Raw genomic sequence first — 55,105 nt, forward strand, 5'->3', positions numbered from 1 at the left:
AGGGCGTCCACCCCACGGGTGGACGCCCTTCGCCGTTCCTGCGTCCCGGTGCGTTCAGTGCGTCCGGGTCCTCGCGCTCACCGCGTCATTGCGGCGCAACGGGTCACGAAACGCTCGACGAGCTGCCCGCGGGTGAGCGGGGCGCCGAAACCCTCGAACGTGCCGTCGGGGAGGGTCCAGCCCTCGAACAGCTCCCCGTCGTGCCCCTCGTCGTGCTCGTCGTGCTCGCCGTCGCGGCGGCCGGGGGCCGGGTGGTCGCGCGTGGTGTCCATGCGCGTGCTCTCGGCACGGGCGCCGCCGGCCTGAACCCCCCGTGTGTGTACAGTCCGCCGGGTTCGATGAGCGCCCCGCGGGCGCGCGCGACGGGCACCGCGGGCAGGACGCCGGGAGGGCCGACGATGCCGCCGACCAGCACGACCACCAGCACCCCGACCGGCGGCGCCCCGGCGGGCCGGCTGGTCGGCTACGCGTACCCGTGGGACGTGCTGGGCGACGACGGTTTCGTGCCGCGCGCGCTGGCCCTGGGGCTGGACGGGGTGGCCCTGGCCGCGAGCTACCACTCCACCCGTGCGGCCACCCCGTGGCACCCGGCGCACCAGCTCGTGGAGGCGCCGCACGCGGCGCTGTACCGGCCGGTGCGGGAGCAGGCGTGGGCCGGCGCACCGCTGCGCCCCGCGGCGGGGGTGGTGCCGGACGGGACGGCCGACGCGTTCGCCGAGGCGGCCGGGCGGCTGCGCGCCGCCGGGCTGGAGGTGGACGCCTGGACGGTCCTGGCGCACTCCTCCCGCCTGGGCACCGAGCACCCCGAGGTGGCCGTCGTGAACTGCTTCGGGGACCGCTACTCCTACGCGCTGTGCCCCAGTTCGGCGCAGGTGCGCGGCTACTGCTCGACGCTGGCGGCCGAGGCGGTGCGCGGGGCCCCCGTCACCGGGGTGTCCCTGGAGGCGCTGGGCACCCTGGGCGTGACGCACAACGCCGCGCACGAGAAGACCGCCGGCGCGTTCGGCCCGGCGCTGGAGCGGCTGCTGTCGGTGTGCTGCTGCACCGGGTGCCGCGAGGCGTGGGCGCGGGAGGGAGCCGATCCGGGCGAGGTGGTGGCGGCGCTGCGGCGCGGCGTGCGCGACCTGCGGGACAGCGCGCCGGACGACGCGCGCGAGGCGGCCGACCTGATCGGCGAGGACGCCTCGCGGGCGGTGCTGGAGGTGCGGCACGCCTTCGCCGACGAGCTGCGCGCGCAGGTGCTGGCCGCGGTGTCGGCGGCCGCGCCCGGGCCGCTGCGCGTCACGATCCACGCGGCGGCGGACCCGTGGGCCACCGGGCCGAACACCGGGCTCGGCGAGCGGGCGCTGGCCGACCCGGCGGTCGACGCGCAGCTGCTGCAGGCGTGGTCGACGGCACCGGCCACGGCCGCCGCGGTGGCGGCGGTGCGCAACGCCGCGCGCGGCGGCGCCGGCGTCGGGGCCTACGTCACGGTGCTGGGCGCCGACCGCGACGAGGACCTGCTCGCGCACGTGGCGGCCCTGCGCGGGGCCGGCGCCTCCGAGCTGCACCTGTACCACCTGGGCCTGGCCGGGCGCAGGGGTCACGAGCGGATGGCGTCCGCCGCGCGGACGTGGCGCACGGCGGGCTGACCCCCGCGCCGCCGCCCCGGGCAACCTGCCCGGGGCGGCGGCGGTGCGTCAGTTCCGCTGACCCAGGGGGTTCTCCAGGAACGGGGCCCCGCCGACGCGGAACAGGTCCGGGGAGCGCACGTCCGGTTCGGCGCCCTCCCCGAGGACCTGCGCGGCGTGGTCCTCGGCGTCGTCGCGCGGGTCGTAGCCGATGGCCTCCCCCTCGGCGAGGCTGAACCAGCGGCGGGTGTTGCGGGAGATCCCCCACACGACCGCGTACCCGGGCGTGGTGTCGGTGACGGCCGCCTCCAGCAGGCGGGTGCCGTCGTCCGGGGACATCCAGGTCGACAGACCCCGCACGCCCAGGGTGGCGGGGTCGGGGAAGCACGTGCCGATCCGCAGGACGCACACCTGCAGCCCGTACCGGTCGCTGTACAGCCGCCCCAGGGCCTCGACGGCGGCCTTGCTCCAGCCGTAGTAGCTGTCGGGCCGCACCGGCACGTCGGCGGGCAGGTACCCTCCGACGGTCTCGTCGCGGGTGCGGTAGCCCACGGCGTGGTTGCTGGAGGCGAGCACCACGCGGCGCACGCCCCGGTGCACGGCCGCCTCCAGGAGGTTGCGGGTGCCGTCGACGTTCACCGCGAGCACCTCCTCCCAGGGCGCCTCCCGGCTGATGCCGCCGAGGTGGACCACGGCGTCCACGCCCTCCAGGGCGGCCTCCAGGGCGTCCGGCTCGGTGACCGACAACCGGGCCCACCGCACCGGGCCGGCGTCCGCGGCGACACCGGCCGGGACCGTCGGCGGCGGGTCGGGCACGTGCACGTCGGTGAGCGTCAAGGTGCGGCCGGGGGCGGCGAGGCGGGGACCGATGAGCGAGCCCATGTTGCCCGCGGCTCCGGTGACCAGGACGTGCCGGCCGGGCTCGGCGGCGCTCACGCGGCTCGCCTGCGGCGCGTGCTGGGCGACGGGGTGGGCATCGACGACCTCCTCGTGGAACCGGTGATCTCCGCAGCGTAGCGGCGCCGCGAGCCCCCTCCGACGGGTCGGTCCGGGTGCGGTTGCGGGGTCCGGGGGCCCCACCTAGCGTTCGCGAGGGGTCGAGCCGCGGCCCTCGGGGCGCGGTCCGCGCCGTTGATCCGGAGGGACCGATGACCCGATCCCGGGTGCCGGCCGCACCCCTGCCCGCAGCGCCCGCTCACGCGCCCGGCGCGTCCACGGGCGGCCTGCGGGTGCGGCGCTTGTGGGAACCGTCGCAGAAGGGCGCTTCGGCGCTGCGGCCGCAACGGCACAGCGCCACCGTCCGGCGGCCCGGGTCCAGTCGCTGCCCGTCCCCGTCCAGCAGCGTCGCGGGCCCGCGCAGCAGCAGCGGCCCGGAGGGGCAGACCGTGACGGTGACCTCCTGGGCGCGGGGGTCGGCCGGGCGGTCGGGGGACGCGGTCTCGGGTTCCACACCGGTCTTCCTACCCACCGGGGCGGCGACGCGCACGCGCGCACCCGGCCCGGCCGCACCGGGGGGAGCCGTGACACCCCCGCGCACCCGCACCGCCCGAGACGAGGACAGGACGCCCCGATGACCACGACCACCCCCGCCGACACCCTGGCCGTGACCCCCGCCACCACCTCCACCGACGCCGCCGCCACCACTCCCGCCGACGACCGCCGCGCGGCCGGGCGCCTGCCGCTGCCCCCGGCGCGCGGCGAGCTCAGCGCCGCGCTCCTGCGGTTCCTGCGCGCCGAGCCGGGCGCCCCCTCGGCGGTGCAGCTGCGCGCGCTGGCTGCGCGGGCCGCGGGTGCCGCCGACGTGCTGCGCGACGAGGACGTGCAGCTGTCGCTGGCCCTGCTGTACGAACTGCACTACCGGGGCGTCGAGGGCGTCGACGACCGCCTGGAGTGGGACCTGGGCCTGCTGGGCGTGCGCGAGGAGCTGGAGGGCCCGTTCGAGGCTGCCGTGCGCGAACTCGCCGAGGTGCCGGACGTGCCGGCGCAGGACGTGGCCGAGACGCTCTTCGCGATGGCCGCCGACGACGACGGCCCGGGTGTGAGCGCGTTCCTGCAGCGGCGCGCGAGCCTGGAGCAGGTGCGGGAGTTCCTGGTGCACCGCTCGATCTACCACCTGAAGGAGGCCGACCCGCACACGTGGGCGGTGCCGCGCCTGGCCGGCGGGCCGAAGGCGGCCCTGGTGGAGGTGCAGTCCGACGAGTACGGCGGCGGCCGGCCCGAGCGGATGCACTCGGCGCTGTTCGCCCGCACGATGCGCGCCGCGGGGCTGGACGACACCTACGGCCGATACCTGCCCTCGGTGCCGGCGAGCACGCTGGTGGGCACGAACGCGATGTCGCTGTTCGGGCTGCACCGCCGCCTGCGCGGGGCGATCGTCGGGCACCTCGCGGTGTTCGAGATGACGTCCTCGCTGCCCAACAAGGCGTACGGCAACGGGTTCCGCCGGCTGGGGTTCGACGCCGACGCGACGTGGTTCTTCGACGAGCACGTCCAGGCCGACGCGGTGCACGAGCAGATCGCCGGGCGCGACCTCGCCGGTGCGCTGGCGCGGCGCGAGCCGGGACTGACCGCCGACGTCCTGCTCGGCGCCGCGGCGTGCCTGGCGCTGGACGCGATCGCCGGCGAGCACCAGCTGGCCTGCTGGGAGCAGGGGCGCAGCTCGCTGCTCGAACCCCTGCCGTGAGCCCGGCCCCGGGCGCGCAGACCCCGGGCGCGGCGTACGTCGTCCCGCTGCGCTGGGACGGCCGTCCGGACGCGGAGGTCCGGGAGCTGGGGGCGTACCTGGCCTCGCTGCGCGACCTGGTGGACGTCACCGTCGTCGACGGTTCCCCGCCGGCGGAGTTCGAGCGGCACGCGGCGGCCTGGCGCGGCAGCGGCGCGCGGCACGTGCCTCCCCGGCCCTGGCCGGGCCGCAACGGCAAGGTCGCCGGCGTCGTCACCGGCGTGCTCGGCGCCCGTCACGAGCTCGTCGTCGTGGCCGACGACGACGTCCGCTACTCCCCCGCGGGACTGCGCGCGGTGCTGGACCTGCTCGCCGGAGCGGACGCCGTGCGCCCGCAGAACGTCTTCTCCCCCGCGCCCTGGCACGCGCGCTGGGACACCGCCCGCTCCCTGGTGAACCGCGCGTTCGGCGCTGACTACCCCGGCACGATCGCCGTCCGCCGCAGCACCTTCGAGACGATGGGCGGCTACGACGGGGACGTGCTGTTCGAGAACCTGCAGATGCTGCGCACCGTCGCCGCGGCCGGCGGGCGCGTCGTCGCGGCCTCCGGGGTGTACGTCCCGCGGCTGCCGCCGACGGCGCGCCACTTCGCCGGCCAGCGGGTGCGGCAGGCGTACGACGACTTCGCCCAGCCGTGGCGACTGGCGGTGGAGGCGTCCTGGCTGCCGCTGCTGGTGCTGGCCGCCCGCCGGGGGCGGGGCGCGGCCGCGCTCGCCGGCGGTGCGCTGACCGCCGTGGCGGTGGCCGAGGTGGGCCGCCGGCGGCACGGCGGCCGGGCGCACTACCCCGCGACGGCGGCGCTGTGGGCGCCGCTGTGGGCGGCCGAGCGGGCGGTGTGCGTGTGGGCCGCGATCGGCGCCCGGGCACGCGGTGGCGTGCGGTACGCCGGGAGCCGGGTGCCGCACGCCGCGAAACCGGTCGCGCCCGCGGGACGGGCCGACCGGGCCCGGGTCAGCGGGGCTGGGCCGGGTTCGTCGGCACGCCCTGGGACGGGGGGTTGATCGGCGGGGCGTCGGTGGCGCCCAGGTCCGGCCCCTGCGGTGCGGGCGCGTGCTCGGGCTGGGCGGCGGCGGGGTTCCCCCCGGAGGGTTCCGCGCCGGCGGCGAGCTGGTCGGCCCGGGCGCGCAGGACCGTGAGCACCGGCTCCCGCGCGCCGTGGGCCTCCTCGTACACGATGAGGTCGCCCAGCCCGGCCGCGTCCAGCGAGCGGATGCGGTCGGTGAGGGTCGCCAGCGGCAGGTGGTCGTAGTCCGGCACGGGCAGCGTCGAACGCTCGTCGTTGCTCACGGTGCTCCTTCCTCCGGTGGTGCGGAGCGGCCGCGCCCGGGGGCGCGGCCGCGATCGGCTCTCAGTGCTCCGACGCGGGCAGTTCCACGCGGCGCGGCAGGACCAGGCCGAGCAGGATCATGCCCACGGCCAGCACCAGGTGCAGCCAGTCGTCGGCGTTGTTCAGGGGCACGAAGTTGGCCTGGCTCTCCTCGGCGACGACGAGGCCGTAGATCCACAGCGCGGCGTACACGAGACCGCCGGCGATCAGGAAGCTGCGGGCGGCGCTGGCCGACTTCGCGGCGACGAGGCCGAGAACGCCGAGGCCGAGGTGCAGCAGGTTGTGCAGGATCGAGACCATGAAGATCCCGAGCAGCATGGCGTGCGAGTCGGGGCCGGCCCACTCGAGCTGGCCGTAGTTCGTGGTGATGCCGGGGATGAACCCGGCGATGCCGACGACGACGAACATCGCGCCGACGATCAGGGAGCCGACCTGCACCGGGGAACGGTGCGTGGATCGAGCGGTGCTGCTGCGGTTTCCGGTTCTGGTGGCCATCTCGAGTTCCTCCGGTTCACGGGCCGCGGTCGACGCGGTGCTCACGAGGCGCGTTCTCTCGGACCTCCCTCTCCACGGTAGGCAGGCGCGCGCGGGGAGCAACTCGGGCGGGATCACGTTCGGGTCACGGTCCGGGCCCGAGCACGGGTGGGGGTGGTGTCGCAGGGCGCTGGGAGGATGGCCCCCGTGAGCACCCCTGCCCGGACCACCGACCCCGCCGTCCTGACCCGCACCCTGACCGGCGCCGTGCGTGCGCTCGCCGCCGACGACGACGAGGGGTTCGGCCGGGCGGGCGCGGCGCTGGCGGCCTTCGACGCCGATGCGGCGCGCACGGTGCTGGGGCGGGTGCTGCGCGGTGCGCTGGAGGAGCTGCACCCGGACGGCCTGGACGCCGACGACCTGCGGGCCGTGGTGCTGCGCTGCGCACGCACGGCGCCGGCGTGGTTCACGCCCCTGGACCCGCAACTGCTGGTGCTGGCGCTGACCGGGGCGCTGGGCGAGCACCCGGAGGTCGCCGAGGTGCCCCGCGCCCCGCACGAGGCGGTGCTGCGGCACGCGCTCCTGCTGGTCGCCGACCTCGTCGCGGCCACCGGCAGCCCCCTGGCGCGACACCTGGAGGCGGCGCTGGCGGAGGTGCGGCGGGCGGAGACGGTGGAGATGCCCTGAACCGCTCCACCCGGAGCGGGGGCGCGCCCGGGGTTCCGCGGGACCGTTCACCCCGGGCGTTGACGCCACCCCCCGAACAGTGGTGCACTCGCTGCACGGCGATCCTCATACGTACGAGGATCGCCCGACACCCCTCGACACCGCCGTGGAGGACACCGTGCCCAGCAGCACCCGGCCGAGCCAGCGCGACATCGCCCGCCTGGCTCAGGTGTCGCAGGCCGCGGTGTCGCTGGTCCTCACCGGCAAGGCCACCGAGAAGGGCATCGCGGCGGCCACCCAGGAGAAGATCCGGGCCGCCATGGACTCCCTGGGCTACGTGCCCAACGCCGCCGCCCGGTCCCTGCGCGGGGGGCGCAACGGCCTGCTCGGGGTGCACACCTTCGAGCGGGTCTTCCCCGTGGCCGCGGACGACTACTACCACGAGTTCCTCGTGGGCATCGAGGAGCAGGCCGTCGCCGAGGGGCAGGACCTCGTCCTGTTCGCCTCCACCCAACTGCCGGACGGCACGCGCAGCGTTTACGGCCGCGGCTCCAACCGGCTGCGGCTGACCGACGGCGCGGTCGTCCTCGGTCGCGAGCGCAACGAGGAGGAGATGGAGCGCCTGGCGGTGGAGGGGTTCCCCTTCGTCCTGGTCGGCAACCGGTCCGGCGCGGTGACCCCCATGCCGTACGTCGCCGCCGACTACCCCACGGCCGTCACGGAGGTCCTGCGCGCGCTCGCCGGCGCGGGGCACCGGCGCCTGGCCTACCTGGGCATGGCCGCGCGGCGGCGGCCGCAGGAGGAGCGCCTGCGCGCCTTCCGCGCGCTCGTGCCCGACGCGGGCCTGGCGTGCTCGGCGCCGCACCTGGTCGAGGCCGGCACCGTCGCGGACGCCTGGGTGGGCCGCGAGCTGGGCGACGGGGTGACGGCCTTCGTCGTCGAGACCCCCGAGCACGCCGCCGAGCTGGCCGTCCTGCTGCGCGCACGAGGGCTGGCCGTGCCCGCGGACGTCTCGGTGGCGTGCCTCGACGTGCCCGAGCCCGGGTCCGCGGCGGACGGCTGGAGCCACGTCGGCGTGGCGCGCCGCGCGATGGGCGCCCGGGCCGTGCGCGTCCTGCTGGGGTTCCTGGACGGCGAGCTGCCCCGTACCCACGTCGACGTCGTGCCGTGCCTGCCGCTGCGCGGCAGCAGCATCGGCGCACCGCCCACCACCCGCTGACCCCTCCCGGAGGAGCGCCCCGCTCCCCCCGCCGCTCGCGACGACGCAAGCCTCATACGAAACAGGAGGATCCCATGACCACCTCGGCACCCCGCCGGCGCACCGTCCTCGGCGGCGCGCTCGGCACCTCGCTGCTCACCCTGCCCGGCTGCGCCTTCGCCGGCGACGACTCCGCCGAGGCCGGGGGGTCGGCGCCCTCAGGACCCGCCGACCACCTCGTCGTCTGGTTCCCCGGCACCAACCAGACGGAGATCGACCTGGTCACGCAGGAGATCGTGCCCGCGTTCGAGGACCGGACGGGCGCGACCGTGGACGTCACCTACCTCGACTGGGGCGACATGTCGACGAAGCTGAACGCGGCGTTCGCCGCCGGCACCGCACCGGACGTGTTCGGGCACGGACCGGCGGCCGTGGCCGACTTCGTCGTCAACGAGCGCCTGGAGGACCTGGGCCCCTACCTGGAGCGTCTGGACGCCGCCGACCTCGAGGACCTGGACGCGGCACTCCCCGGCGGCCGGGTCGACGGGACCCAGTACCTCGTGCCGCTGTCGATCCAGGGCAGCCTCGTCACCTACCGGGCCGGCGACTTCCGCGAGGCGGGCCTGGACCCCGACGCCCCGCCGTCGACGTGGGAGGAGCTGCTGGAGGTGGCCCGGCGCCTCACCGTGCGGGACGGCTCGGGCGCCACCACCCGCAGCGGTCTGCTGCTGATGAGCGACGCCATCGGACGGCAGCAGTCCTTCGCCGCACTGCTCGCCTCCGCCGGCGGTGAGCAGGTCAGCGGGTCCTCCCCGGCCACGGCCGAGTTCGACTCCCCGGCCGGCGTCACCGCCCTGGACTACTTCACGAGCCTCTTCCAGGGCGACCCCGCCGTGTCGGCCGACCTGGGGCAGAACTACTCCGACTCCCCCGTCGAGCAGCAGCCGCTCGTCACGGGCCGGGCGTCGATGACCATGAGCACCGCGGTCAGGGCGCAGTCGATGTACGACGCCCACCCCGAGCTGGACCTGCGGGTGATGCCGCCGCTGTCGTTCCGCGGCAGCGACCCCGGCGTCCTCGGCGGCGCCGGTCCCGGCTTGATGATCAACAGGGACTCCACCGCCAAGGACCTCGGCTGGGAGTTCATCAGCTACCTGCTGCAGCCGGAGACCAGCAGCCGCTACACGCAGGGCATCGGCGCGATCCCGCTGCGCGCGTCCTCCGTCGACGACCCCTACGTGCAGGACTCACCCGTCATGACCGCGTTCGTGCGGGCGGCCGACGCGTGGGTGCCCAACCCCAACGTCCCCGGCTGGGTGCAGGGCCGCGACACGCTGTCGCAGTTCCTGGAGCGGGCGCTGAACGAGCAGCTGAGCCCGCAGGACGCCCTGGCCCAGGCGGCCCCGGCCGTCGACGAGGTGCTCGCCAAGGCGGCCCGGGCGGGTGGAGCCTGATGGCGGCCGTTGCCGCCCCGGCCGCGGGGACCGCGGCCGCCGCCGCGCCGTCGCACCGGCGCGGCCGGCGCCCCCGCGGTCGCTGGATCGGCCTGGCCTTCGTCGCACCGGCCGCCCTCTACCTCGTCGTCTTCCAGTTCGTGCCCGTGCTGTACGGGCTGGCGCTGAGCTTCACGGAGTACTCCCCGCTCAGCCGCGGGGAACCACGGCCGGTGGGGTGGGCGAACTACGCGGCCCTGCTCGACGACCCGGAGTTCGCACAGGCGCTGCTGGTCACCGGCGAGTACGTCCTGATGGTCCTGCCGGTCACCGTCGCGCTCGCACTGGTGCTGGCGCTGCTGGCGAACCGGCCGTTCCGCGGCGTCGGCGCCTTCCGCTCCGCGTTGTACGTGCCGCACATCGTCTCCCTGACCGTGGTGAGCATGGTGTGGCTGTGGATGTACAGCCCCGACGGGCTGTTCAACGAGTGGCTGACCGGGCTCGGCCTGCCGGAGCAGCGCTGGCTGCTGCAGGAGGACACCGCCCTCGCGGCCGCTTCGGCGATGCGGGTCTGGAAAGCCCTGGGCAGCAACATGGTGCTGCTCCTGGCCGGTCTGCAGGGGATCCCGCGGGAGCTGTACGAGGCGGCGTCGATGGACGGCGCCGGCGCCTGGCACAGGTTCCGCTACGTGACGCTGCCGGGCCTGCGGCCGATGCTCACCTACGTGGTGGCCATGGACATCATCTACCTGTCGCAGGGCTTCGCCGAGATCTACGTCCTGACCCAGGGAGGCCCGCTCGGCTCCACCACCACGGTCAACTACCTCATCTACACCGAGGCGTTCCAGTACAACAGCTTCGGATCCGCCTCGGCCATGGCGTTCGTCCTGTTCGCCCTCATCGTGTCCTTCTCCGGGCTGGCCGTCCGGGGCGTCTCCGGGAGGAAGTCGTGAGCACCGCCACCGCTCCGGGCCGCACCGGAACCCCGGGCGCCCCCACCGCCGGCCGCGGCCGCGGGCCGACCCGGCGCCACACCGCGGCGACGAACGTCGTGCTGCTGGCGACGGCCACGGTCCTGGTCCTGATCCCCTTCCTGTGGGTGATCAGCCTGGCGTTCACGCCGAGCGAGGACGCCTTCGGCGCCCCGCAGCTCCTGCCCGAGAACCCGACCCTGCAGAACTTCGGCGCCGCCTGGGACGCGAACCTCGGGCGGGCCCTGTGGAACACCGCCGTCGTGACGGTCGTCGCCGTCCTCGCCAACGTGGTGTTCGCCACCGCCGCCGGGTACGCGTTCGCCATGCTCCCCTTCCGGGGCAGCACGGCACTCTTCTACGGCCTGGTGTCGACCGCAGCGATCCCGGTCTCCGTGACGCTCATCCCGCTGTTCCTCATGGCCAAGCAGTTCCCGCTGGCCGGCGGCAACGACCTTCTCGGCCACGGCGGCAGCGGGTTGCTGGACTCCCTCGGCGGCGTCGTGCTGCCGTACGTCATCGGGCCCATGAACATCTTCCTGGCCCGGCAGTACTTCGCCTCGGCCAACCCCGACCTCGCCGAGGCGGCCCGCATCGACGGCGCCGGGGAGGTCCGCATCTTCACGCGGATCTACCTGCCGCTGGCCAAGCCGCTGCTGGCGGTCGTCTCGATCTTCGCGTTCACCGGGGTGTGGGACGACTTCCTGTGGCCGCTGGTGGTGACCACCTCCGCCGAGACGCAGACCGTCCAGCTGGCCCTGGCCCGTTTCCTGGCCAGCGGCAACGTGCAGTACGGGCCGCTGATGGCCGGTGCCGTGCTCATCACTCTGCCGGTGCTCGCGGTCTTCCTGTTCAACCAGCGGGCGTTCGTCTCCGGCCTGACCGACGGGAGCGTGAAGGGGTGAGGACCCTCACCGCCGACCTGCTCGTCCTGGGCGGGGGCCTGGGCGGCGTGGCCGCCGCGCTGACCGCCACCCGGCTCGGGCGACACGTCGTCCTCGTCGAGCGCTCCGACTGGCTGGGGGGCCAGCTGACCACCCAGGCCGTCCCGCCCGACGAGCACCGCTGGATCGAGGGCGAGCACTCCTCCCCCGCCTACCGGCGGCTGCGCGAGCTGGTCCGCGAGCACTACCGGCGCGCCTACCCGCTGCGCCCGGCGGCGGCCGCCGACCCCCTGCTCAACCCCGGCCTGGGGTACGTGTCACGGCTGTGCTGCGAGCCCCGCGTCGCCGCCCTCGCGGTGGAGGAACTGCTGTCCCCGGCACAGGGTGCCGGACTGCTCACCGTGCTGCGGCGCACGGCCGCCACCGCGGTGCAGCGCGACGGCGAGCGCATCGGCGAGGTCCTGGTGCACGACCTCTCCGACGGCCGGCCCACCCGCCTGATCGCCCCGCTGGTCGCCGACGCCACCGAGCTCGGCGACGTCCTGGAACTGGCCGGGGTGGAGCACGTGGTCGGGGCGGAGTCGCGGGCGCGGACCGGTGAGCCGCACGCCCCCGACGTCGCCGACCCGCTGGACCAGCAGGCGGTCACCTGGTGCTGCGCCCTGGAGCTCCGCGCCGGGGAGGAGCACGTGGTCGAGCGCCCCGCCGGGTACGAGCACTGGCGCGACACGCACGACCCGCGCTGGCCCGGGCCCCAGCTGTCCTTCGACGACGTGGTGCCGGAGACCCTCGCCCGGCGCACCCGCCCGCTGTTCGCCGCCGACCCGGTGCTGGGCGAGCGGCAGCCGCAGCGCGACCTGTGGCAGTACCGCCGCCTGCTGGCCCGCGCGCAGCTGGACCCCTCCTTCCGCGGCGGGGAGGTCACCTGCGTGAACTGGCCGCAGACCGACTACTGGGAACTGCCGTTGCTGGGCGTGGACGGCGCAACCCGCGAGCGCGCGCTGGCCGGCGCCCGGGACCTGACGCTGTCCTTCGTGCACTGGCTGCAGACCGAGGCGCCGCGCCACGACGGCGGGACCGGGTACCCGCAGCTGCGGCTGCGCGGCGACGTCACCGGGACCGCCGACGGCCTGGCCAAGGAGGTGTACGTCCGCGAGGCCCGGCGCATCGTCGCGGAGCGGACCGTCACCGAGCTGGACGTCGGCCGCCTGGCGCGCGGCGACGGCGCCGGGTCCGCGCAGTTCACCGACTCCGTGGGCACCGGCTACTACCGCATCGACCTGCACCCGTCGACTTCCGGGCGCACCTACGTGGACATCGACTGCTTCCCCTTCCAGGTGCCGCTCGGTGCGCTGCTGCCGCGCGACGTGGTCAACCTGCTGGCGGCGGCCAAGAACATCGGCACCACGCACGTCACCAACGGCGCCTACCGCCTGCACCCCGTGGAGTTCACGATCGGCGAGGCCGTCGGAGCGCTCGCCGCCTACTGCGCGGAGCACGGTGCAGCCCCGTCGCAGGTGCGTGCCGACCCCACCCACCTGGAGCGGTACCAGGGGCTGCTGTCCGGCACGCTCGGCGTCCCGCTCGCCTGGCCCGAGGAGATCCGCCGGTTCTCCGCCACCCACGACGTCGCCCACGTCACCGTCCCCGCCTGAGGAGAGCCAGTGCACCGCAGCACCGATCGACAGGTCCGCCGGCCGGACGTCCTCGTCGTCGGCGGTGGGACCGGGGGCGTCGCCGCCGCCCTGGCCGCCGCCGGCGCCGGCGCCCGCGTCCTGCTCACCGAGGAGACCACCTGGGTCGGCGGGCAGTTCACCAGCCAGGCCGTGCCGCCCGACGAGCACCCGTGGATCGAGCAGTTCGGCGCCACCCGCAGCTACCGGCGGCTGCGCGAGGGGATCCGGCAGCACTACCGCACCTGGTACCCGCTGCGGGCCGACGCCGCCCGCCGTCCCGACCTCAACCCGGGCGCCGGCCGCGTCAGCAAGCTGTGCCACGAGCCGAGGGTCGCGCTCGCCGTCCTGCACGCGATGCTGGGCCCGCTCGTGGTCGCGGGGCGCCTGGAGGTCGCCCACCGCACCCGGGCCCGCGCGGTGCACGTCGACGGCGACCGCGTCACCGCCGTCACGCTCACCGACCTCGACACCGGCGCCGAGCGCACCGTCGAGGCCGCCTACGTCCTGGACGCCACCGAGGGCGGCGACCTGCTGGCCCTGGGCGGTGTCGAGCACGTCAGCGGTGCCGAGGCGCGCTCCGAGCACGGCGAGCCGCACGCCCCGGACGTCGCCGACCCGGCGGACCAGCAGGGCATCACGGTGACGTTCGCGGTCTCCCACCACGCCGGGGAGGACCACACCGTCGAACGCCCGCGCGACTACGGGACCTGGCGCAGCTACGCCCCCGCGCACTGGGGCGGGCCGCTGCTGTCGATGACCGCACCGGACCCGCGGACCCTGGAGCGGGTGCAGCGCACCTTCGCGCCCAACCCCGACGAGGACCCGCTGACCGAGCGGGCGGACCAGTCCAAGGACCCCGGCGACAAGGACCTGTGGCGCTTCCGGCGACTGCTCGCCCGCGGCATGCACGAGCCCGGCGCCTTCGACTCCGACGTGGTGCTCGTCAACTGGCCGATGAACGACTACTGGGAGCTGCCGTGGGCCGTCGACGACCCGGCGGCGCGCGCGGCGGCCGAGGACGGCGCCCGCCAGCTGTCGCTGTCGCTGCTGCACTGGCTGCAGACGGAGCTGCCCAACCCCGACGGGTCCACGGGGCTGCCGGGCCTGCGGATCCGCCCCGACGTGACGGGGACCCCCGACGGCCTGGCGATGGCGCCCTACGTGCGCGAGTCGCGCCGGATCCGGGCGGTGCGCACCGTCACCGAGAACGACGTCGCCCTGGACGTCGTCGGCCCCGGCGGCGGCACCCGCCACGAGCAGCCGGTGGGGGTGGGCAGCTACCGCATCGACCTGCACCCCTCCACCGGCGGGCGCGGCTACGTCGACGTCGCCAGCGTGCCGTTCGAAATCCCGCTCGGCGCGCTCCTGCCCGTCCGGGTGGAGAACCTGCTGCCCGCGGCGAAGGACCTGGGGACCACGCACGTGACCAACGGGTGCTTCCGGCTGCACCCGGTGGAGTGGAACGTCGGGGAGGTCGCCGGGCACCTCGCGGCCTTCGCCGTGCGCACCGGCCGCACGCCGCGGCAGGTGCAGGCGTCCGCGGAGGCGTTCGAGGAGTTCGCGGCCGTCCTGGACCGGGCCGGCGTCGAACGGCGCTGGCCCGACCTGAGCGGCTACTGACGGGGTTCGACGAACAGCTCCAGCCCCCCGCGCGGGCGCAGCGAGACGAGCGCCTCGACCTGCGCGCGGCGGCCGGGCACCGGGCGCACCGCGCGGTCGCGCAGCAGCGCCGCCAGGACGAACACCTCCTCCACCAGGGCCAGGTCGCGGCCGATGCACTGGCGCGGCCCGGCGCCGAAGGGCGCGTAGGCGTCGCGGCGGGGGGCGTCCAGGAACCGCTCGGGGCGGAACTGCTCCGGGGCGGGCCAGGCGCCCGGGTGCCGGTGCAGCGCCCAGGTGCTGACGATGACGAGGGTCCCGGCGGGCACCGGCACCCCGGCCAGCACGTCGTCGGCCAGCGCCCGCCGCGTGATCACCCACGCCGGCGGGTACAGCCGCAGCGACTCGTCCACCACGGCGCGCGCGTAGCGCAGCCGGGGCAGGTCCTCCCAGCGGGGTTCGCGGGCGGCGCCGGGCGGGCCCAGCACGGCGGCCAGCTCGGCCTGCAGGCGGCGCTGCGCGGACGGCTCGCGCGCCAGCAGGTCCAGCGTCCACGTCAGGGAGGAGGCCACCGTCTCGTGGCCGGCGACGACGAACGTGACGAGCTCGTCGCGCACCTCCTGCGGGCCCATCCCGGCGTTGAGCATGAGGGCGACGACGTCGGTGGCGTCCGGGGCGACGCCCCGTGCCCGGCGCTCGGCCAGGACCCGCGCGCACACCTCGTCGATCTCGGCCACGGCCGCGGCCAGCGCCCGCCGCGAGCGGGTGGGCCAGGACGCCGGCACCGGCGAGGCCGCGCGCGCCACCACCAGCTCCAGCGCCTCGCCCACCGCGTCCACCAGCCGCGGCGCCACCCCGGACAGGTCCGCGGCGGCCAGGGTGCGCCCCACGACCTCCAGGGAGGCGCGCGAGACGGCGCCGACCACGTCCAGCGCCCGTCCCGGCGGCAGGGCGTCCACCTCGGCGCGCAGGGCGCGCGCGGCGCCCACGGCGTGCTCGGCGACGGCGTCCAGGGAGCCGTGGTGGAAGGCCGGTTGCAGGGTGCGCCGGTGCGAGCGCCAGGTGGGGCCGTCGCCGGCGAGCAGGCCGGGCCCGGTGACGGCGGCCAGCGCCGTGTACTGCACGGTCGCCTTGCCGTAGCCGCGGGCGTTGTCCACCAGGACGCGGCGCACCCCCGCCGGGTCGTTGAGGACCAGCACGGGGGTGCGCGGCAGGGGGACGGCGGCGGTGTCGCCGTAGCGGCGCACCAGGCCGGCGAGGAACTCGTGCGGGGCGCGGCGGATGGCGGGCACCGAGCGCACCATCTCCCACGGCAGCGGGCCGTCGGTGTCCAGCGGGGTGTAGCGGGCGTTGCGGCGCGCCGCCCCGGCGCGCCGCGGGGCCGCGGGGCTCAGAGGTAGAGCCCGGTCTGGCCGTCCTCCACGCGCGGGGCGGCGACGGCGTGCAGGTCGCGCTCGCGCAGCAGCACGTACCCCTTGCCGGCCAGCTCCACCTCGGCCTTGTCCTCGGGGTCGAACAGCACCCGGTCGCCGGTCTGCACCTGCCGCACGTGCGGGCCCACGGCCATCACCGACGCCCAGGAGAGCCGGCGCCCCACGGCGGCCGTGGCGGGGATCACGATGCCCGCCGACGACTTGCGCTCGCCGGTGTCGTCGGCGGCCACGAGCACGCGGTCGTGCAGCATGCGGACGGGCAGGCGGGAGTCGTCGGCGGGCGTGCTCACGCGCCGAACGGTAGCGCCCCCGCAGCCGGGCCGGCTCGGGGGCGCTGCTCGCCGGCGGGGTCAGCGGCGCCTGCTGCGCACCGCCCGCACCACCAGCAGGGTCGTCACGCCCAGCACCGCGGCGCCCACGGCCGCCAGGCGGCCCGTGCGGGGCGACCCGTCGGGCGCGGTCGCGAACGCGACCGCCTTGCCGCGCGCGGCCGCCAGGGCCCGCGCCTTGATCGCGTCGGGCTGCAGCCGGTCGGTCAGCTCGTCGAGCGTGCCCGCCAGCTGCGCGCGCCGCAGCTCGATCTCGCGCTCCAGGGCGCGCGGGTCGCTCGTGGTGATCTCGGCCTTGCCGTCGCTGGCCGTCACGGCCACCTCCTGCCCGTCGCACGGGTCTGTCCAGCCGGGGACGCGTGCCGCCCCGGCGCCGGTTGTGCGCCGGCCCCGAAGGGGTCCGGCCGTCCGCCGAACCGTACCGGAGGTGCCCGCCGCGGACCCCCCGGGCGCACCCCTCGGCTCACCCGGTGCGCGCGGTCGCCGTTAGCGTGCGCGCATGAGCGCCCGACTCGCCGCCGGCGACCCCGCCCCCGACTTCACCCTCCCCGCCCACGACGGCAGCACCGTGACGCTGTCGCAGCTGCGCGGCGAGCACGTGGTCGTGTACTTCTACCCGGCCGCGATGACGCCCGGCTGCACGACGCAGGCGTGCGACTTCCGCGATTCCCTCGACGCGCTGAACGCCTCCGGCTACCGGGTGCTGGGCGTCTCGCCCGACCCGGTGGCGAAGCTGGCGGCGTTCGCCGAGCGCGACGGCCTGACGTTCCCGCTGCTGTCCGACACCGGCCACCAGGTGCTCGAGGCCTACGGGGCGTGGGGGGAGAAGACGAACTACGGCCGCACGTCGGTGGGGGTGATCCGCTCCACGGTCGTGGTGGGCCCCGCAGGTCGCGTCGCGCTGGCGCAGTACAACGTCCGCGCGGCGGGTCACGTGGCGAAGCTGCGCCGCGACCTGGGCCTGGACGCGGCCTGAGCGGCGGCGGGGGCCGGTCGCTGGGCTAGGCTCTCCGGGTCGCGAGCGGGAGTGGTGTAACTGGCAGCCACGCAGGATTTAGGTTCCTGTGCCTCCGGGCGTGCGGGTTCGAGTCCCGCCTCCCGCACCGTCGTCGCCGCGCAGGGGTGTGCGGTGCCGCCACCCCCGCCCCCGCCCCCGCCCCGTGGTCACCCGGCGCTCAGGCGACCGACCCGGCCCGCTCCAGCAGCCGCCCGGTGTAGCGGGCGATCTCCCGCGGTCCCGAGCGGGGTGCGGCGGCGTCCACGGCGGCGTTGTAGTTGGTGTTCGTGTTGACGTCGTAGGTGACGACCCGGCCGTCGACGGTGGTGATCGACTCGATGCCGGCGACCTCGATGCCGTTGCGCCGCAGGAACTGCGCGTAGCGCTCCAGCACGGGGTGGTCGAAGCCCTCGTGCAGGGAGAAGATCGTCTCCCCCGGTTCCTGGGCGACGGTCGCGCCCGGCGGCAGCACGGGCCGGCCGGTGTCGGGGTCGACGGCGCACGCGTCGGCCGGGCACAGCTGGAAGCCGCCGCGCGCGGTGTCGGCGCGCAGCGCGTACAGGAACTCCCCGCCCACGAACTCCGCACGGGTGACGCTGTCGTCGGCGGAGGCGATGAACTCCTGCAGCAGCCACACCCCGTCGAACGGCTCGTCCAGCGCCCCGGAGGCGAGGGTGTCGGCGAACTCCTCGTAGCCGGAGAACCGCGCCACCCCCAGGCCCTTGCCGCCCTGGGAGTGCTTGGTGACGAACGGGCCGCCCAGGTCGGCGGCGAACCGCCGGGCCGCCGCGGCCAGGTCCGCCCCGACCACGGCGACGGTCCGGGGCACGTCGATCCCGGCCGCCGCCAGCGCCGTCAGCTGCGCGACCTTGCTGAGCTCCAGCTCCAGCACGGCCCGCCCGTTGACGGTGCGCGCCCCCGAGGCCTCCAGCCACGACAGCACCGCGCGGGTGTGGGCCACCGAGCTCGCGTGCCCGCGGGTGTGCGCCGACGCGGACATGCGCGACCACCACACGCCCGGCGCGGGCGGCTCGGCGAGGTCGAGCACCCCACCGTCCAGGACGTGCTCGACCAGCGGCACGCCCTCGGCGGCGAACGCCGCCGCGAACGGGGGCATCCACTCGGGGTTCTCGTGCAGGACGTGGACGGCGGGTTCACGGGAGGCGCTCACGCCCCGATCCTGCCCCCGCGGCGCGGAGGCGGGCGACCCGCCCCCTCAGGCCGGCAGCGGGGCCACCACGACGGGCGTCGTGGTGGGCTGCTGCGACCCGCCGGCGGGTTCCACCGACAGCCCCAGGCCGGTCGCCGAGCCGAGGTCCTCGACCAGCGCCACGGCCGGGCCGTCCTGCCCGCCGGCCTGCGGCATCACCGCGCCGGGGGTGACGCCGTGGTCGTGCACCAGCCACAGCTGGTAGGCGTGCCCCTCCCCGGCCGCGGGCAGGCCCGCGGCGATCACCGCGGCCCGGTCCCCGGCCCGCACGACGGTCGCCGTGCCGCCGGAGGAGACCTGCACGGTGACGCTGTCCCCCGAGGCCAGCAGGGCCGCCACCTGCTCCAGCGTGCTCTCGGCGGTGCGCTGCTGCTCGCGCCGGGCCTCGGCGACCTGCCGGGCTCGTTCCGCGTCGCCGCGGGCGTCCAGCGCGACCCCGGCACCGGTGGCCGCGACGAGGACGCCGGCGGCCGCCACCAGCGCGCTCCAGCGCGAAGGAGCGCCACGGCGCCGGCGCCGCACCTCCAGGGAGGACACCGGGGCCGTTCCCGCGGGGGGCTCCTGCGGCGTGCGGGCGATCGCCGCGAGCACGTCCGCGCGCAGCCGGGCCGGCGGTGGGACGGCCGAGGCCGCTCCCAGCCGCGACGCCGTCTCGCGCAGCCCGTCGGCCTCGCGGCGCTCCTCGGGCCGCCGGCGCAGGCGATCCTCGTAGCCGGCGCGCTCCTGACCGGAGAGGGCGTCCAGCGCCCACGCGCCGGCGAGCGACCCGTCGTCACCCGGGACCGGGCCGGCGCCGGGCCGGCGCTCCCGCTCCTCGTGCTCGCTCACGACCGCACCCCCATCGCGTCCCGCAGCTTCAGCAGGGCGTCGCGCAACCTCGTCTTCACCGTGCCCAGCGGCAGGTGGAGGTCCTCGGCGATCTCGCGGTGCGTGCGCCCGCCGTAGTAGGCCAGGTCCACGGCCTGGCGCTGGACGGGGCTGAGGACGTGCAGGGCGCGCTGCACCTCCTCGTGCTCGAGCAGCACCTCGACCTCCTCGCTGACGCTGTCGTAGGCGGACACCTCCCCGGCGCCGTAGCGCTCGTCGCGCAGGGAGCCGGCCCGGCTGGAACGCACCCGGTCCACCGCGCGGCGGTGAGCCATCGTCACCACCCAGCCGCGGGCGCTGCCGCGGCCCGGGTCGAAGCGGGCAGCGGTCCGCCACGCCTGCAGGAACACCTCCTGCACGACCTCCTCCGACTGCGCCGGATCGCGCAGCACCCGCAGGACCGTGCCGTGCACGGCCGCGGCCGTCGCGTCGTAGAACGCGGCGAAGGCGGCCTGGTCGCCGCGGGCGGCCGCGGCCAGCGCGGTGTCCGCGTCGCCGGGCTCCGCGGCGCCGGCGGCGCGGGGGCGGGAGGTGGTCATCGACCCCACTGTCCCACCCACCCTCCCCCCGCGCACGAGCCGGACACCGCGACCTCGCACCGCGACCGTCAGGCCGGGGGCATCAGCACCGAGTCGACCAGGTAGACGGTCGCGTTCGCGGTCTGCACGCCGCCGCACACGACGTTCGCGCCGTCGTCCACCGTCAGCGACTCCGGCTCACCGGACACGGTGACCTCCGCGCCCTGCAGGGTCGTGTGGGTGCCGACGACCTCCTCGGGCGTCAGCTGCCCCTGCACCACGTGGTAGGTGAGGATCGACTGCAGCGTCGCGCTGTCGGTCTTCAGGGTCTCCAGCGTCTCGGCCGGGACCTGCGCGAAGGCGTCGTCGACGGGCGCGAACACGGTGTACTCACCGTTGTTGAGGTCGTTGACGAGGTTCACGTCGGGGTTCAGCTGCCCCGACACCGCCGCGGTGAGGGTGGTCAGCAGCGGGTTGTTCGAGGCAGCGGTGGCCACGGGGTCCGCGGCCATGCCGTCGACCGACGCAGGACCGGACGAGTTCGCGGCGGCGTAGTCGGCGCAGCCCGGGCCGACGGGCCCGGTCATCGCCGCGGTGCCCGTCGACTCCGACGCGCTGGGCATCGCCGAGTTCGACGACGAGCTGCTCGACGAGCCGGCCATCGCCTCCTCGCCGGCGGTGGTGGTCTCGCTGCTGCCGCAGGCCGCCAGGCCCAGCGTCGCGGTCGCCACGACGGCCATCAGGGTTCCGTTGCGCTTCACGGGGTTCCTCCCTCAGTGGTTTCCAGCCGGAGTTCCCGGCCGGTCGTTCACCAGGGGTTCGGAACCACGCGGCCCGCGGATGGGGGGAGTTTCCGTCCTCCCCCGATCGGACCAGTGCGGCTCCCGCGCTCGGGTCGCCCGTTCGGCCGGGTGCCGGTGGTGAGGGGTTCCGGGCGGCCTCGCGACCGCGAGCGCTGGACCGCGCAGGATCACGGCGGGAGGTGGACGTGGGAGATCGACACCGGGAACCGGTGAGGGTGGAGGCCGGCGGGGTGGTGCGGGTGCCGGGCGTCCGGAGCCCGCCCCGCGCGAGGACGGGAGTCCAGCGCCCAGGAGCGGGCGGAGAGCCCGGCGCCCGCACCACCCCGCCGGCCGGCCGAGAACCCGGCCACGGCAGCACGAGAACGGAAGAACCCGAGAACCCGAGAACTACTCGACCGTCACCGTGACCGAGTCGTACCCGCTGGCCCCGTTCGGGATCGGCGCCACCACGTCCGCGGTCTGCGGCGTCCCCGTCGCGTCGGTGGCGCGGACCTCCAGGACGTGCCCGCCGGGTTCGGCGTCCCAGTCGAACACCCACTGGCACCAGGTGTCCTCCGACACCGACGGCAGCACCTTCGCGGGGAGCCACTCGCCGCGGTCCACCCGGACCTCCACGGCGGAGACCCCGCGGTCCTGCGCCCAGGCGACGCCGGCGACGGGGACCCGGCCGGCGCGCACCGTCGCGAAGGAGCGGGGGACGTCGATGCGCGAGGCCGTCTTGATCGGGGCCCTCTCGGCCCAGCCGCGCTCGGTCCAGTACGCGGCCCTGTCCGCGAACCGGGTGACCTCGAGGTCGGTGACCCACTTGCACGCGGAGACGAACCCGTACAGACCGGAGACCACCATGCGGACGGGGAACCCGTGCTCGCGGGGCAGCGGCTCGCCGTTCATGCCGACGACGAGGAGCGCGTCGCGGCCGTCGGTGGCCTCGGCCAGCGGCGCGGACAGCGTGAACCCGTCGGCGCTGGTCGCGAACAGCATGTCGGCACCCTCGCGCACCCCGGCGCGGGCCAGCAGGTCCGCCAGCGGGTACCCCAGCCACCTGGCGTTGCCGACGTAGTCGCCGCCGACCTCGTTGCTCACGCAGGTGAGGGTGATCCACCGCTCGACCAGCGGCAGTGCGAGCAGGTCGTCGAAGGTGAGGGTGACCTCCTGGTCGACCATGCCGTGCAGCCGCAACGTCCAGTCCTGCGCGCGCAGGTCGGGGACGACGAGGGCGGTGTCGATGCGGTAGAAGTCCCGGTTGCCGGTGGCGTACGGGGTCAGCCCCGCGCCGACCAGTGCCACCGGGTCGGCGCCGGTGGGCACGGGCGGGGCGGGCTCGGCCGGGGCGGGCAGCACGACGCCGGCGCGCGACTCCTCGGCGTTGCGGGCACCGGACAGGACGCGTCCCGCTCCCCCGGTGGTCAGGCCCGCGGCGGCGACCCCGCCGAGCAGGACGGCGCGGCGCCGGGGCTCCTCGGCCCGGCCACCGGGGGCCAGGCGCCGCGTCAGCAGGGTGAGGGCGTACGCCCCGGCGGCGGCGCCGAGGGCGGAGGGCAGCGGGGACAGCGCGGTGGCGTCGGGGCGGGTCGCGGCCGCCAGGACGCCGGCGACGCCCAGGAGCCCGACCACGCCGGCGCCGAGGACCAGGCGGCGACGGGCCAGGACGCCCGCGGCGGCGGCCAGCAGGACGACGAGGACCGCGATGGTGCCCAGCAGGACCGCCTTGTCCGCGGTGCCGAACGTCCGGATCGCGAAGTCCTTCACGGGTGCGGGGACCCGGTCCACGACGGCGTCGCCCACGACGACGAGGGGGGCCGCCGACGGGGACAGCCCGCTCAACGGCAGACCGGCCACCAGCTGCCCCACCCCGAGCGTCACGCCGGCGGCGAGGACCCCGGACAGCGCCGCGAGGCCGGCTGCGCGGGGCTGAGGCCCCGTGCTCCCCTCCGGCGCCGGAGTCCTCGATGCGCTGCCCGGTGTTCTCACACCCGGGTTTCGGAGCCGGCCGGCCCTTGGATGGGTCTTCCGTCGAGAACGGCGGCCAGCACGGGCACGAGCGCACCGAAGGCCCGGCCGCGGTGGCTGATCGCGTTCTTCTCCTCCGCGCTGTGCTCGGCGAGGGTCCGTTCGGACCTCTCCGGCACGAAGATCGGATCGTAGCCGAAGCCCCCGCCACCGGCGGCGGCGGCGGTGGTGATCCGGCCGCGCAGCTCGCCGCGCACGACGTGCTCCTCGCCGGCGGGCGTGGCGAGCGCAGCGGCGCACACGAACGCCGCGCCGCGGTGCTGCGCGGGCACGTCGGCGACCTGCGCCAGCAGCAGGTCCAGGTTGGCGGCGTCGTCGCCGTGCCGGCCGGCCCAGCGCGCGGAGAAGATGCCCGGCGCCCCGCCGAGGACGTCCACGGCGATCCCGGAGTCGTCGGCGACGGCGACGACCCCGGTGGCGGCGGCCACGGCGCGGGCCTTCAGCAGCGCGTTCTCCTCGAACGTCACGCCGGTCTCGGCGACCTCGGGAACGTCGCCGAAGGCGTCGACGCCGAGGACCTCCACGCCGGGCAGCAGCGGCTCGAGCACCGCGCGCAGCTCACCGACCTTGTGGGCGTTGCGGGTGGCCAGCACCACCCTGCGCCCGCTCGCCGGGCCGTTCACGCGCCGGCACCGGGCAGCGGGGCGGCCAGCGCCTCGGCCTGCAGGGCGGCCAGGCGCGCGCAGCCGCCGACGGCCAGGTCGAGCAGGGCGTCCAGCTCGGAGCGGTCGAAGGGCACCCCCTCGGCGGTGCCCTGCACCTCCACGAACCGGCCGTCGCCGGTGACGACGACGTTCATGTCGGTCTCGGCCTTGACGTCCTCCACGTACGGCAGGTCGAGGACGGGTCGGCCGCCGACGACGCCGACGCTGACGGCGCTGACGGACCCGGTGAGCGGCTGCTTGGACTGCCGGACCAGGCCCTTCGCCCTGCCCCAGGCGATCGCGTCGGCGAGCGCGACGTAGGCGCCGGTGACGGCGGCGGTGCGGGTGCCGCCGTCGGCCTGCAGGACGTCGCAGTCGAGCACGACGGTGTTCTCGCCCAGCGCCCTCGTGTCGACGACGGCGCGCAGGCTGCGGCCGATGAGGCGGCTGATCTCGTGGGTGCGCCCGCCGATCTTGCCCTTGACGGACTCGCGGTCGCCGCGGGTGTTCGTGGCGCGCGGCAGCATGGCGTACTCGGCGGTGACCCAGCCCTGCCCGGAACCCTTGCGCCAGCGCGGCACGCCCTCGGTGAAGGACGCCGCGCAGAGCACGCGGGTGCGGCCGAACTCGACCAGGACGCTGCCCTCGGCGTGGTCGAGCCAGCCGCGGGTGATGCGCACGTCGCGCAGCTCGTCGGGGGCGCGGCCGTCGGCGCGGGCGGTGGGGGTGGCGGGGTCGGTGCTCACCGGCCCACCTTCTCACCGGCGCCGCGCAGGGCCCCGCGCAGCGCCCCCAGCTGCAGCGGGCCGGTCTCCTCCACGGAGACGATCTGCGGGCCCAGGAAGCGCTGTGCCAGCTGCCGGAACGGGGTGGGGTCGCCGGTGGCGGTGAAGCGGTGCCGCGGGGCGGGGCGGTCGTCGGGGCGCAGCAGGTCGCGCGCGGACAGCTCCCGGTAGACGTCCAGCGCGGTCTCCTCGGCGCTGGAGACCAGCGTCACCCCGTCGCCGACGACGGTGCGCAGCACGCCGGTCAGCATCGGGTAGTGGGTGCAGCCCAGCACCAGGGTGTCCACACCGGCGGCCATGACGGGGGCCAGGTACTCGCGGGCGGCGTCGAGCAGTTCCGGGCCGCCGGTGACGCCGCGCTCGACGAACTCCACGAACCGCGGGCACGCCGCGCTGGTCAGGTGCACGTCCAGCGCGCCGGCGAAGGCGTCGTCGTAGGCGCGCGAGGAGATCGTGGCGCGGGTCCCGATGACGCCGACGCGGTTGTTGCGGGTGGCGCGCACCGCCCGGCGCATCGCCGGGAGGATGACCTCCACGACGGGCACGTCGTAGCGCTCGCGGGCGTCGCGCAGCACGGCGGCGGAGGCGGAGTTGCAGGCGATGACGAGCATCTTCACGCCGGAGTCGACGAGGTCGTCGAGCACGTCCAGGGCGTAGCGGCGCACCTCGGCGATGGGCTTGGGGCCGTACGGGCTGTGGGCGGTGTCGCCGATGTAGTGGATCGCCTCGTGCGGCAGCTGGTCGAGGACCGCGCGGGCGACGGTGAGGCCGCCGACCCCCGAGTCGAAGATGCCGATGGGGTCGTCCCGGTCCAGGCTCGCGCTCACCGCAGCAGGTTACGCGGCGTCCCCGCTCAGCCCAGGGAGCGCACCAGCGTCTCCTGCAGGTGCGTGGTGAAGTCGTACACGGCCCACGCGTAGCGCTCGGGGTCGTCCTCGTCGAACGGGCCGGGGTCGGAGTCGTCGCTGACGCCCAGGCGGGTGCCCAGGGCCAGGCGGACGTCGTTGAGCGCGGCCAGCCAGGTGCGGGCGCCGTCGGCGTCCAGCTGCACGCGCCCGCCCTGCCCCTCCACGGGGGCCAGCGAGGCCAGCACCGCGCGCGCGGCGGCGGCCTTGCGCTCGCGCAGGGAGTGCTCGGTGAAGCGGCGGAACTCCGCGGCGGCACCGGGGTCCTCGGGGTAGGCGTCCGGCAGCAGCCGGCGCAGCACGTCGTCCTCGGGCGGCGCGCTGGGCCCGCCGGTGCCGTCGGCGAAGGCGCCGAAGCCGGGCAGGCCCCCCAGGCCGAGCTCCTCGGCCAGCGGGTCCGGGCGCTGCTCCGGCACGTCCAGCAGCTCCAGCACCTCGCGGGTGACGGAGGCCAGGACGTCGGCCTCGACGGGTTGCAGGGTCAGGGAGAACAGCCCGTTGCGGGAACGGCGGAAGGTGGCCATGGCGCGTCGTCGGATCCTCAGGGGGCTCAGTCGTCCTTCTGCAGGGTCGCCCACAGGCCGTAGCCGTGCATGGCCTCCACGTCGCGCTCCATCTGCTCGCGGCTGCCGGTGCTGACCGCGGCGCGGCCCTTGGTGTGCACGTCGAGCATGAGGGCCTGCGCCTTCGCCTCGGAGTAGCCGAAGTGGGTGCGGAAGACGTAGGAGACGTAGGACATGAGGTTCACCGGGTCGTTCCAGACCAGCGTGACCCAGGGGGTGTCGGGGGCGGCGGTCAGGTCCGCCTCGGGGCGCTCGAGCTCCACGGGAGCGGTGAGGACGGTCGAGGGCACGGACCCAGTCTAGGAGCCCGGCCCGCCGGGGCCGCCCGCGCGCTGCCGCGCCGGGCGTCCGGTGCGCGCGCTAGGTTCGGCGGCGTGAGCGCGAGCACGGCGTCCAGCGCCCCCTCCACGGCACTGCTGACCGACCACTACGAGCTGACGATGCTGCAGGCCGCGCTGGCCGACGGCACCGCCGAGCGGCGCTGCGTCTTCGAGGTGTTCGGGCGCCGCCTGCCCGAGGGGCGCCGCTACGGCGTGGTCGCCGGCGTGCCGCGCGTGCTGGACGCGGTGCGCGACTTCACCTTCGACGAGGCCGCACTGGCCGGGCTGCGCGGCGTGCTGGACGAGCGCACCGTGCAGTGGCTGGCCGACTACCGCTTCGGCGGCTCGATCGAGGGGTACGCCGAGGGGGAGCTGTGGTTCCCCGGCTCGCCGATGCTCACCGTGACCGGCACCTTCGCCGAGGCCGTGGTGCTGGAGACGGTCGTGCTCTCGATCCTCAACCACGACTGCGCGGTGGCCGCCGCAGCCGCCCGCATGAGCACCGCCGCGCACGGCCGGCCGCTGATCGAGATGGGCTCGCGGCGCACCCACGAGGAGGCCGCGGTCGCCTCCGCCCGCGCCGCGTACCTGTGCGGCTTCACCGCCACCTCGAACCTGGCCGCCGGCGAGCGCCACGGCATCCCCACCGCGGGCACCAGCGCGCACGCCTTCACGCTGCTGCACGACACCGAGGAGGAGGCGTTCCGCGCGCAGGTCGCCGCCCTGGGCACCGGCACGACCCTGCTGGTGGACACCTACGACATCACCCGCGGCATCGAGACGGCGGTCGAGGTCGCCGGCCCGCGGCTGGGGGCGGTGCGCATCGACTCCGGGGACCTGGCCGTCCTGGCGGAGCAGGCCCGCGCGCAGCTGGACTCCCTGGGGGCGACGGGCACGCGCATCGTCGTCTCCGGCGACCTGGACGAGTACGCCCTGGCGGCGCTGGCCGCCGCGCCCGTGGACGGCTACGGGGTGGGCACCTCCCTGGTGACCGGGTCCGGGGCCCCCACCGCCGGGCTGGTCTACAAGCTCGTGGAGGTCGAGGGCCGCCCCGTCGCCAAGCGCTCCACCTCCAAGGTCACCCAGGGCGGGCGCAAGGTCGCGGTGCGCCGGCACCGGCCCACCGGTACCGCCACCGAGGAGGTCCTGGGCGTGGGGGCCGCTCCCCCGCGCGAGCCGAACGACCGCCCGCTGCAGGTGCCGTTCGTCGTCGACGGCGAACGGGTGCCGGACCTGCCCTCGCTGGAGGCCTCGCGCGAGCACCTGCGCCGGGTGCTGGTGACGCTGCCGTGGGACGGCCTGGCCCTGTCCAAGGGGGACCCTGCGATCCCCACCACGGTCCTGCCGCCGGCCGCCGCCGGTGCGGAGGGGGCCCGGTGACCCGCTGCCTCGTCGTCGTCGACGTCCAGAACGACTTCTGCCCCGGCGGTGCGCTGGGGGTGGCCGGTGGCGACGAGGTCGCCGCGGCCACCAGCCAGCTGCTGGCCCGCGGCGGCATCGCCTACGACCACGTCGTGGCCACCCAGGACTTCCACGTCGACCCCGGGGACCACTTCTCCGACACCCCGGACTTCGTGGACTCGTGGCCGCCGCACTGCCGCGCCGGCAGCTACGGCGCGCTGCTGCACGACGCGCTGGACACCTCCCGGGTGGAGGCGGTCTTCCGCAAGGGCCAGTACGCGGCGGCCTACTCGGGGTTCGAGGGGACGACGTCCACCGTCACCGCCGAGGGCGGCGAGCTGGTGACCGGCCTGGCGGACTGGCTGCGCGAGCGGGGCGTGGACGAGGTGCACGTGGTGGGCATCGCCACCGACCACTGCGTGCGCGCCACGGCCCTGGACGCCGTGCGGGAGGGGTTCCGCACGACCGTGCTGCTGGGGCTGACCGCCGGCATCTCGGCGGCGACCGTCCGGGCTGCGCTGGAGCAGCTGCGCGTGGCGGGCGTCTCACTGGTCGGCGACCCCGTCGTCGCCTGAACCGCGCCCCGGGCCACGGCCCGGAACAGGGCGGCGCACGGCGGGGTTGCCGAGCCCCTGCAGGGACCACCTCGACGACGGGAGCACGACGTGCGCATCGGCATCATCGGAGCGGGCAACATCGGCGCGAACCTCACCCGGGCGTTCACCGGGCTGGGGCACGAGGTGCGGGTGGCGAACTCCCGCGGGCCCGAGACCCTCGAGTACCTGGCGGCCCAGACCGGTGCGAGGGCGGTGGAGGCCGCCGACGCCCCGCGCGGCGCCGACCTCGTGGTGGTCACCGTCCCGGAGAGGAACGTGCCGGACCTGGCCGGCGTCCTGGACGCCGCCGCCGACGGCACCGTGGTCGTCGACACCGGCAACTACTACCCGCGCGAGCGCGACGGTCGCATCGACGCGATCGAGGGCGGCACGCCGGAGACGGCGTGGGTGGCGCAGCAGCTGGACCCGGCGGGGCGGCTGCGCTGGGTGAAGGCGTTCAACGGCATCGAGGCCGAGCACCTGCTCTCGGCCGCCCGCCCGTCCGGCGACCCGCAGCGGCGAGCCCTGCCGGTGGCCGGCGACGACGCCGCGGCGAAGGCCGTGGTCGCCGACCTGGTCTTCACGATGGGTTTCGACCCCGTGGACGCCGGGCCGCTGGCGGACTCCTGGCGCCAGCAGCCCGGCACCCCGGTGTACGGCGCGGTGCTGGACGCCGACGGGGTGGCACGGGCGCTGGGCGAGGCGCCGCGTGAGCGCCCCGCGCAGTTCACCGCCTGAGCACCACCGCCTGAGCACCACGGGCACCGCACCCCGCGCGGGGCGCGGTGCCCGGACGGGGCGGCGCGCTCAGCGCCGGCGCACCACCACGGTGCCGCCCAGCTTGTCGTGCAGGGCCTGCTTGCGCCGGTCCCACGCCGGCCACAGGTAGTCCAGCAGCAGGTAGAACGGCACGATCTGCCCCACGAGGTCGCTGGTCACCCAGCGCAGGATCGACTGCCCCCACGTGGGGTGCCCGGGCCGCTCCCAGTGCCGCACCCTCAGGCCGAACAGCGCCTTGCCGGGGGTCGCGCCGTAGAAGCGCAGCGGCAGCACCGTGTAGACGGCGCTGACGGCCAGCAGCACGAACGTGAAGCTGGAGGAGGCGGCCGTGAACCCCGGGTCCTCCAGCAGGCGCAGCGTGGCCGTGGTGTCGCCGGCGGCCACCGCGTCGAGCGACTCGTCCATCGTCGCCACCATGCGCTGCACGAGCGACCAGCCCGCGGCGGTGGCGATGGCGGAGACCAGCACCCAGTCCAGGACGCGGGCCAGCAGCCGCAGGCCGAGGTTGCCCAGCGGCTGCCCGTCGGGGGTGGCCAGGGCGCGGGCGGACAGCTGCCCGTGGGGGCCGGCACCGTAGGGGGCGGTGCCGTAGGGGGCGGTGCCGTAGGGGCCGTACGGGCCGTGCTGGGCGGGTCGGTCCTGCGGGGCGGGGTGGCCGTGGGCACCCCCCGGGGCGTCCTTGCGCAGGTCCAGGCCGTGGCCCTGCCCGGGCGGTGCGGCGTGCGTGTGCTCGGTCCAGGCCGACCCGTCCCACCAGCGCAGCTGCGCCGGGTGCGACGGGTCGGGGTACCAGCCGGCGGGGGTGCTCACGGGGCCAGAGCCTGCCAGGTCGGTGCGGCGGCCACCGGGGCACCCCGGCGGCCCGTGGGGGTGACGCGCATCAGACGCCGAACTCCGCGGGGTCGAGGCCCACGGCGTGGCAGACGTCGCGCACCGCGCGGCGCTCGTCGTCGTCGAAGTCGCCGTCGGCACCACCGACGAGCACGCCCACCTGGACGACCGCACGCGCCTGGTCGGGCTTGCTGCGCAGCTTGCCGACGGCCTGCAGCGCCTCGATCTTCCCGAAGTCGTAGTCGCTGGACAGCTTGCCGCAGTACCGCTCGAAGGAGTCTCGCAGCTGCCCGGCGTCGAAGGCGGCGAGGACGTCGTGCGAGCCGATGAAGGCCGCCGTCTTCTGCCGCTCGGACGGGTCGATCCTGCCGTCGGCGGCGGCGATGAGCGCGCACGTCGCCATGCTCGCCTCCGCGAAGTCCTTGCTCTTGAACTGCGCGACCCGCGTCTTCAGCTGGTCGCCGGTGAGCAGGCCCTTGCGCTTGAGGTTGTCGAGAAAACCCACGTCGTCCTCCTCCGCCGGGGCGTTCCCGGTCACACCGGTCGAACGCCCGCGCCGGGCGCCGGGTTCCTCCGGCACCCGTCCGGGTCAGCTGAAGCGGCGCACGATCTCGGAGTTCCGGTCGGCCAGCAGCCGGCGCAGGGTGCGCCGCACGAACAGCGCGTCGGCGAGGCGGCCCAGCGGACCGGCGGGGCTGCGCCACGCCATGCGGTCCGTCATGATCGTCATCTGCGGACCCTCGGGCTCGAAGGCGTGCTCGTGGCGGAACTCCGCGAACGGGCCGGAGTCCATGCGGTCCACGAACCGGTGCGGGCGCTCCAGCTCCACGATGTTCGAGGTGTGGGTGACCGGGAACAACCGGAAGAGCCGCAGCCGCCAGCGCACGCTCTCGCCGAGCTGGATGCGTCCCTTCGTGCGGCCGAACCCCTCGACGGCCCGGACCCGGAACCGCCGGCCCGCGACGCGCTCGACGTCGAGGTCGAGGGAGACGTCGAACACCTCGTCGACGGCTCCCCGGACCATGGTCCGCTGGACGATCTCGGGCACCGTCCGAACCTACCCGAGCAGCGTCGGTGCCGACGCACGAACCCGGCTGCGCGCGCAGCGGACGGCCGGGGTCAGACCATCGACAGGAGGTGGTCGCGCCGGCGGCGCAGCACGTCGACCCCCGCCGAGGCCGACGGCGGCCCCGGCACCGCGGAGCGGACCTTCGCGTAGACGGTGGCGTGCGGCAGCTGCCGGCCCGCCGCGACCCGCCCCACCAGCCCGTGGATCTCCTTGCGCAGCAACGCCGCGGTGTGCCAGACCGCCTCGTCCTCGTCCTGCGGCGCCGGGGCCGGTTCGACGGCGGCCTCCTCGGCGGGGCGCGGGGTGGCCGTGCGCTTGCGGATCTCCGCGTCGCGCTGGGCGAGCAGGGCCGCGGTCTGCTCCGGCGACAGCAGCCCGGGCAGACCGAGGAACTCCTCGTCCTCGGCGGTGACCTCCAGCGGCGCGGTCTCGGTGCCCAGCAGGGCCTTGCCGCCGTGCAGCACGTGCGCGAACTCCGCCTGCGCCTCCAGCGCCTCGTACTCCCGGGCCTGCCCGGGCTCGCGCTCGGGGGCGGGTAGCAGGTCCAGCCCGCCCTCGTCGACCTCCTCGGAGGTCACGCTCGGCGGCGGCGGGATGACGTGGTTGCGGTCGGTCTCCATCTCCGCGGCCAGCGCCAGCAGCGGGCGCACCGCGGGCAGGAACACCGTGGCCGACTCCCCGCGCGCGCGGGCGCGCACGACGCGCCCGACGGCCTGGGCGAAGAACAACGGGGTGCGGTAGCTGGTCATCCACGCCAGGCACGCCGCGCGCGGCACGTCCACGCCCTCGGAGACCATGCGCACGCAGACCGCGAACCGCTGGTCGCCGTCGGCGAACTCCTGGATCTTGCTCGACGCCTTGGGGTCGTCGGACAGGATCAGGACCGGCTTCTCCCCCGTGACCCGATGGACGATCTTCGCGTAGGCGCGCGCGTCGTCCTGGTCGGAAGCCAGCACCAGCCCGCCGGCGTCGTGCATGCCGTGCTCGCGCAGGTGCTCCAGGCGCTCGTCCATCGCGGCGATGACGTGCGGCACCCAGTCCCCGCGCGGGTCCAGCGCCGTCTTCCAGGCCAGCGCCTCCACCGACCTGGTGGTGGCGTCGGTCAGCGAGGCCGCCACCACCTCACCGGCGGAGTTCCGCCAGCGGGACGTGCCCGTGTAGGCGGCGAACACCACGGGCCGCACCACGCCGTCGGCCAGGGCCTGGCGGTAGCCGTAGGTGTAGTCGGCCAGGCTGCGCAGGCCGCCCTCGGACTCCGCGGAGTCGTCCTCGACGTACTTGACGAAGGGGATGCGCTCGTCGGCCCTGGTGCGGAAGGGCGTCCCCGTCAGGGACAGGCGCCGCCGGGCGTCGGCGAACGCCTCCTGCACCGCCTCGCCCCAGCTCAGGCCGTCACCGGCGTGGTGGATCTCGTCGAGCACGACGAGGGAGCGCTTGGCGGTGGCGCGGGCCCGGTGCAGCATCGGGTGCCCGGCGACCTGGGCGTAGGTGGTGACGTAGCCGCGCACGTCCGGGCGGACCGGGCCCACCGCGTTGGACATCGTCGGGTCCAGCTCGATGCCGGCGCGGTGGGCGGCCTCGGCCCACTGGGTGCGCAGGTGGTCGGTGGGGGCGACGACGACCACGCGGTCCACCTTGCGCGCGTCCAGCAGGCGGCGGGCCAGCGCCAGGGCGAAGGTCGTCTTGCCGGCGCCCGGGGTCGCCGTGACCAGGAAGTCCTCGGGCGCCTCGCGCCCGGGGTCGAAGTACTGGTCGATGGCCTGCTGCTGCCACGCGCGCAGGGGCCTGCCCGGCGAGGCGGCGGCGCCGGTGGGCGTCCCGGTGGGCCCGGCGGGTGCGGTGGGTGCGGTGGGTGCGGTGGAGAACAGGTCCGGCGGGGGGTTCTGGGCTGTCGTGCTCACGGTCCTCCCACCGTAGACGACCCGGCGGCGGGCCCCGGGCAGGACACCGCCGGACGCGGTGCCCTCGCGCGGGTGCCGACGATCCCGGCGGCCAGGGCGACCAGCGCCAGCCCGGCGTACAGGCCGCCGAAGAGGGCCTGGTCGCGGCCCGCGCCGACGTGCAGGGCGGCGAAGACGCCCCCGGCCACGGCGATGCCCAGGACGCAGCCGAGGTTGTCGGACAGCTGAAGCGCCGAGGAGGCCAGCCCCCGCTCCGCGGGGGCCGCCAGCCGCAGCGTGAGCACGCTCGTGGTGGCGATCCCCAGCCCCATCCCGAACCCCGCGAGCAGCCAGGCGGCCAGCACCCACCACCCGCTGGCACCGGTGAGGGTCAGGGCGGCCAGCAGGGCGCCGGCAGCGGCCAGGGCCGTGCCGCCGACGAGCAGGAGCAGCGCGCGCGGCAGCCGGTCCAGGGCCCGCGCCTGGGAGGTGGTGCCGGCGAACCAGCCCAGGGTGCCGCCGGTGAGGACCAGCCCGGCCTGCGACAGGGAGAACCCCCGCTCGGAGACCAGCATGAGCGGCACGAACGTCTCGGTGCCGAAGAAGGCGGCGGTGAACAGCCCCCGCACCACCACGACGCTGGGCAGCCCGCGCGCCAGGCGCAGCGCCCCGGGCGGCAGCAGCCCGGGCAGGGCCGCGACGACCACCGCCGCGCCCCCGGCGGTCAGCAGCACCGCCGCCGCACCGCCGTCGGCCAGGTCCTCGGCCCCGGCCTGCAGGGCCCCGGCGCCGCCGGCGACCGCGAGCCCGCGCCACACCCGCCGGCGCGCCGCGCCCGCACCGCCCGTTCCCCCCGGGGTGCCGTGGGCGGCTGCGGCGGCGGCCACCCGGGGCAGGATCACCGCGGCCACCAGGACGGCGACCGGCACGACGACGCCGAAGACGAGCCGCCAGCTCACCGCGTCGGCCATCCAGCCCGCCAGCGCGGGCCCGGCCACGCCGGGCAGCACCCAGCACGCCGACATCCACCCGAACACCCGCGGGCGCACCTCGTCGGGGTAGGCGGAACCGACGACGACGTAGATGGAGACCACCAGCAGCCCACCACCCAGGCCCGCGAGCAGGCGACCGGCGAGCAGCGCGGAGTAGGTGGGCGCGGCGGCGCACACGCTCTGGCCGACGACGAAGAGCGCCGCGCCGGCGGCCATCGGCGGGCGCGGGCCCCGGGCGTCGGCCCAACTGCCGGCCACGACGGTGCCCAGCAGGCTGGCGGTGAGGAACGAGGAGAACGCCAGGCCGTAGGAGCGCACCGCCCCCAGGTCGGCGGCAGCGCGCGGCATGGCCGTGGCCACGGCGATCGACTCGAAGGCGACCAGGCAGATGAAGGCGAGGACGGGCAGCGTGGTGGCGCGGTGGGCGCGCGAGAGCGGCCCCGCCGGGGCGGCCGCCGCAGTCCCCCCGCGGCCGGCGGGGCGGACCATCAGCGGCCGGAGTCGTCCCCGCCGTCCTTGCCGGTGCCGGACAGGCTCTCGTAGATCTCCTTGCAGGTGGGGCACACCGGGAACCGCTTGGGGTCGCGGCCGGGCACCCACACCTTCCCGCACAGGGCGATCACGGGGTCGCCCGAGAGGGCGGACTCCATGATCTTCTCCTTCTTGACGTAGTGCGCGAAGCGCTCGTGGTCGCCGGGCTCGACCTTCTCCTCGACCTGCTCCTCGCGGTCCAGGACCGCGGTGCGCGAGGGCGTCGACGACGGCGCCTCCTGGGGAGCGGGGCTGAACGGGTCGTCGGTCGGCGAGCTCATGCCGGGATCGTACGTGCCCGCACGGGGTCAGTTCAGCGACACGTCGGCGGGGAAGCTCGCCACCAGCGCGAGGTCGCCGCCCTGCCGGCGCAGCACGTCCGACCACAGCCGCTCGGGGCTGTCGCTGAAGGCGTCGCGGGCCTCGGCCGGCAGCACGAACCACGCCTCCTCGGCGATCTCGCCCTCCAGCTGACCGGCGCCCCAGCCCGCGTAACCGGCGAAGATCCGCAGGCCCGCGAGCTCGTCGACCACCGCCTCCGGCGGGGTGTCCAGGTCGACCAGGCCCACCGAGCCCAGCCCCACCGAGCCGAAGACCCGCCGCACGCCGGCGGGGTCGGGCCGGTCGCCGGGCACGGCCACCAGGCCCAGCGCGGAGTCCAGCGCCACGGGACCCCCCTGGAACAGCTTGCCGGGGGCGGTGGTGAACGCCTGCCAGCCGGGCAGCACCGCGTCCACGTCCACCTCGAGGGGGCGGTTGACGACCACGCCGAGCGCGCCGTCCTCGTCGTGGTTCAGGACGAGGACGACGGCGCGCTGGAAGTTCGGGTCGGTCAGCGAGGGCGTCGCCAGCAGCAGCCGCCCCGTGAGTGCGGCGGGTGGCAGGGGGCTCACGACCGGCCCTCCGTTCCTGTCCTGGCGCGTGCTTTCCCGGCGCGTGCCGTCCCGGTGCGCGCTGTCCCGGGGAGCACCCGCCCATCATGACCCGTCCGGCCGCGCGCGGCCCGTCGCGGGGGTCAGCGCGGGGCGGCCAGCGGCACGTCCTCGCGGGTGGCCCGCACGTACTGCGCCGGCCACGCCACGGCACCGGTGTCGTGCAGGGCCACCGCGGCGCGCTGCGGCCAGCGGGGGTCCGCCAGCAGCGGCCGGGCCAGCAGCACCGCGTCGGCGTCGCCGCTGACGAGCACCTGCTCGGCCTGCAGCGGGTCCAGGATCAGGCCCACGGCCCCCACGGGCACGCCCGCCTCCCGCTTCAGGCGGCCCGCGTTGGGCACCTGGTACCCGGGACCGACGGGGATGCGCTGCTGCGGCACGTTGCCGCCGGAGGAGGCGTCGACGAGGTCGGCGCCGTGCTCGGCCAGCCGCCGGGCCAGCTCCACGGACTCGTCCACGTCCCAGCCGCCCCCGGCCCAGTCGGAGGTGGAGATGCGCACGAAGACGGGCTTGCCGTCCGGCCAGACCGCCCGCACGGCGTCGAGGACCTCCAGCAGCAGCCGCGAGCGCCCGGCGAAGCCGCCCCCGTAGCCGTCGGTGCGCGCGTTGGACAGCGGCGAGAGGAACTGGTGCAGCAGGTAGCCGTGCGCGGCGTGCAGCTCCACGACGTCGAAGCCGGCGCGGTCGGCGCGGCGGGCGGCGTCCGCGAAGGCGGCCACGACCCGGGCGATCCCGTCGGCGTCCAGGGCGGTGGGCACGGCCAGGTCGCCGTGGGCGATCGCGCTGGGCGCGACGGTGGGCCAGCCGCCCTCCTCGGGCGGCACGCTGCCCTGGACGGGGTGCCAGGGCCGGTGGGTGGCGGCCTTGCGGCCGGCGTGGGCGAGCTGGACACCGGCGGCGGCGCCCCGGGAGTGCACGAAGGTGACGACGCGCGCCCAGGCGCGCTCCTGGTCCTCGTCCCACAGCCCGGCGTCGTGGGGGCTGATGCGCCCCTCCGGCAGCACTGCGGCTGCCTCGGTCAGCACGAGGGCGGCACCGCCGACGGCCAGGGAGCCGTAGTGCACCAGGTGCCAGTCGCCGGGCACGCCCGGAGCCGCCACGGGGTCGCAGGAGTACTGGCACATCGGCGAGACCCAGATCCGGTGGGCGAAGGTGGTGCCGCGCAGGGTCAGGGGCTCGAGCAGTCGACTCACACCCGGCACCGTACGTCCGGGCCCGGCACACCCGGCACCGTACGTCCGGGCCCGGCACGTCCGGCCCGGCACGTCCGGCCCGGCACGTCCGGCCCGGCACGTCCAGTCGCACCGCTGCGGCCGGCGGCGGGCGCGGGACGCCGTCAGGTGCGGCGCGCCCGCTTGGCGCGGTACATCCGCGCGTCGGCGCGCGCCAGCACGTCGGCGGCCGGCGCGTCGGGGTCGTCGACGACCAGGCCGACGCTGCAGGTGGTCGTGACGCTGCCCGCGCCCTCCGGCAGCGGCACCCGCACGTCCGAGACGGCGGCGCTGAAGCGGGCCCGCAGGGCGGCGGGCTCGACCTGCGCGGGTCCCTCGACCAGGACGACGAACTCGTCGCCGCCGTAGCGGGCGACGGTGTCCTCCGCGCGCGCCACCGCGGCCAGCCGCTGCGCGACGGCCACCAGCACCGCGTCGCCGAGCAGGTGCCCGTGCTCGTCGTTGACCCGCTTGAGCTCGTCCACGTCGCAGAAGACCACCACCGGCGCCCGCCCGGTGCGCCGGGCGCGCGAGCGCGCCTGGGACCAGCGGTCCTCGAAGAGGGAGCGGTTGGGCAGGCCCGTCAGCCGGTCGTGGGTGGCGCGGTGGGCGAGCTCGCGCTGCCGCTCCACGTGCTGGGAGACGTCCCAGCACGCCAGGGCGAGGGCCGCCTCCCCCTCGAAGCGCACCGGGGAGAGCACCACCTCGACGGTGACGGCGCTGCCGTCGGGGCCCACGAAGCGCCACTCGGCGGGCGGGGCGTCCGGCTCACCGCCGGCCGCCAGGACGGCCGCGAGGCCACTGCGGTCGTCGGGGTGCACGAGGTCGGCCAGCGCGGCACCCACCGGTCCCGGCCCGCCGGGGCCGGCGCCCACGGCGCGGCGCGCGGCCCGGTTCACCCACAGGACGGTGCCGTCGCGCACGACGAGGGTGGCCAGCGGGGAGTCCTCCACGAGCCTCCGGTAGTCCACGTCCTGCACCGCGCCCCCTCCCGTCGGCGGCCGCTGCCCGACCGCCTGGAGCGGCGACCGTAAGCGGGCCGCGCGGGGGGTTCAGCACCGATCGGGGTAACACCGCCGGGACGGCGGAACGATTGCGACACAGCGTGTTCGGGGAGGCACGGCAGGAGCGGCCGCGTGTGCGCAGGGTCGCGTGCCGGTGACGCGACCCCCCGTCACCGCACGGGCCGGGAGAGGTCGGCGGCCTGCGCCACCAGCGGCCGGCTGGCGCGCGAGGCCAGCACCACCAGCCCGCCCCCGCCGACCGCGCAGGCGACGAACAGCAGCACCCCCACCGGGGCGCTGCGCAGCACCGCCAGCAGCGGGGAGACCACCAGCAGCGCGGTCAGGGCCGCCCCGCCCGTGGTGACCAGCAGCGGCACCCACGTCTCGCGCGAGCGCGCCGCGTGCAGCACCGCCACGTCCGTGCCGGCCAGGTGCAGGGCCCGGTGCTGCGGCGCGCCGTCCAGCGCCCGGCAGGCCTGGGTGACGCCGGTGGACACCGCCGCCAGCACCGCCGCGATGACGAGGGTGACGAGGGCGCCGGTGCCGATGTCGGTGAGCAGCGTCTGCGTCCGCTGCCCCTCGGCGTCGCCGCTTTCGGTGGCCGTCATGCCGGGCACGACGCTCAGGCACCCCGCCACGAACGTCACCAGGGCGATGCCGCCGACGCTGCGCCAGGCGCTGCGCGGGTCGTCCGCGATGCGCCGGGCCGCCAGCAGGGTCGGCACGCTGCGCGCCCGGGAGGCCAGCAGCCGGCCCAGCAGCGACAGCAGGAACGGGCCGACGAGGTTGTACAGCGCGAACGTCCCCGCCAGCAGGACCGCCAGCACCAGCACCGCGGCCGCCAGCCCGACGCTCGCCGTCAGCTCGCCCAGCACGCGGAAGGCGAGGGTGAAGGCCACGCCCACCACGAGCACCGGCAGCACCCGCACCCAGCTCAGGGGCTTCGCCGGCAGGCGCTGCGCCACCCCCAGCGGCGTCACGACCACGCGCCGCAGGCTCACCGCGCACGAGACGAGGGAGACGGTCAGCACCGCCGCGACCGTCGCCACCACCGGCAGCGGCCCCAGGCGCAGCTCGGCGGGCTCGAACGCCCGGCCCTGGAAGCGCAGCAGCGCCACCGCGGGGGTGGTCAGCACGTCGAGCACCGCACCGGCGAGCGCACCCGCCACCGCCTGCAGCCCGGCGTCCAGCAGCGCGACCGCGCCCGTCTGCGCGCTCGTGGCGCCCGCCAGGCGCAACCGGGACAGCCGCTCGTCGCGGCGGGCCACCGCCAGGCGGGCCGCGGCGCCGCCCAGCGCGGCGGTCGGCACCACCAGCAGCGCCACCGACACCGCCGCCAGCAGCGGGTAGACCCTCGCGTCGGAGGTCACCTCCGCCAGCCGCGCCCGCTCGGTGAACGCCTGCACCCCGCCGGTGACTGTGAGCACCGCCCACGTCGCCGCGGCGAAGGCCAGGACCGCCAGCACCGTCGGCAGGTGCCCGCCGGAGTCGCGGTGGCGCAGCAACCGCACCCACACGCACAGCGCGCCCCTCACGCCCCCACCCCCGACGGGGCCTGCGGCGAGGCCGGTGCACGGAACTCGCGCACGACCCGCCCGTCACGCATCGCCAGGGTCCGCCCGCACCAGCGGGCCACCGCCGGGTCGTGGGTGACCACGACCAGCGCCGCGCCCGCCGCCCGCACCGCGCCGGTGAGGGTGTGCAGCACCTCCTCCCCGGTGCCCTGGTCCAGTGCACCGGTCGGCTCGTCGGCGAAGACGACCTTCGGCGAGCCCACCAGCGCCCGCGCGATCGCCACCCGCTGCGCCTGGCCGCCGGACAGCTGCCCGGGCCGGCGCTCCTGCAACCCGCTCAGCCCCAGCGACGCCAGCACGTCGCGGGCACGGGCGGTGGCGGTGCGCCGGTCGACGCCGCCCAGCATGAGCGGCAGCGCGGCGTTCTCCTGCGCCGGCAGTTCCGGCAGCAGCTGCCCGGACTGGAAGACGAACCCGAAGTCGCTGCGCCGCAGCGCGGTGCGGCGCGCGTCGCTCATCGCCGCCAGGTCCGCACCGGCCAACTGCACCGAGCCGGCGGTGGGGCGCAGGATCCCCGCCAGGCAGTGCAGCAGCGTGGTCTTGCCGGAGCCCGAGGGCCCGGTGACGGCGACGGACTCGCCGGCACCCAGCGTCACGTCGACGCCGTCGAGCGCGCGGGTGGCGCCCGGGCCTTCGCCGTGGGCCATGACGAGACCGCGTGCCGTGAGGATGTCCATGGCCCCGAGGCTGCCGGGTGCAGGGGGGCCGCCGCGTCGGAGCGTGGGCGGAACCGCGCGCGGCCGGGTACGACCGCGGGGTGAGGGACCGGGGGCGGAGAGGGGCCCCCGGGCACCACGAAGGGCCGCTCCCCCCACGGGGAACGGCCCTTCGTCGAAGGTGGAGATGGCGGGAATCGAACCCGCGTCCGTCAGCGTGGTACCAGGGCTTCTCCGGGTGCAGCCTGTTCAGCGGTCTGCTCGGCCCCGATGCTCACACAGGCATGTCATCGCCGGGCCCAGCCGCGTTGGTTGTCCCTCTCACCTACGCGACCTCGGTGAGAGGTGAGCCCCCTAGTCGATGCCAGGACCCGGGGCGGGAGCTCACCCGGGCTGACAGAGTCGCGCTCGCTCAGGCGGCGAGGGCGAACTCGGTGCGCTTGGAATCGGCACCTATTGGTTTGCACGGAGCGTTGACGAGATGACCGTGCATCCTCGACCCGCTTCCCCTGGCTCGACGACCGACGTCGAAACCTGTCATCCCCTTGTTGAGTTGTGGTGCTTCCAGCCCCGTCGTGGCGACCGGTGACCAGCATACGTCCCAACGACCCGTCCGGCGCGCGCATTCCCGCGCGCCGGTGCGGCGGTGGCGCTCACCAGGACCCCCCGCCCCCGCCCCCCGCGCCGCCGCCGACGAAGCCGCCGGACGGTGACGAGGACGACGAGGACGACGAGGACGCACCGGCGGCCGGCGGCGCGGTCAGCGACCCGGAGGCGTCGGCGGAGAAGGTCCCCACCAGAGCACCGAACACGACGGGGTCGAAGCCGGCCGTGCCGCCGGCGTACCAGCCCGGGCGCGACACCGGTTCGGGTGAGGCCTGCAGCGCCGCGGCGGCAGCCGCCCACCGGTCGGTGGCGCCCAGGGCGACCGCGTGCGGCAGGTGCCGGGCCAGCGCCCCGCCGGCCGGCGCCCACCCGGGGTCGCCCGCGGAGCGGTCCAGGCCGGCGGCGTACGCCTCGAAGCGCGCGCGGACCCGGTGCCCCTCGGCCGTCAGCGGCGAGCGCGGGCGCGCGGCGAACGGCACCACGAGCGCCACGGCGACCAGGGCCAGGCCGGCCAACCCGAACCGGGTCCACAGCACCAGCGCCACCGCCGCCGCGGCGGCGAGCGCGAGCCCCGCCAGCGCCCGTCCCAGGCGGCGGTGCGCCAGGCGCGAGGGCCGGTCGCGGAACCACCCGCGGTGCACCGCCTCGTCGTCGAGCAGTTGCCGGGTGAGCTGCACGCCGGCGCGCGAGCGGGTGCGCAGCGCCGACAGCGTCGTGACCGGGGAGCCCCTGAACAGGGTGTGCAGCAGCCGGTCCTCGGCGGGGCTGGTGGGGTCCGCGCTCCCCCGCCGCTCCAGGCGCCAGTCCGCGACCCGGCCGCCCTCCTCGCGCCCGCCCTCGGCAGCCAGGACGAGGTGCCCGCGCTGGGCGAGGTCCAGCAGCGTCGCCACCACGTCGTCGCCGGTGGCGCCACCGTGCACGAGGGCGCCCAGCACGCCGGGCGGGCCCTGCGGCGGGGCCCCGGCGGACGGCGCCGCCGACGGGGTGGCGCCCGCGGCGCGGGCTCGCCGCCGGGCGAGGAGCACCGCGCCGGCGCCGGCGGCCAGCACGGCCCCCGCCGCGGGCAGGGTGGCGGCGTCGGCCGTGAAGGCTCGGCGCGGGCTGAAGGTGTCCACCAGCAGCGGGCCGGTGGCGGCGACGGTGCCCGCGGGCAGCACCGCACCGACCGTGACGCCCTGCCCGGCCCGCAGGTCGCTCGCGGAGAAGGATGCGGTGCCGGGCACGGCGCCGGGCTGCACCGCGCAGGGGGTGCGCGAGCCCTCCTCGCCGGTGACGCACTCCAGGGACGCCAGGGGGCCGGGGGCGGTGAGCGTGGCCTCCACGCGTTCCACCGGCACCTGCCAGCCGGTGCCGAGCACGTCGACGCGCAGGCGCTGGCCTTCCACCCCGCCGGCGCCGGTCCCGTCGACGACGGCGCCGAGGCGGTACTCCAGCACGTACGTCTCCTCGCCGCGCACGTCCTCGGAGTCCGGGTCGCCCACGCGCACGTCGAGCCGGCCGCCGTCCTCCTCGGCCTCCACCTGCGCCGGGGCACCCGAGGGGCTGGACACCCGCAGGTCGCTCACCGGATGGCGGCGGTCGTGGGTGGAGTCGTGCGGTGCGCGCACCGGGATCGAGCGCAGCAGCCCGTGGCGACCCTCGTCTCCGAAGTCGTAGACGATCGTCTCGCGCACCGCGAGGCCGCCGTCGGCCTGCACGTCGAGGTCGACGGCGTAGGAGCGGACGCGCTCGTCCTCCCCCGGCTCGCCCGCGGCGGCGGCCACCGCCGCGGGCCCCGCCAGCACGACGGCGGCCAGGGACGCGGCGGCACCGGCCCGGTGGACGAGCCCGGGACTCACTCCCGGTTCCGCCGCAGCGACATCGCGCGCTCGGCCTCGCGCCGGTCCTGGCGCTCGCGCAGCGCGTGGCGCTTGTCGTAGTTCTTCTTGCCCTTGGCCAGGCCGATCTCGACCTTCACCCGGCCGTCGACGAAGTACAGCGACAGCGGCACGATCGTCAGGCCGGACTCGCGGACCTTGCCGGCCCACTTGTCGATTTCCGCGCGGTGCAGCAGCAGCTTGCGCCGCCGCCGGGGAGCGTGGTTGGTCCAGGTGCCCTGGACGTACTCGGGGATGTGGACGTGCTCGAGCCACATCTCGCCGCGGTCGATCTGTGCGAACCCGTCCACGAGGGAGGCGCGGCCCATGCGCAGGGCCTTGACCTCGGTGCCCGTCAGCGACAGGCCCGCCTCGTAGACGTCCTCGATGTGGTAGTCGTGGCGCGCCTTGCGGTTGCTGGCGATCACCTTGCGCCCGGTCTCGCGCGGCACGTGGACCCTCCCCGTCTGGTCTGGACGGGCCAGTCTAGGCGGCGGCGAGCGCACCCCGCACGGCCGTCCCGAGGGCACGGCGGCCGTGTTGGAGGCGCTGGACGCGCCCGGTCAGACGCGCAGCCAGCGGCGCAGGCTCAGCAGGGACGCCACGACGGCGAAGACCACCCCGACGGCCAGCAGCAGCGGGCCGGTGGGCCACAGCACGTCCGAGGTCTCCACCAGGCGTGTCGTGAAGTCCGGCCGCTCGCCCAGGCGCCGCACGCCGAACTCCACCAGCGCGTACAGCGCCCCGCAGGCCAGGACCGCACCGACCAGGCTGGCCACGACGCCCTCCAGGACGAACGGCAGCTGGATCAGCGCCCTGGAGGCACCCACCAGCCGCATGATGCTCGTCTCGCGGCGGCGGCTGAACGCGGTCAGGCGGATCGTCGTGGACACCAGCAGCACGGAGCACAGCAGCATCAGCGCGGCCAGGCCGATCGCCACGCGCGTCGCGCCGTCCAGCGCGGCGAACAGCGGCTCCAGGATCGCCCGCTGGTCGGGGACCTCCTCCACCCCGGGGACGCCGGAGAACTCCTGGCGCACCTCCTCGTAGCGGTCCGGCTCGGTCAGGCGGACCCGGAAGGACTCGGGGAGCTGGTCGGGGGTGACGTTCTCGGCGAACGACTCGTCGTACATCTCCAGGAAGCTGTCGTACGCCTCCTGCTGGGACTCGTAGAACACCTGGTCCACCAGCGGGGACGCGTTCAGCTGGTCGCGGAGCGCGTCGCGCTGCTCGCTGGTGATCGCCCCCGCGGGGCACACCTCCGCCGGGCTCTGCTCCCCGCACAGGAAGATCGAGACCTGCACGCGGTCGTACCAGTCGCCCTTGAGGATGGAGACCTGCTGCTGGACCAGCAGGCCCAGCCCGAGGAAGAACAGCGACACCATCGTCACCAGCACGACCGACAGCGTCATGGACAGGTTGCGGCGCAGGCCGGCACCCATCTCCCGCAGGACGAAGCCGAGGCGCATCAGCGGGCCGACCCGTACACGCCGCGGTCCTCGTCGCGCACGACGCGGCCGTCGCGCAGCTCCACGACGCGCTTGCGCATCTGGTCGACGATGTCGTCGTCGTGCGTCGCCATGACGATGGTGGTCCCCGTGCGGTTGATGCGGTCCAGCAGCTTCATGATGCCCACGCTGGTCTCCGGGTCGAGGTTGCCGGTCGGCTCGTCGGCCAGCAGGATCGACGGCCGGTTGACGAACGCGCGGGCGATCGCCACCCGCTGCTGCTCACCGCCGGACAGCTCGTGCGGCCGGCGCTTCTCCTTGCCCTGCAGACCCACCAGCGCCAGCGTCTCCGGCACCGACTGGGCGATGACGTGCCGCGGCTTGCCCAGCACCTGCAGCGCGAAGGCGACGTTCTCGAAGACGGACTTGTCGGTCAGCAGTCGGAAGTCCTGGAACACCACCCCGATCTGGCGGCGCAGCGCCGGCACCTTCCAGCTGCGCAGCCGGCCCACGTCGCGCCCGGCGACCTGAACGGTGCCCGTGGACGCCTTCTCCTCCTTCAGCACCAGCCGCAGGAAGGTGGACTTGCCCGACCCGGAGGGGCCGACGAGGAAGACGAAGTCGCCCTTGTCGATCTGCAGGGTCACCTCGGCGAGCGCGGGGCGGTGCCCCTCGCCGTAGAGCTTGCTGACGTGCTCGAAGGTGATCACTCGTGGGGCGGCCGGTCTCGGGGACGGGAGGTGCTCGGGTGCTCCGGCCGCCGACCACTCTACGTGCGGGCACCGCGGGTCAGCGCCGTCCCCCGCCCGGGTGGGCCGCACCCGCGCCCGGGCCGGGCGGGAGCAGCACCGGGAGCACCCCGAGGGGCTCAGTCCGCGGCGCGCTCGCCCTGCCGGCGCCAGCGGATGCCGGACTCCAGGAAGGCGTCGATCTCCCCGTCGAAGACGGCCGAGGTGTTGCCCACCTCGTAGTTGGTGCGCAGGTCCTTGACCATCTGGTACGGGTGCAGCACGTAGGAGCGCATCTGGTTGCCCCAGGAGCCGGAGTCGTCACCCTTGAGGGCGTCCAGCTCGGCCTGGCGGTCCTGGCGGGCCTTCTCCAGCAGCTTGGCCTGCAGCACGCGCATCGCGGCCGCCTTGTTCTGCAGCTGCGACTTCTCGTTCTGGCAGGTCACGACGATGCCGGTGGGGATGTGCGTCAGGCGCACCGCGGAGTCGGTCGTGTTGACCGACTGCCCGCCGGGGCCCGAGGAGCGGTACACGTCCACGCGCACGTCGTTCTCGGGGACGTCGATGTGGTCGGTCTCCGCCACCACCGGCAGGACCTCCACGCCCGCGAAGGACGTCTGGCGCCGGCCCTGGTTGTCGAACGGGGAGATGCGCACCAGGCGGTGGGTGCCCTGCTCCACGCTCAGCGTGCCGTAGGCGTAGGGGGCCGCCACCTTGAACGTGGCGGACTTGATGCCCGCCTCCTCCGCGTAGGAGGTGTCGTAGACCTCGCTCTTGTAGCCCTTGCGCTCCGCCCAGCGCAGGTACATGCGCATGAGCATCTCCGCGAAGTCGGCGGCGTCCACGCCACCGGCCTCGGAGCGGATCGTCACCAGCGCCTCGCGGCCGTCGTACTCGCCGGACAGCAGCGTGCGGACCTCCAGCTCGTCCAGCTGCTTGCGCACGGCCGCCAGCTCCTGCTCGGCCTCGACCCGGGAGTCCTCGTCGTCCTCGGACTCGGCGAGCTCCACCAGGGCCTCGAGGTCGTCGATGCGCGAGCCCATCCGCTCCACGCGCTCCAGCTCCGCCTGCACCGTGGACAGCCGGCTGGTGACGCCCTGGGCGTGCTCGACGTCGTCCCACAGGTCGGGGGCGGCGGCCTGCTCGTTGAGCTCGGCCAGCTCCCGGCGCAGCGCGTCGAGGTCCGACACCTCCCGGATCGACGCGTACGTCTGGCGGAGGGCGGAGATCTCAGCGGGGTAGTCGATGGCCACGGCGCACGAGCTTACGCGCGCGGGAGGGCACCGGGTGCGCCCGCCGGGGCCGCCCAGCCGGCGGCGGGACCGCGCGCCGCACCCGGCGAGGAGCCGGACGGCGGCGCGGGCGCTGGTCCCGACGGGTGACGCCCACCCCGGGTCGTGGAGGATCGGACCACTGGCGCCGATGCGTACGGGGAGGGACCGCGCGGCGGGCGCGGGACGCGGCAGGAGGTGGTCGGGGGTGGCACGCGCCGTCCGCACGCGCCGCCGCGCACCCGCGGCGGAGGGCCGCACCCTGGCCCGCGCGGTCCTGGGCATCGGGGTGCTGTCGCTGGCCACCGCCGTCGTGCCCTTCAGCCCCACCGCCCCCACGCGGATGGCCGCGGCCATGGGCGGCACGGCCCTGGTCCTGGGCGCGGTGCTGCACGCCCGCGCCGACCGGCTGCCGCGAGCCCTGCCGCACGCGGTGCTGCTCCTGGCCACCTGCCTCGTCTCGGTCAGCGTCCTGGCCTCCACCACCCCGGCCGGGCGGGTGGTCACCGCGTTCAGCTACGTCTGGATCGCCCTGTTCACCGCCACCTTCCACTCCCGGCGGGCGATGTGCACCCACGTGGCCGTGGCCCTGACCGGTTTCGCCGCCGCCCTGTGGGCCGGCGGGGCACCCGCCCCCGCCCAGACGTGGGGCTTCATGGGCACCACCACCGCGGCGGTGGCCTGGACCGTCAACAGCCTGGTGCTGCGCCTGCGCACCCGGGCCGACGAGGACCTGCTCACCGGGGCGCTGACCCGGGGCGCCTGGCTCGCCGAGGCCGACGCCGCCGTCTCGCGCGCCACCCGCGCGGGCGCACCCCTGTCCCTGGCCGTCCTGGACCTGGACGACTTCAAGGCGGTCAACGACCGCGACGGGCACGCGGCCGGCGACCGCCTCCTGACCGAGCTCACCGGCGCCTGGGCCGGGGCGCTGCGCCCCGGGGACCTCCTCGGCCGCCTGGGCGGCGACGAGTTCGCCGTGCTGCTGCCGCACACCGGCGCCGGGGAGGTCCCCGGGCTCCTCGCCGCCCTGCGCGCCGCCCACCCGCGGGGGCGCTGGAGCGCCGGGGTGGCGGAGCACGTCCCCGGCGAGGGGGTCGCCGACTGGATCGCCCGCGCCGACGCCGACCTCTACGCCCACAAGCGCGCCCGGTCCGGAGCGCCCCGGCCCGAGGTGCGCTGACGGCCGCACGGGGCCACGGGGCCACCGGTCAGCGGAAGCGGCGCCCCTCGTCGCGGCGGATCGCCCACACCGCCACGGCGCCGAGCACCACCGTCCAGCCGAGGAGCACCGGCAGCGCCGTCGCGGGCACGTCCAGCCCGGTGGCCGCGCCGATGACGACGTCGCGCCCGGCACGCGTCGGCGTCCAGGTGGAGATCGACGCGAGCCAGCCCGGCATCGCCTGCGGGGGCAGGAACAGCCCGCCCGCGAAGGCCAGCGGCAGCAGCAGCACCTGCGCCAGGGCCAGCGCCGCCTTCGCCGGCACGGAGTACCCGACGGCCAGCCCCAGCGCCAGCAGCGGCAGGCCCGCCACGAGCAGGCCGCCCAGCCCGGCGGCGAAGCGCACCGGCGTCGTCGTGGCGTCGGTCAGCAGCACCGCCAGCACCAGCAGCGGCACCAGGCCGACGACGGTGAAGAAGGCGCCCATCAGCACGCGGGCGGCGAAGCGCGGCCCGGCCCCCACCGGCAGCGTGCGCAGGTGCGTGTCCCACGGCAGGGCCCGGTCCTCGGAGATGCCCGCGCCGTGGGTGAACAGCGCCACGCTCATCGCGGAGAACACCGCCAGCTGGGCGACGGCCGCGGTGTCGGCCAACGGGCCCGCGGCCCCCGACTGCGGTACGACGAACACGGCCAGGATGAGCGCGGGGAAGACGGCGGTGCTGACGACCACGACGGGAACCCGCAGCGTCTCCACCACCTGGTAGCGGGCGTGCAGCCACGTCAGCCGCAACGCCCCCGCGGGCCGGCGGCGCCGCACGCCGGGGTCACCGCCGGCGCGGGCGGGAGCGGGGGTGGGGGCGCTCACGCGGCCGCCTCCCCGCGCGCGGCCCCCTCGCCGGTGAGGGCGAGGAACGCCTCCTCCAGCGAGGCCGCCGCGACCTCCAGGCCCGAGAAGCCGACGCCCGCGGTGACCAGGGCGCGCACGAAGGCGTCGGCGTCGGGCACCAGAAGCTCCCAGCGCCCCTCCCGCTCGCCGCCGGCGACGACCTCGGCGCCGGCGGTGAGCTGCTGCGGCACGGCGTCGGCCGGGGCGCTGAAGCGCACCCGGCGCAGCGCGGTGCGCCCGCGCACCTCGGCCACGGTGCCCTCGGCCAGGACGCGGCCGCGGTCGACGACCAGGACGCGCTGGGCCAGGGCCTCGACCTCCTCCAGGTAGTGGCTGGTCAGCAGCAGCGTGCCGCCCTCGGCGACGAAACCGCGCACCGCACCCCACAGGGCGTGCCGGGCCGGCACGTCCAGCCCGGTCGTCGGCTCGTCCAGCAGCACGACGTCGGGACGGCCGGCGAACGCGAGCGCGACGGCCAGGCGGCGCTGCTGGCCGCCGGACAGCCCGCCGCACTGGCGGCCGCGCAGGCCGCCCAGGTCGAAGCGCTCCAGCAGCTCCTCGCGCGGCACGGGGTCGCGGTGGTGACCGGCGACGAAGTCGACGACCTCGGCGACCTTCAGCGTCTGCGGCAGGCCGGTGGCCTGCGGCGTGACGCCGAGGCGGGCACGCACGTGGGGCTCGCGCGGGTCTCCGCCGGCCAGGCGAACGGTGCCGCTGCTGGGGCGGCGCAGCCCCGCCAGCAGCGACAGCAGCGTGGACTTGCCCGCCCCGTTGGGGCCGAGCACACCGACGGCCTCGCCGGGGTGGACGGTCAGGCTGACCTCGTCGAGGGCGACGACGTCGCCGAAGGTGCGGCGGGCGCGGTCGACCTCGACCGCGGGCGGTGCGCTCACGGGGTTCCTCCTGGTCGGTGCGGGTCGAGCAGGGCGCGCAGCGCCGCCCGGTAGGCGTCGAAGGCGACGCGGCCGCCGGAGGCCGGGCGCAGGTGGGTGGCGGCGTGGAGGACGGGGTCCAGCTCCACGGCCGCGCCGGGGGCCGCCGCGCGCGGGCTCACACCGCCCGCCGGCGCAGCGCGCACCGGGCGGCGACGGCGAGGGAACCCCCTCCCCCGCCGAGCGCACCACCCGCAGCAGGTCGGCCGGAGCCGGCAGGGCCGGGGCCACCCGCAGGACGGGCTCGTCCACCACGGCCCCTCCGGTCGGCAGAGCGCCTTGCGCTGCGGAGCAGCCTGCCGCGCCCCACCCCGGAACGCAAGGGTGTCAGCCGCCGGCCGCGGCGACCCCCTCCAGCCGCGCCACCGCCCGGCTCGACGCCCGCAGCTCCACCCCACCCGCGAACCGCTCCGGCACCAGCGCGGCGAACGGCGGCACCACCACCGCGCTGAGCACCACCACCGCCGTGCGCCCGTCCGGGCTCCCCGTCCCCGCCGCCACCCGCAGACCCGCCGGCCGCGCCGCCCCGGCGGCGCGCACGTGCTCCTGCGCGCTCGCCCGCACCGACGCGTCCGACAACGGCACCGCACCGGCCGCCGGACCGGTGGTGAAGTACGCCTCCTCGTCCAGCGCGTCCGCCGCGTCCGCCGCCGCCGAGTCCGCCAGCGCGTACAACCGCTTGCGCTGCAGGTGCACCGCCGACGCCGACACCACCACGAGCACCAGGACGAGCGCCACCAGCGCGAAGCCCAGCGACAGCAGCGCGATGCGCCCCTCGTCGCGCCCCTCCTCGCAGCCCCCGCCCCGCACCCCGCCCGCGCAGCGCCTCACGACGGCGCGAACCGGTCGGCCACCGCCACCCGGCGCACCTGCACCGGCACCACCGCCGGGACCGCGCCGCGCACGAACCCCGGCACCAGCGGCAGCGCCACCTCCACCCGCACCGTCGCCACCACCCGCGCCTGCGGGCTGCGGCACGGCCGCGCCGCGCACTCCAGCACCAGCGAACCCGGCACCACCGCGAAACCCTGGTCGCCCAGCGCCAGAGCCACCGCCGCCTCGGCGCGCACCTCGGCCCGCCCGTCCCCGCTCGTCGTCGCCAGCACCCGCGAGGCCTCCCGGGCACCGGCCTCCGCCGCGAACGTCGCCGCCTGCACCCGGCCCAGCGTCAGCACCAGGTACGCCAGCGGCACCAGCAGCAGCACCCCCACCGCCAGGAACTCCACCGATGCACTGCCCCCGTCACCGCAGCCGCGCACCCGGCGGGGCGTCACGCGGGACCCTCCAGCGCCGCGTGACCGCGCACCTGCAGAACCCGCCCGGGTCCCAGCAGGCCCAGCACCGGCAGCGGAGCGCGCACCCGCACCTCCATCACCGGCGCACCACCGGCGTCCACGACCGCGGCGGTGACGTCCTGCGCGTAGCGCGCCGACAGCGACGCCGCCAGCAGCTCCCGGGTGCGCTGGACGCCCAGCTGCGCCGAACTGCCGGCCAGCGCGCCGTACCGGGCGCCCTCCCCCGCGCAGTCCACCGCGGTGGCCCGCACGTGCTGCACCACCGCCAGCTGCAGGACCGCCGCGAACAGCAGCGCCAGGACCCCCGCGGTCGCGGCGAACTCCGCCACCGCGGACCCCTCGTCCCCGCGCACCGCCGGGCGGCTCACAACTGCCCGAGGACCGCGTCCAGCGACTGCGTGAACAGCTGCTGCAACCGCGGCCCCGCCACGGCCCACAACCCCACGACCAGGCCGGCGGTCATGACGGTGACCAGCACCCAGCCGGGCACGTCGCCGCGGTCGTCACCGGACCGGGAGAGGTTGCGCAGCGAGCGCTCCAGCAGGGACGCGGTGCTCCCGGCACGGCGGGAAGGGATGTTCGGCACGGTTCTCCTCGAATCGTCGGCAAGGGTCTGGAACGCTCGGGACAAGGGATCGGGCAGGGGCCCGGGGGGCCTCTCACGGCCCCAGGCGCAGTTGCGCCAGCCCGGGGAACACCGCGAACGCTGTATGCCTTCATGGGGCATACTGCCGCCCATGCACAGCAGTGGGGGGAAGAAGCGAGCCGTGATCTACACCCGCATCTCGCGGGACGACACCGGGGAGGGGCGCTCGAACGAGCGGCAGCGCGAGGACTGCGAGAAGCTGGCCGACCTGCGCGGCTGGGAGGTCGCCTACGTCGAAGAGGACATCTCCGTCTCCGCCTACAGCGGGCGCAAGCGCCCCGGCTGGGAGCGGGTGCTCGACCACATCGAGGCCGGCCGGGTCGACGTCGTGCTGGCCTGGCACATCGACCGCATGACCCGCTCGATGCTCGACCTGGAGGAGCTGATCCTCCTCGGCGAGGACAAGGGCGTCGGCGTGGCAACGGTGAGCGGGGACATCGACCTGACGACCGACGTGGGCCGCATGGTGGCCCGCATCCTCGCCGCCGTGGCTCGCGCGGAGGTGGAGCGCAAGGGCGCCCGGCAGCGCCTGGCGAACCGGCAGCGCGCCGCCGAGGGCTACCGCTGGCGCAGCGCCTGGCGGGGCTTCGGCTACGAGAAGGACGGCACCCTGATCCCCCGCGAGGCGGACATGATCCGCGACGCGGCCGAGCGGGTGCTCAACGGCGAGCCCCTGCGGGCCATCGTGCGCGACTGGCGGGCCAGTGGGGTGTCCACCCCGCGCAGCTCCCGAGGGGCTGACGGCTGGACGCACAACGGCGTGCGGAGCATCCTGCTCAACCCCCGCAACGCAGCCATCGCCACCTACCGGGGCGAGGTGATCGGCCGGGGCCAGTGGGAGCCGGTCTTCTCCGAGGAGACGCACACCCTGCTGGTCGCCAAGCTGACCAACCCCTCTCGACTGACTCGCACGAAGACCCCCTCGCGCGGTCGGGCTCCGCTGAACCTGCTGACGAGCATCGCCCGGTGCTCGGTGTGCAGCGAGCCCGTCAACGGGGGCACTGGGTACAAGGGGCGACTGATCTACCAGTGCCCGAGCTACCACGTCTCCACCCCCCGCGATGAAGCCGACGCCATCGTGCGCTGGGCCTTCGCCGCAACGATCGCCACAGTGGGCGCCGACGCCATCCATCCGGCCGGCGCGGGGGAAGCGCCCGAGGCGCTGTGGAGGCAGCAGTCGACACTGAGGGATCGCCTGGACTCGCTGTCCACGTCATTCGCACACGGCAACATCACGATCGAGCAACTGGAATCCGCCTCCCGGACACTGCGCGCCCAACTCGTCGAGGTGGAGGAGCAAATCGCTGACGCCGTGGCTCCGACCAGCGACCCCTTCGAGGTGCGCAGCGAGCATGTGCAGAACTTCGCCAACGCCGGGCTTGACGAGCAGCGATCGGCGCTGAAGGCCCTGGCGACCGTCCGGCTCTACCCGCGTGGCCGGGGGCGCAAGAACGTGCCCATCAAGCAGCAGGTGACGATGACCCTGACGCTGCCCGGCCGAGGTGGGCGTGAGGTGGTGGCGCTGGACGAACGCACCGACACCCCGGCATGGGTGGGGCAAGAGCCCGCGCCGCAAGACCTGCCGCGCCGCAGGAGTGGGCCGAATCTGGAAGCCATGCCCACCCCTGCGGAGCCCCGTCGACACCTGCGCGCGGTGTCCGCCAGCGAGTAGTGCAAGTGACACTCCGTGGCTAACGCCCTCCCCAGAAAAGCGCCCCCCGGGTACCCTGTGGTCAATGGGCGCTGGTTGACTACGCAGCGTGCAGGTCGCGCGCGTGTTGTCACTACGACTCGTTGACTACTGGGGGCCTCGCTTCATGTTCTCGATGTCCTCCATAGACACGACGTCCGCGCCCCTTGTCGTCTTGCGACCCACAGTCCGCTTCGCCGTTGCGGCGCGAGGTGCGACTTGTGGGCGCTTGACGTGACCGAGCAGCGCCTCCAAGGGGGCGGCGTGCTCTGCGCACAGGTCGAGTGGCAGCTTGCTTCCACCCGCCTGTTGCACGACCCAACGAGTCGCATCCCTATCGAACGACTCACACACGTCGCACACAGTTACCTGCCTAGTCGCCATCGCAATCACTCCTTACTCTCACTGTCACACTTGACGGTACTCATACTCGTGCGTCACACTCACACTGTCAAGCAACTGACTATGTGCGCCGCCGGAGACGCATGGAGGAGGGCGATACAACACCACAGAGGGGAGCATCATGGGTGCGCGGAAGATACAAGACGAGCAGGAGATTGTTCGTTGGTTCGAGGAAGGTCGAACCTACGATTGGATGGTTCAAGAGTATTGGCGAAAATACAACATCGAGGTAGTGCCCTCCCTGTTTGGGAACTTCCGACGCCGGCGCGGTTTACCCCGGCGCATCAACAGAAATGACGATCTAATCCCCTGGCACGTCCGTGAGGAGCATAGGTGGGCTTACCCACTAGCGATGCTGCGGGCCGAGGGGCGCTTGCGCGCCGGCGTGGAACTGAAGCCCGCAGAGGCTGACCGCCTGGAGGCGTTCAAGCGGGGGTTACGCGAACAGGGCGCGGTTATCCATTACGACGGCGACACGGAGCAAGGCTTCTTCCGCGTACCGGCACGCGAGGGGATCGACACCGACCTCATCCGCGTGCCGCCGCAGAAGACCACGCGAGCCAAGGCCGCCGACGACTACGAACCAAAGAAGCCGAACAACTCAGGGGGGACGTGAGCATGGGGCTGTTTAGAAAGACGATGAGCGTGAGCACGCTTGGGATGGTGCGCTGGGAGACCGACCGGCAGAAGCGAGCTGACGCAGCCAAGCGCACCTCCAAGGCCGAGGCGAAGCTGCTAGAGGAGCAGGCCAAGCTGGTCGAGGCGCAACGCAAGGCCCTGGAGAACAACAAGTAGCCCGAGCACGCAGAAAGCCCCCCACCAAGCACCCGTCGTGGGCGCCCAGTGGGGGGCTTTCGCTTGCATCAGGCGGCGGCGAGCAGTGGCGCGTCCTCGGGGGCCGGCTCGAACTCAGTCAGCCAGTCCGGGCCGTTGAGGAACACCGCGATGCGGGTGAGCGCGCGATCGGCACGCTCGCGGACACTCTTGGAGTCGGCCCGCTGGTTGTAGGCGATCTCGCTCCACTTCCAGTCGAGGCCATAGCGGAGCAGCAGCACCCGGCGCTGGGCGTCGGTCAGGTCCGCTCGCTCCCAGGCCCGCCGGATGTCGGCGAGGTGGGCGAACAGAGTGCCCCCCTTCTTGGGGTCACTCGGCGTGCGCGGCATGTCCGGGTCCGGCCGGTTCGGCATCTCCATGCCGTAGGCGTACTCCTGGTCCCACACGGCCGGCAGCAGCAGCTCGATCATCTCTCGGGTGTACGCCATCAGGCCGCCGCCTCCTCGGCCTCGGCGAGGCGCTGAATCGAGATGACCTGCGCCTTGTGTGCGGCCGGTCGCTTCACCTTGTCGATGAGGTCGCGGTACACCTCGTGAGCCAGGGTGCCCAGCGTGAGCCGCCCCTCCCCTCCCACGCACTGGCGCACCCGGTCGGGCATGGCGGCCAGGATCAGGTACGCCTCTTGCTGAGCGTCCTCGAACTCGTACATCAGCTCGTACTCCACCGATGCGCGGCGAGCCGCGCTCTCGGCCACCTCCATGACTCCCGGGATCTCCAGGACGCTCCAGTCGACGCTGCTGGTCAAGTTCTGCTCTCCGATCTCTCGCGCTGTGGGGTGGTTGCCCCTGTGCATCTGCTGTTGATCCGCTACGGTGCGATCACCGGGCGGGTACTGAGGCCCGCCCAAGGATTCGTGGGGGGACCATGAAGACGAGGAAGTTGATGGCTGCTGCCTGCGCGGCGGCGGCGATGCTGGTGGCGGGGGCGGGGCCGGCCGCAGCACAGCACCCCGGCAAGAACGGAGCCCTCGCCTACACGCAGGGCTTCTGGCACATCGAGGCCCCGTGCGCCTCGGCCGACAATCACTGGCTGCTGAACCTCGGTGACTGGGGGAACATGGCGTTCTCCCCGAGCGGCCGGTACCTGGCCCTGAACGCCGCCACGATGGAGCCGAACGGCGCCTTCAACGCGGTCGAGCTGTTCGTCGTGGACGTGGACCGCTGCCTCACTCCCCGCCCCATCGGCCAGGCGTCCGGGGGGACGTCCTGGTCGCCGGATGGCAGGGAGCTGGCGGTGGTGCGCGACGACCAGGTGCAGGTCATCTCGCCGCAGACCGGAGAGGTGATCCGCACGCTCACTCCGGGAGATGAGCAGTCGTGGGACGCCTCGTGGAGCCGGGACGGCAAGACGATCGCCTACGCGACGATCGAGGGCATCCGCACCGTGCCGGCCAGGGGCGGGGAGTCGAAGCTGGTGGTGCCCGGAGGCCGGGCGCCCGACTACTCCCCTGACGGCAAGCGCCTCGGTTACGTGAAGGACGGCTACGTGTGGTCGGTCGACGCCCGCAGCGGGCGAGACGCACGCCGGACGTGGTTCCGGGCGTCGGACTTCACGTACTCCCCGGACGGCAAGCAGTACCTGCTGTCGGGGATGACCGGCGACTGCGTGACCGCTGACGCGCGCACCGGCCGCATCCTGTGGCGGGCGAACCTGCCGCAGACCGACTACGACCCGTGCTCTGCCGTCGCCTGGCAGCCGCGCTGACTCCTGCCGGAGGGGGCGCCCGCCTCGCACATGCTGCGAGGCGGGCGTTCCGCCGCCAGGGTCAGCCACTCACCATCTCCTTGACGGGCACCGCCCCGTCCTTGGTGATGCCGACGATGAGGCCGGGCGCCCCGGTGGTTCCCTTCGCGTGACGGAACCAGGTGGACTCGGATTCCATCGACGGGGGCTGGATGAACGTGCGCGGCCCCCAGGTGTCCACGAACTCGTGGTGCAGGTGGCCGGCCAC

The 55,105-nt window shown here is 75.5% G+C and carries 63 protein-coding genes, 1 tRNA gene and 1 other RNA gene (1 of these 65 cut by a window edge); 20 read left to right on the top strand and 45 right to left on the bottom strand.

The window, feature by feature from the left end:
- Nucleotides 1–77 precede the first annotated feature (77 nt).
- Nucleotides 78–272 (bottom strand): hypothetical protein, encoded by a 195-nt coding sequence (locus ACRYR8_RS02430; RefSeq protein ID WP_432482487.1) that lies wholly within the window; start codon nucleotides 270–272, stop codon nucleotides 78–80.
- Between the two features lie 126 nt (nucleotides 273–398).
- Between ACRYR8_RS02430 and ACRYR8_RS02435 the strand changes: the two genes are divergently transcribed.
- A complete protein-coding gene (locus tag ACRYR8_RS02435; RefSeq protein ID WP_432482488.1) occupies nucleotides 399–1,631 on the top strand; it encodes a hypothetical protein in 1,233 nt (410 codons plus the stop codon).
- A gap of 48 nt (nucleotides 1,632–1,679) precedes the next feature.
- On the opposite strand, the gene ACRYR8_RS02440 is transcribed toward ACRYR8_RS02435, so the two are convergent.
- Complete coding sequence (locus tag ACRYR8_RS02440) at nucleotides 1,680–2,546, bottom strand: NAD-dependent epimerase/dehydratase family protein (protein WP_432482489.1); 867 nt, start codon at nucleotides 2,544–2,546, stop codon at nucleotides 1,680–1,682.
- 259 nt (nucleotides 2,547–2,805) lie between these two features.
- The gene (locus tag ACRYR8_RS02445) at nucleotides 2,806–3,060 is read right to left on the bottom strand and encodes a CDGSH iron-sulfur domain-containing protein (protein WP_432482490.1); all 255 of its coding nucleotides are present in this window, start codon (nucleotides 3,058–3,060) and stop codon (nucleotides 2,806–2,808) included.
- 120 nt (nucleotides 3,061–3,180) lie between these two features.
- On the opposite strand from ACRYR8_RS02445, the gene ACRYR8_RS02450 reads away from it, so the two are divergent.
- Nucleotides 3,181–4,293, top strand: coding sequence for an iron-containing redox enzyme family protein (locus ACRYR8_RS02450; RefSeq protein WP_432482491.1), 1,113 nt, complete (start codon nucleotides 3,181–3,183; stop codon nucleotides 4,291–4,293).
- A complete protein-coding gene (locus tag ACRYR8_RS02455; RefSeq protein WP_432482492.1) occupies nucleotides 4,290–5,333 on the top strand; it encodes a glycosyltransferase family 2 protein in 1,044 nt (347 codons plus the stop codon). The genes ACRYR8_RS02450 and ACRYR8_RS02455 overlap by 4 nt, the downstream gene beginning before the upstream one ends.
- On the opposite strand, the gene ACRYR8_RS02460 is transcribed toward ACRYR8_RS02455, so the two are convergent.
- Both ACRYR8_RS02460 and ACRYR8_RS02465 read right to left on the bottom strand, forming a co-directional pair.
- Nucleotides 5,284–5,619 (bottom strand): DUF8129 domain-containing protein, encoded by a 336-nt coding sequence (locus tag ACRYR8_RS02460; protein WP_432482493.1) that lies wholly within the window; start codon nucleotides 5,617–5,619, stop codon nucleotides 5,284–5,286. The two genes, ACRYR8_RS02455 and ACRYR8_RS02460, sit on opposite strands and share 50 nt — an antisense overlap.
- Nucleotides 5,620–5,680: 61 nt before the next feature.
- Entirely contained in the window at nucleotides 5,681–6,154 is a 474-nt protein-coding gene (locus ACRYR8_RS02465) for a DUF4383 domain-containing protein (protein ID WP_432482494.1), read from the bottom strand.
- Nucleotides 6,155–6,340: 186 nt separating this feature from the next.
- Here ACRYR8_RS02465 and ACRYR8_RS02470 point away from each other — a divergent pair, with 186 nt between their 5' ends.
- The 7 genes from ACRYR8_RS02470 (at nucleotide 6,341) to ACRYR8_RS02500 (ending at nucleotide 14,581) form a co-directional block, all read left to right on the top strand.
- A complete protein-coding gene (locus ACRYR8_RS02470; RefSeq protein ID WP_432482495.1) occupies nucleotides 6,341–6,820 on the top strand; it encodes a hypothetical protein in 480 nt (159 codons plus the stop codon).
- 157 nt (nucleotides 6,821–6,977) lie between these two features.
- Nucleotides 6,978–8,018: a LacI family DNA-binding transcriptional regulator gene (locus ACRYR8_RS02475; RefSeq protein ID WP_432482496.1), complete on the top strand. Its 1,041-nt coding sequence runs from the start codon at nucleotides 6,978–6,980 to the stop codon at nucleotides 8,016–8,018.
- Between the two features lie 74 nt (nucleotides 8,019–8,092).
- Entirely contained in the window at nucleotides 8,093–9,451 is a 1,359-nt protein-coding gene (locus ACRYR8_RS02480; RefSeq protein ID WP_432482497.1) for an ABC transporter substrate-binding protein, read from the top strand.
- A complete protein-coding gene (locus tag ACRYR8_RS02485; RefSeq protein ID WP_432482498.1) occupies nucleotides 9,451–10,383 on the top strand; it encodes a carbohydrate ABC transporter permease in 933 nt (310 codons plus the stop codon). Before ACRYR8_RS02480 ends, ACRYR8_RS02485 begins: the two co-directional genes overlap by 1 nt.
- Nucleotides 10,380–11,306 (top strand): carbohydrate ABC transporter permease, encoded by a 927-nt coding sequence (locus tag ACRYR8_RS02490; RefSeq protein ID WP_432482499.1) that lies wholly within the window; start codon nucleotides 10,380–10,382, stop codon nucleotides 11,304–11,306. Before ACRYR8_RS02485 ends, ACRYR8_RS02490 begins: the two co-directional genes overlap by 4 nt.
- Entirely contained in the window at nucleotides 11,303–12,940 is a 1,638-nt protein-coding gene (locus ACRYR8_RS02495) for an FAD-dependent oxidoreductase (protein WP_432482500.1), read from the top strand. The genes ACRYR8_RS02490 and ACRYR8_RS02495 overlap by 4 nt, the downstream gene beginning before the upstream one ends.
- A gap of 9 nt (nucleotides 12,941–12,949) precedes the next feature.
- Nucleotides 12,950–14,581 carry an FAD-dependent oxidoreductase gene (locus tag ACRYR8_RS02500; RefSeq protein ID WP_432482501.1) on the top strand — a complete coding sequence of 544 codons (1,632 nt, stop codon included), beginning with the start codon at nucleotides 12,950–12,952 and terminating at the stop codon, nucleotides 14,579–14,581.
- Here ACRYR8_RS02500 and ACRYR8_RS02505 read toward each other — a convergent pair.
- The 3 genes from ACRYR8_RS02505 to ACRYR8_RS02515 form a co-directional block, all read right to left on the bottom strand.
- Nucleotides 14,575–15,954 (bottom strand): cytochrome P450, encoded by a 1,380-nt coding sequence (locus ACRYR8_RS02505; RefSeq protein ID WP_432482618.1) that lies wholly within the window; start codon nucleotides 15,952–15,954, stop codon nucleotides 14,575–14,577. The genes ACRYR8_RS02500 and ACRYR8_RS02505 overlap by 7 nt on opposite strands.
- On the bottom strand, nucleotides 15,951–16,244 hold the full coding sequence (locus ACRYR8_RS02510) for a GroES family chaperonin (RefSeq protein WP_432482619.1): 294 nt from the start codon (nucleotides 16,242–16,244) through the stop codon (nucleotides 15,951–15,953). The genes ACRYR8_RS02505 and ACRYR8_RS02510 overlap by 4 nt, the downstream gene beginning before the upstream one ends.
- Nucleotides 16,245–16,343: 99 nt before the next feature.
- Nucleotides 16,344–16,637: a DUF3618 domain-containing protein gene (locus tag ACRYR8_RS02515; RefSeq protein WP_432482502.1), complete on the bottom strand. Its 294-nt coding sequence runs from the start codon at nucleotides 16,635–16,637 to the stop codon at nucleotides 16,344–16,346.
- Nucleotides 16,638–16,821: 184 nt separating this feature from the next.
- Between ACRYR8_RS02515 and bcp the strand changes: the two genes are divergently transcribed.
- Both bcp and ACRYR8_RS02525 read left to right on the top strand, forming a co-directional pair.
- Nucleotides 16,822–17,298: a thioredoxin-dependent thiol peroxidase gene (gene bcp / locus ACRYR8_RS02520; protein ID WP_432482503.1), complete on the top strand. Its 477-nt coding sequence runs from the start codon at nucleotides 16,822–16,824 to the stop codon at nucleotides 17,296–17,298.
- A 45-nt stretch (nucleotides 17,299–17,343) separates the two neighbouring features.
- Nucleotides 17,344–17,425: transfer RNA gene (locus ACRYR8_RS02525), tRNA-Leu, on the top strand.
- Between the two features lie 72 nt (nucleotides 17,426–17,497).
- Here ACRYR8_RS02525 and ACRYR8_RS02530 read toward each other — a convergent pair.
- From ACRYR8_RS02530 to clpS, 10 genes are all read right to left on the bottom strand, one after another.
- Nucleotides 17,498–18,436 carry an ATP-grasp domain-containing protein gene (locus tag ACRYR8_RS02530; RefSeq protein WP_432482620.1) on the bottom strand — a complete coding sequence of 313 codons (939 nt, stop codon included), beginning with the start codon at nucleotides 18,434–18,436 and terminating at the stop codon, nucleotides 17,498–17,500.
- A 99-nt stretch (nucleotides 18,437–18,535) separates the two neighbouring features.
- Nucleotides 18,536–19,357, bottom strand: coding sequence for an anti-sigma factor (locus ACRYR8_RS02535; protein ID WP_432482504.1), 822 nt, complete (start codon nucleotides 19,355–19,357; stop codon nucleotides 18,536–18,538).
- Nucleotides 19,354–19,935, bottom strand: a complete 582-nt coding sequence (gene sigK / locus ACRYR8_RS02540) for an ECF RNA polymerase sigma factor SigK (RefSeq protein WP_432482505.1) — start codon at nucleotides 19,933–19,935, stop codon at nucleotides 19,354–19,356. Before sigK ends, ACRYR8_RS02535 begins: the two co-directional genes overlap by 4 nt.
- A 68-nt stretch (nucleotides 19,936–20,003) precedes the next feature.
- Nucleotides 20,004–20,654, bottom strand: coding sequence for a fasciclin domain-containing protein (locus tag ACRYR8_RS02545; RefSeq protein WP_432482621.1), 651 nt, complete (start codon nucleotides 20,652–20,654; stop codon nucleotides 20,004–20,006).
- Between the two features lie 450 nt (nucleotides 20,655–21,104).
- Entirely contained in the window at nucleotides 21,105–22,580 is a 1,476-nt protein-coding gene (locus ACRYR8_RS02550) for a molybdopterin-dependent oxidoreductase (RefSeq protein ID WP_432482506.1), read from the bottom strand.
- Between the two features lie 104 nt (nucleotides 22,581–22,684).
- A complete protein-coding gene (rdgB, locus tag ACRYR8_RS02555; RefSeq protein WP_432482507.1) occupies nucleotides 22,685–23,350 on the bottom strand; it encodes an RdgB/HAM1 family non-canonical purine NTP pyrophosphatase in 666 nt (221 codons plus the stop codon).
- Nucleotides 23,347–24,117, bottom strand: a complete 771-nt coding sequence (gene rph, locus ACRYR8_RS02560; RefSeq protein ID WP_432482508.1) for a ribonuclease PH — start codon at nucleotides 24,115–24,117, stop codon at nucleotides 23,347–23,349. The genes rdgB and rph overlap by 4 nt, the downstream gene beginning before the upstream one ends.
- Nucleotides 24,114–24,983, bottom strand: coding sequence for a glutamate racemase (gene murI / locus ACRYR8_RS02565; RefSeq protein ID WP_242128714.1), 870 nt, complete (start codon nucleotides 24,981–24,983; stop codon nucleotides 24,114–24,116). Before murI ends, rph begins: the two co-directional genes overlap by 4 nt.
- Nucleotides 24,984–25,009: 26 nt before the next feature.
- Nucleotides 25,010–25,585: a DUF2017 domain-containing protein gene (locus ACRYR8_RS02570; protein ID WP_432482509.1), complete on the bottom strand. Its 576-nt coding sequence runs from the start codon at nucleotides 25,583–25,585 to the stop codon at nucleotides 25,010–25,012.
- Nucleotides 25,586–25,611: 26 nt separating this feature from the next.
- Nucleotides 25,612–25,914 (bottom strand): ATP-dependent Clp protease adapter ClpS, encoded by a 303-nt coding sequence (gene clpS / locus ACRYR8_RS02575; protein ID WP_432482510.1) that lies wholly within the window; start codon nucleotides 25,912–25,914, stop codon nucleotides 25,612–25,614.
- Nucleotides 25,915–25,998: 84 nt separating this feature from the next.
- Between clpS and ACRYR8_RS02580 the strand changes: the two genes are divergently transcribed.
- The 3 genes from ACRYR8_RS02580 to ACRYR8_RS02590 are packed head-to-tail and all read left to right on the top strand — an operon-like array spanning nucleotide 25,999 to nucleotide 28,679.
- Entirely contained in the window at nucleotides 25,999–27,324 is a 1,326-nt protein-coding gene (locus ACRYR8_RS02580) for a nicotinate phosphoribosyltransferase (RefSeq protein ID WP_432482511.1), read from the top strand.
- Nucleotides 27,321–27,920, top strand: coding sequence for a nicotinamidase (locus ACRYR8_RS02585; RefSeq protein ID WP_432482512.1), 600 nt, complete (start codon nucleotides 27,321–27,323; stop codon nucleotides 27,918–27,920). Before ACRYR8_RS02580 ends, ACRYR8_RS02585 begins: the two co-directional genes overlap by 4 nt.
- Nucleotides 27,921–27,977: 57 nt before the next feature.
- Nucleotides 27,978–28,679, top strand: coding sequence for an NADPH-dependent F420 reductase (locus ACRYR8_RS02590; protein WP_432482622.1), 702 nt, complete (start codon nucleotides 27,978–27,980; stop codon nucleotides 28,677–28,679).
- Between the two features lie 69 nt (nucleotides 28,680–28,748).
- Here ACRYR8_RS02590 and ACRYR8_RS02595 read toward each other — a convergent pair whose 3' ends face one another.
- The 17 genes from ACRYR8_RS02595 to prfB all read right to left on the bottom strand — a co-directional run bounded on the left by ACRYR8_RS02595 (nucleotide 28,749) and on the right by prfB (nucleotide 45,292).
- A complete protein-coding gene (locus ACRYR8_RS02595) occupies nucleotides 28,749–29,531 on the bottom strand; it encodes an RDD family protein (RefSeq protein ID WP_432482513.1) in 783 nt (260 codons plus the stop codon).
- A 70-nt stretch (nucleotides 29,532–29,601) separates the two neighbouring features.
- The gene (locus ACRYR8_RS02600; RefSeq protein ID WP_432482514.1) at nucleotides 29,602–30,057 is read right to left on the bottom strand and encodes a tellurite resistance TerB family protein; all 456 of its coding nucleotides are present in this window, start codon (nucleotides 30,055–30,057) and stop codon (nucleotides 29,602–29,604) included.
- Nucleotides 30,058–30,141: 84 nt separating this feature from the next.
- The gene (locus tag ACRYR8_RS02605; RefSeq protein WP_432482515.1) at nucleotides 30,142–30,600 is read right to left on the bottom strand and encodes an SRPBCC family protein; all 459 of its coding nucleotides are present in this window, start codon (nucleotides 30,598–30,600) and stop codon (nucleotides 30,142–30,144) included.
- A gap of 71 nt (nucleotides 30,601–30,671) precedes the next feature.
- Entirely contained in the window at nucleotides 30,672–32,522 is a 1,851-nt protein-coding gene (locus ACRYR8_RS02610; RefSeq protein WP_432482516.1) for a DEAD/DEAH box helicase, read from the bottom strand.
- Nucleotides 32,519–33,982, bottom strand: coding sequence for an MFS transporter (locus tag ACRYR8_RS02615; RefSeq protein ID WP_432482517.1), 1,464 nt, complete (start codon nucleotides 33,980–33,982; stop codon nucleotides 32,519–32,521). The genes ACRYR8_RS02610 and ACRYR8_RS02615 overlap by 4 nt, the downstream gene beginning before the upstream one ends.
- Nucleotides 33,982–34,305 carry a DUF3039 domain-containing protein gene (locus ACRYR8_RS02620; RefSeq protein WP_432482518.1) on the bottom strand — a complete coding sequence of 108 codons (324 nt, stop codon included), beginning with the start codon at nucleotides 34,303–34,305 and terminating at the stop codon, nucleotides 33,982–33,984. Before ACRYR8_RS02620 ends, ACRYR8_RS02615 begins: the two co-directional genes overlap by 1 nt.
- Nucleotides 34,306–34,332: 27 nt before the next feature.
- Nucleotides 34,333–34,917 (bottom strand): YqgE/AlgH family protein, encoded by a 585-nt coding sequence (locus ACRYR8_RS02625; RefSeq protein ID WP_432482519.1) that lies wholly within the window; start codon nucleotides 34,915–34,917, stop codon nucleotides 34,333–34,335.
- Nucleotides 34,918–35,039: 122 nt separating this feature from the next.
- A complete protein-coding gene (locus tag ACRYR8_RS02630) occupies nucleotides 35,040–36,149 on the bottom strand; it encodes an NADH:flavin oxidoreductase/NADH oxidase (RefSeq protein WP_432482520.1) in 1,110 nt (369 codons plus the stop codon).
- Between the two features lie 143 nt (nucleotides 36,150–36,292).
- Nucleotides 36,293–37,147, bottom strand: coding sequence for a GGDEF domain-containing protein (locus ACRYR8_RS02635; RefSeq protein WP_432482521.1), 855 nt, complete (start codon nucleotides 37,145–37,147; stop codon nucleotides 36,293–36,295).
- Between the two features lie 194 nt (nucleotides 37,148–37,341).
- Nucleotides 37,342–38,706 (bottom strand): FtsX-like permease family protein, encoded by a 1,365-nt coding sequence (locus ACRYR8_RS02640; protein ID WP_432482522.1) that lies wholly within the window; start codon nucleotides 38,704–38,706, stop codon nucleotides 37,342–37,344.
- Nucleotides 38,703–39,422 carry an ABC transporter ATP-binding protein gene (locus ACRYR8_RS02645; RefSeq protein WP_432482523.1) on the bottom strand — a complete coding sequence of 240 codons (720 nt, stop codon included), beginning with the start codon at nucleotides 39,420–39,422 and terminating at the stop codon, nucleotides 38,703–38,705. The genes ACRYR8_RS02640 and ACRYR8_RS02645 overlap by 4 nt, the downstream gene beginning before the upstream one ends.
- 158 nt (nucleotides 39,423–39,580) lie before the next feature.
- Nucleotides 39,581–39,946: a transfer-messenger RNA gene (gene ssrA / locus ACRYR8_RS02650) on the bottom strand.
- Between the two features lie 108 nt (nucleotides 39,947–40,054).
- Nucleotides 40,055–41,845: a DUF2207 domain-containing protein gene (locus tag ACRYR8_RS02655; protein ID WP_432482524.1), complete on the bottom strand. Its 1,791-nt coding sequence runs from the start codon at nucleotides 41,843–41,845 to the stop codon at nucleotides 40,055–40,057.
- Entirely contained in the window at nucleotides 41,842–42,315 is a 474-nt protein-coding gene (gene smpB / locus ACRYR8_RS02660) for an SsrA-binding protein SmpB (protein WP_432482525.1), read from the bottom strand. Before smpB ends, ACRYR8_RS02655 begins: the two co-directional genes overlap by 4 nt.
- Before the next feature lie 111 nt (nucleotides 42,316–42,426).
- Nucleotides 42,427–43,332 (bottom strand): permease-like cell division protein FtsX, encoded by a 906-nt coding sequence (gene ftsX, locus ACRYR8_RS02665; protein WP_432482526.1) that lies wholly within the window; start codon nucleotides 43,330–43,332, stop codon nucleotides 42,427–42,429.
- The gene (gene ftsE / locus ACRYR8_RS02670) at nucleotides 43,332–44,021 is read right to left on the bottom strand and encodes a cell division ATP-binding protein FtsE (protein WP_432482527.1); all 690 of its coding nucleotides are present in this window, start codon (nucleotides 44,019–44,021) and stop codon (nucleotides 43,332–43,334) included. The genes ftsX and ftsE overlap by 1 nt, the downstream gene beginning before the upstream one ends.
- A gap of 158 nt (nucleotides 44,022–44,179) precedes the next feature.
- On the bottom strand, nucleotides 44,180–45,292 hold the full coding sequence (gene prfB / locus ACRYR8_RS02675) for a peptide chain release factor 2 (protein WP_432482528.1): 1,113 nt from the start codon (nucleotides 45,290–45,292) through the stop codon (nucleotides 44,180–44,182).
- A 226-nt stretch (nucleotides 45,293–45,518) separates the two neighbouring features.
- Here prfB and ACRYR8_RS02680 point away from each other — a divergent pair, with 226 nt between their 5' ends.
- A complete protein-coding gene (locus ACRYR8_RS02680; RefSeq protein ID WP_432482529.1) occupies nucleotides 45,519–46,490 on the top strand; it encodes a GGDEF domain-containing protein in 972 nt (323 codons plus the stop codon).
- Nucleotides 46,491–46,518: 28 nt separating this feature from the next.
- Here the strand turns inward: ACRYR8_RS02680 and ACRYR8_RS02685 are convergent, their stop codons facing one another.
- From ACRYR8_RS02685 to ACRYR8_RS02715, 7 genes are all read right to left on the bottom strand, one after another.
- Entirely contained in the window at nucleotides 46,519–47,334 is an 816-nt protein-coding gene (locus ACRYR8_RS02685) for an ABC transporter permease (protein ID WP_432482530.1), read from the bottom strand.
- Nucleotides 47,331–48,248, bottom strand: coding sequence for an ABC transporter ATP-binding protein (locus ACRYR8_RS02690; RefSeq protein WP_432482531.1), 918 nt, complete (start codon nucleotides 48,246–48,248; stop codon nucleotides 47,331–47,333). Before ACRYR8_RS02690 ends, ACRYR8_RS02685 begins: the two co-directional genes overlap by 4 nt.
- The gene (locus ACRYR8_RS02695) at nucleotides 48,245–48,409 is read right to left on the bottom strand and encodes a hypothetical protein (RefSeq protein WP_432482532.1); all 165 of its coding nucleotides are present in this window, start codon (nucleotides 48,407–48,409) and stop codon (nucleotides 48,245–48,247) included. The genes ACRYR8_RS02690 and ACRYR8_RS02695 overlap by 4 nt, the downstream gene beginning before the upstream one ends.
- A 205-nt stretch (nucleotides 48,410–48,614) precedes the next feature.
- Nucleotides 48,615–49,118 (bottom strand): pilus assembly protein TadG-related protein, encoded by a 504-nt coding sequence (locus tag ACRYR8_RS02700; protein WP_432482533.1) that lies wholly within the window; start codon nucleotides 49,116–49,118, stop codon nucleotides 48,615–48,617.
- The gene (locus tag ACRYR8_RS02705; protein WP_432482534.1) at nucleotides 49,115–49,561 is read right to left on the bottom strand and encodes a pilus assembly protein; all 447 of its coding nucleotides are present in this window, start codon (nucleotides 49,559–49,561) and stop codon (nucleotides 49,115–49,117) included. Before ACRYR8_RS02705 ends, ACRYR8_RS02700 begins: the two co-directional genes overlap by 4 nt.
- Nucleotides 49,558–49,950 carry a TadE/TadG family type IV pilus assembly protein gene (locus ACRYR8_RS02710; RefSeq protein WP_432482535.1) on the bottom strand — a complete coding sequence of 131 codons (393 nt, stop codon included), beginning with the start codon at nucleotides 49,948–49,950 and terminating at the stop codon, nucleotides 49,558–49,560. The genes ACRYR8_RS02705 and ACRYR8_RS02710 overlap by 4 nt, the downstream gene beginning before the upstream one ends.
- Nucleotides 49,947–50,126, bottom strand: a complete 180-nt coding sequence (locus tag ACRYR8_RS02715; protein ID WP_432482623.1) for a hypothetical protein — start codon at nucleotides 50,124–50,126, stop codon at nucleotides 49,947–49,949. The genes ACRYR8_RS02710 and ACRYR8_RS02715 overlap by 4 nt, the downstream gene beginning before the upstream one ends.
- Nucleotides 50,127–50,349: 223 nt before the next feature.
- Here ACRYR8_RS02715 and ACRYR8_RS02720 point away from each other — a divergent pair, with 223 nt between their 5' ends.
- From ACRYR8_RS02720 to ACRYR8_RS02730, 3 genes are all read left to right on the top strand, one after another.
- On the top strand, nucleotides 50,350–51,900 hold the full coding sequence (locus tag ACRYR8_RS02720; RefSeq protein ID WP_432482536.1) for a recombinase family protein: 1,551 nt from the start codon (nucleotides 50,350–50,352) through the stop codon (nucleotides 51,898–51,900).
- 772 nt (nucleotides 51,901–52,672) lie between these two features.
- Entirely contained in the window at nucleotides 52,673–52,936 is a 264-nt protein-coding gene (locus ACRYR8_RS02725) for a hypothetical protein (protein WP_432482537.1), read from the top strand.
- Entirely contained in the window at nucleotides 52,933–53,115 is a 183-nt protein-coding gene (locus ACRYR8_RS02730; RefSeq protein ID WP_432482538.1) for a hypothetical protein, read from the top strand. The genes ACRYR8_RS02725 and ACRYR8_RS02730 overlap by 4 nt, the downstream gene beginning before the upstream one ends.
- A 68-nt stretch (nucleotides 53,116–53,183) precedes the next feature.
- Here ACRYR8_RS02730 and ACRYR8_RS02735 read toward each other — a convergent pair whose 3' ends face one another.
- On the bottom strand, nucleotides 53,184–53,564 hold the full coding sequence (locus tag ACRYR8_RS02735) for a hypothetical protein (RefSeq protein ID WP_432482539.1): 381 nt from the start codon (nucleotides 53,562–53,564) through the stop codon (nucleotides 53,184–53,186).
- A gap of 17 nt (nucleotides 53,565–53,581) precedes the next feature.
- Nucleotides 53,582–53,899, bottom strand: a complete 318-nt coding sequence (locus ACRYR8_RS02740) for a hypothetical protein (RefSeq protein ID WP_432482540.1) — start codon at nucleotides 53,897–53,899, stop codon at nucleotides 53,582–53,584.
- A gap of 119 nt (nucleotides 53,900–54,018) precedes the next feature.
- Here ACRYR8_RS02740 and ACRYR8_RS02745 point away from each other — a divergent pair, with 119 nt between their 5' ends.
- Nucleotides 54,019–54,858 (top strand): TolB family protein, encoded by an 840-nt coding sequence (locus tag ACRYR8_RS02745; RefSeq protein WP_432482541.1) that lies wholly within the window; start codon nucleotides 54,019–54,021, stop codon nucleotides 54,856–54,858.
- A gap of 61 nt (nucleotides 54,859–54,919) precedes the next feature.
- Here ACRYR8_RS02745 and ACRYR8_RS02750 read toward each other — a convergent pair whose 3' ends face one another.
- Nucleotides 54,920–55,105 carry the final stretch of a hypothetical protein gene (locus tag ACRYR8_RS02750; protein ID WP_432482542.1) on the bottom strand. Its footprint extends 1,002 nt past the window's final position, so only the last 186 of its 1,188 coding nucleotides appear in the window; its start codon lies off the right edge, out of view; its stop codon occupies nucleotides 54,920–54,922.

Origin of the sequence: Kineococcus esterisolvens (genome assembly GCF_050871405.1) — a bacterium.
Taxonomy (GTDB): Bacteria; Actinomycetota; Actinomycetes; order Actinomycetales; family Kineococcaceae; genus Kineococcus.

Bases quoted from the DNA above. Each gene is read 5' to 3' on its own strand.
- sigK (WP_432482505.1), bottom strand. From the start codon at position 19,935: ATGACCACCTCCCGCCCCCGCGCCGCCGGCGCCGCGGAGCCCGGCGAC.
- ACRYR8_RS02510 (WP_432482619.1), bottom strand. From the start codon at position 16,244: ATGCTGCACGACCGCGTGCTCGTGGCCGCCGACGACACCGGCGAGCGC.
- ACRYR8_RS02645 (WP_432482523.1), bottom strand. From the start codon at position 39,422: ATGGACATCCTCACGGCACGCGGTCTCGTCATGGCCCACGGCGAAGGC.
- ACRYR8_RS02725 (WP_432482537.1), top strand. From the start codon at position 52,673: ATGCTGCGGGCCGAGGGGCGCTTGCGCGCCGGCGTGGAACTGAAGCCC.
- ftsX (WP_432482526.1), bottom strand. From the start codon at position 43,332: ATGCGCCTCGGCTTCGTCCTGCGGGAGATGGGTGCCGGCCTGCGCCGC.
- ACRYR8_RS02570 (WP_432482509.1), bottom strand. From the start codon at position 25,585: ATGGCCACCTTCCGCCGTTCCCGCAACGGGCTGTTCTCCCTGACCCTG.
- ACRYR8_RS02530 (WP_432482620.1), bottom strand. From the start codon at position 18,436: ATGCCCCCGTTCGCGGCGGCGTTCGCCGCCGAGGGCGTGCCGCTGGTC.
- ACRYR8_RS02485 (WP_432482498.1), top strand. From the start codon at position 9,451: ATGGCGGCCGTTGCCGCCCCGGCCGCGGGGACCGCGGCCGCCGCCGCG.
- ACRYR8_RS02620 (WP_432482518.1), bottom strand. From the start codon at position 34,305: ATGAGCTCGCCGACCGACGACCCGTTCAGCCCCGCTCCCCAGGAGGCG.
- ACRYR8_RS02435 (WP_432482488.1), top strand. From the start codon at position 399: ATGCCGCCGACCAGCACGACCACCAGCACCCCGACCGGCGGCGCCCCG.
- ACRYR8_RS02450 (WP_432482491.1), top strand. From the start codon at position 3,181: ATGACCACGACCACCCCCGCCGACACCCTGGCCGTGACCCCCGCCACC.
- bcp (WP_432482503.1), top strand. From the start codon at position 16,822: ATGAGCGCCCGACTCGCCGCCGGCGACCCCGCCCCCGACTTCACCCTC.
- ACRYR8_RS02480 (WP_432482497.1), top strand. From the start codon at position 8,093: ATGACCACCTCGGCACCCCGCCGGCGCACCGTCCTCGGCGGCGCGCTC.
- ACRYR8_RS02735 (WP_432482539.1), bottom strand. From the start codon at position 53,564: ATGATCGAGCTGCTGCTGCCGGCCGTGTGGGACCAGGAGTACGCCTAC.
- ACRYR8_RS02465 (WP_432482494.1), bottom strand. From the start codon at position 6,154: ATGGCCACCAGAACCGGAAACCGCAGCAGCACCGCTCGATCCACGCAC.
- ACRYR8_RS02745 (WP_432482541.1), top strand. From the start codon at position 54,019: ATGAAGACGAGGAAGTTGATGGCTGCTGCCTGCGCGGCGGCGGCGATG.
- ACRYR8_RS02430 (WP_432482487.1), bottom strand. From the start codon at position 272: ATGGACACCACGCGCGACCACCCGGCCCCCGGCCGCCGCGACGGCGAG.
- ACRYR8_RS02545 (WP_432482621.1), bottom strand. From the start codon at position 20,654: ATGGCCGTCGTGGCGACCGCGACGCTGGGCCTGGCGGCCTGCGGCAGC.
- ACRYR8_RS02615 (WP_432482517.1), bottom strand. From the start codon at position 33,982: ATGGTCCGCCCCGCCGGCCGCGGGGGGACTGCGGCGGCCGCCCCGGCG.